This is a genomic window from Novosphingobium sp. BL-S-32 (assembly GCF_056857055.1).
Genome location: NZ_CM166476.1, coordinates 335878 through 393548 on the forward strand (window position 1 = coordinate 335878; position 57671 = coordinate 393548).

General features: G+C 63.2%; 53 protein-coding genes, 1 tRNA gene and 1 riboswitch (1 of these 55 running past the window's edge). Of the genes, 39 read left to right on the forward strand and 15 right to left on the reverse strand.

Annotated elements, in window-relative coordinates; all coding sequences use genetic code 11:
• Positions 1-84, forward strand: the final stretch of a protein-coding gene (lpdA, locus tag AC1VVK_RS01655) for a dihydrolipoyl dehydrogenase (protein ID WP_482904106.1). It extends 1332 nt beyond the left edge of the window; the window shows 84 of its 1416 coding nt (coding positions 1333-1416); its start codon lies beyond the left edge, outside the window; it ends in the stop codon at positions 82-84.
• A gap of 84 nt (positions 85-168) precedes the next feature.
• Here the strand turns inward: lpdA and AC1VVK_RS01660 are convergent, their stop codons facing one another.
• Positions 169-477, reverse strand: a complete 309-nt coding sequence (locus AC1VVK_RS01660) for a PilZ domain-containing protein (protein ID WP_482904107.1) — start codon at positions 475-477, stop codon at positions 169-171.
• A gap of 94 nt (positions 478-571) precedes the next feature.
• Positions 572-1087, reverse strand: a complete 516-nt coding sequence (locus AC1VVK_RS01665) for a GNAT family N-acetyltransferase (protein WP_482904108.1) — start codon at positions 1085-1087, stop codon at positions 572-574.
• Between the two features lie 373 nt (positions 1088-1460).
• Here AC1VVK_RS01665 and acs point away from each other — a divergent pair, with 373 nt between their 5' ends.
• Positions 1461-3410: an acetate--CoA ligase gene (gene acs / locus AC1VVK_RS01670; RefSeq protein WP_482904109.1), complete on the forward strand. Its 1950-nt coding sequence runs from the start codon at positions 1461-1463 to the stop codon at positions 3408-3410.
• A 49-nt stretch (positions 3411-3459) separates the two neighbouring features.
• Here acs and AC1VVK_RS01675 read toward each other — a convergent pair whose 3' ends face one another.
• A complete protein-coding gene (locus AC1VVK_RS01675; protein ID WP_482904110.1) occupies positions 3460-4539 on the reverse strand; it encodes a HoxN/HupN/NixA family nickel/cobalt transporter in 1080 nt (359 codons plus the stop codon).
• Positions 4540-4713: 174 nt separating this feature from the next.
• Positions 4714-4955, reverse strand: a riboswitch (cobalamin riboswitch).
• A 321-nt stretch (positions 4956-5276) separates the two neighbouring features.
• Here AC1VVK_RS01675 and AC1VVK_RS01680 point away from each other — a divergent pair.
• The 4 genes from AC1VVK_RS01680 to AC1VVK_RS01695 all read left to right on the forward strand — a co-directional run bounded on the left by AC1VVK_RS01680 (position 5277) and on the right by AC1VVK_RS01695 (position 8024).
• Positions 5277-6158 carry a class I SAM-dependent methyltransferase gene (locus AC1VVK_RS01680; RefSeq protein ID WP_482904111.1) on the forward strand — a complete coding sequence of 294 codons (882 nt, stop codon included), beginning with the start codon at positions 5277-5279 and terminating at the stop codon, positions 6156-6158.
• A 120-nt stretch (positions 6159-6278) separates the two neighbouring features.
• Entirely contained in the window at positions 6279-6773 is a 495-nt protein-coding gene (locus AC1VVK_RS01685) for a nuclear transport factor 2 family protein (RefSeq protein ID WP_482904112.1), read from the forward strand.
• The gene (locus AC1VVK_RS01690; protein WP_482904113.1) at positions 6770-7546 is read left to right on the forward strand and encodes an SDR family NAD(P)-dependent oxidoreductase; all 777 of its coding nucleotides are present in this window, start codon (positions 6770-6772) and stop codon (positions 7544-7546) included. The genes AC1VVK_RS01685 and AC1VVK_RS01690 overlap by 4 nt, the downstream gene beginning before the upstream one ends.
• A gap of 43 nt (positions 7547-7589) precedes the next feature.
• Positions 7590-8024, forward strand: a complete 435-nt coding sequence (locus tag AC1VVK_RS01695) for a hypothetical protein (protein ID WP_482904114.1) — start codon at positions 7590-7592, stop codon at positions 8022-8024.
• 9 nt (positions 8025-8033) lie between these two features.
• Here AC1VVK_RS01695 and AC1VVK_RS01700 read toward each other — a convergent pair whose 3' ends face one another.
• Positions 8034-9617 carry an EAL domain-containing protein gene (locus tag AC1VVK_RS01700; protein WP_482904115.1) on the reverse strand — a complete coding sequence of 528 codons (1584 nt, stop codon included), beginning with the start codon at positions 9615-9617 and terminating at the stop codon, positions 8034-8036.
• A 133-nt stretch (positions 9618-9750) separates the two neighbouring features.
• A complete protein-coding gene (locus tag AC1VVK_RS01705; RefSeq protein ID WP_482904116.1) occupies positions 9751-10920 on the reverse strand; it encodes a Gfo/Idh/MocA family protein in 1170 nt (389 codons plus the stop codon).
• Positions 10921-11027: 107 nt separating this feature from the next.
• Here AC1VVK_RS01705 and AC1VVK_RS01710 point away from each other — a divergent pair, with 107 nt between their 5' ends.
• From AC1VVK_RS01710 to AC1VVK_RS01755, 10 genes are all read left to right on the forward strand, one after another.
• Positions 11028-11399, forward strand: coding sequence for a c-type cytochrome (locus tag AC1VVK_RS01710; RefSeq protein ID WP_482904117.1), 372 nt, complete (start codon positions 11028-11030; stop codon positions 11397-11399).
• Between the two features lie 14 nt (positions 11400-11413).
• A complete protein-coding gene (locus AC1VVK_RS01715; protein WP_482905095.1) occupies positions 11414-12457 on the forward strand; it encodes a sugar phosphate isomerase/epimerase family protein in 1044 nt (347 codons plus the stop codon).
• Between the two features lie 63 nt (positions 12458-12520).
• Entirely contained in the window at positions 12521-13825 is a 1305-nt protein-coding gene (locus AC1VVK_RS01720; protein WP_482904118.1) for an MFS transporter, read from the forward strand.
• Positions 13822-14742, forward strand: a complete 921-nt coding sequence (locus AC1VVK_RS01725) for a hydroxypyruvate isomerase family protein (RefSeq protein WP_482904119.1) — start codon at positions 13822-13824, stop codon at positions 14740-14742. Before AC1VVK_RS01720 ends, AC1VVK_RS01725 begins: the two co-directional genes overlap by 4 nt.
• Positions 14743-14755: 13 nt before the next feature.
• Positions 14756-15583: a 3-keto-disaccharide hydrolase gene (locus AC1VVK_RS01730; protein ID WP_482904120.1), complete on the forward strand. Its 828-nt coding sequence runs from the start codon at positions 14756-14758 to the stop codon at positions 15581-15583.
• Positions 15580-16149 carry a gluconate 2-dehydrogenase subunit 3 family protein gene (locus AC1VVK_RS01735; RefSeq protein WP_482905096.1) on the forward strand — a complete coding sequence of 190 codons (570 nt, stop codon included), beginning with the start codon at positions 15580-15582 and terminating at the stop codon, positions 16147-16149. The genes AC1VVK_RS01730 and AC1VVK_RS01735 overlap by 4 nt, the downstream gene beginning before the upstream one ends.
• Before the next feature lie 2 nt (positions 16150-16151).
• Entirely contained in the window at positions 16152-16991 is an 840-nt protein-coding gene (locus AC1VVK_RS01740) for a sugar phosphate isomerase/epimerase family protein (protein ID WP_482904121.1), read from the forward strand.
• A gap of 16 nt (positions 16992-17007) precedes the next feature.
• A complete protein-coding gene (locus AC1VVK_RS01745) occupies positions 17008-18690 on the forward strand; it encodes a GMC oxidoreductase (RefSeq protein ID WP_482904122.1) in 1683 nt (560 codons plus the stop codon).
• A gap of 79 nt (positions 18691-18769) precedes the next feature.
• Complete coding sequence (locus AC1VVK_RS01750) at positions 18770-19807, forward strand: LacI family DNA-binding transcriptional regulator (protein ID WP_482904123.1); 1038 nt, start codon at positions 18770-18772, stop codon at positions 19805-19807.
• Positions 19808-19843: 36 nt separating this feature from the next.
• Positions 19844-20236, forward strand: a complete 393-nt coding sequence (locus AC1VVK_RS01755; RefSeq protein ID WP_482904124.1) for a Dabb family protein — start codon at positions 19844-19846, stop codon at positions 20234-20236.
• 112 nt (positions 20237-20348) lie between these two features.
• Here the strand turns inward: AC1VVK_RS01755 and AC1VVK_RS01760 are convergent, their stop codons facing one another.
• The gene (locus AC1VVK_RS01760; RefSeq protein ID WP_132385379.1) at positions 20349-20618 is read right to left on the reverse strand and encodes a hypothetical protein; all 270 of its coding nucleotides are present in this window, start codon (positions 20616-20618) and stop codon (positions 20349-20351) included.
• Positions 20619-20742: 124 nt separating this feature from the next.
• Between AC1VVK_RS01760 and AC1VVK_RS01765 the strand changes: the two genes are divergently transcribed.
• A complete protein-coding gene (locus tag AC1VVK_RS01765; RefSeq protein ID WP_482904125.1) occupies positions 20743-21852 on the forward strand; it encodes an acyltransferase family protein in 1110 nt (369 codons plus the stop codon).
• Between the two features lie 7 nt (positions 21853-21859).
• Here AC1VVK_RS01765 and AC1VVK_RS01770 read toward each other — a convergent pair whose 3' ends face one another.
• The 6 genes from AC1VVK_RS01770 to AC1VVK_RS01795 form a co-directional block, all read right to left on the reverse strand.
• Positions 21860-23266: an efflux transporter outer membrane subunit gene (locus AC1VVK_RS01770; RefSeq protein ID WP_482904126.1), complete on the reverse strand. Its 1407-nt coding sequence runs from the start codon at positions 23264-23266 to the stop codon at positions 21860-21862.
• A complete protein-coding gene (locus AC1VVK_RS01775; RefSeq protein WP_482905097.1) occupies positions 23263-26451 on the reverse strand; it encodes an efflux RND transporter permease subunit in 3189 nt (1062 codons plus the stop codon). Before AC1VVK_RS01775 ends, AC1VVK_RS01770 begins: the two co-directional genes overlap by 4 nt.
• Positions 26448-29582, reverse strand: coding sequence for an efflux RND transporter permease subunit (locus AC1VVK_RS01780; protein ID WP_482904127.1), 3135 nt, complete (start codon positions 29580-29582; stop codon positions 26448-26450). The genes AC1VVK_RS01775 and AC1VVK_RS01780 overlap by 4 nt, the downstream gene beginning before the upstream one ends.
• Positions 29579-30859: an efflux RND transporter periplasmic adaptor subunit gene (locus tag AC1VVK_RS01785; protein ID WP_482904128.1), complete on the reverse strand. Its 1281-nt coding sequence runs from the start codon at positions 30857-30859 to the stop codon at positions 29579-29581. The genes AC1VVK_RS01780 and AC1VVK_RS01785 overlap by 4 nt, the downstream gene beginning before the upstream one ends.
• 75 nt (positions 30860-30934) lie before the next feature.
• On the reverse strand, positions 30935-32290 hold the full coding sequence (locus AC1VVK_RS01790) for a sensor histidine kinase (protein ID WP_482904129.1): 1356 nt from the start codon (positions 32288-32290) through the stop codon (positions 30935-30937).
• On the reverse strand, positions 32287-32955 hold the full coding sequence (locus tag AC1VVK_RS01795) for a response regulator (protein ID WP_482904130.1): 669 nt from the start codon (positions 32953-32955) through the stop codon (positions 32287-32289). The genes AC1VVK_RS01790 and AC1VVK_RS01795 overlap by 4 nt, the downstream gene beginning before the upstream one ends.
• A 492-nt stretch (positions 32956-33447) precedes the next feature.
• Here AC1VVK_RS01795 and AC1VVK_RS01800 point away from each other — a divergent pair, with 492 nt between their 5' ends.
• On the forward strand, positions 33448-34698 hold the full coding sequence (locus AC1VVK_RS01800; RefSeq protein WP_482904131.1) for a glycosyl transferase: 1251 nt from the start codon (positions 33448-33450) through the stop codon (positions 34696-34698).
• A 50-nt stretch (positions 34699-34748) separates the two neighbouring features.
• Here AC1VVK_RS01800 and AC1VVK_RS01805 read toward each other — a convergent pair whose 3' ends face one another.
• Positions 34749-35567 (reverse strand): sugar phosphate isomerase/epimerase family protein, encoded by an 819-nt coding sequence (locus tag AC1VVK_RS01805; RefSeq protein WP_482904132.1) that lies wholly within the window; start codon positions 35565-35567, stop codon positions 34749-34751.
• Between the two features lie 346 nt (positions 35568-35913).
• Between AC1VVK_RS01805 and AC1VVK_RS01810 the strand changes: the two genes are divergently transcribed.
• From AC1VVK_RS01810 to AC1VVK_RS01845, 8 genes are all read left to right on the forward strand, one after another.
• Positions 35914-37101, forward strand: a complete 1188-nt coding sequence (locus tag AC1VVK_RS01810) for an FAS1-like dehydratase domain-containing protein (protein ID WP_482904133.1) — start codon at positions 35914-35916, stop codon at positions 37099-37101.
• 10 nt (positions 37102-37111) lie between these two features.
• On the forward strand, positions 37112-38818 hold the full coding sequence (locus tag AC1VVK_RS01815) for a class I adenylate-forming enzyme family protein (RefSeq protein ID WP_482904134.1): 1707 nt from the start codon (positions 37112-37114) through the stop codon (positions 38816-38818).
• A 173-nt stretch (positions 38819-38991) separates the two neighbouring features.
• The gene (locus tag AC1VVK_RS01820; RefSeq protein ID WP_482904135.1) at positions 38992-39117 is read left to right on the forward strand and encodes a hypothetical protein; all 126 of its coding nucleotides are present in this window, start codon (positions 38992-38994) and stop codon (positions 39115-39117) included.
• A 12-nt stretch (positions 39118-39129) separates the two neighbouring features.
• The gene (locus AC1VVK_RS01825) at positions 39130-40113 is read left to right on the forward strand and encodes a phosphotriesterase family protein (RefSeq protein ID WP_482904136.1); all 984 of its coding nucleotides are present in this window, start codon (positions 39130-39132) and stop codon (positions 40111-40113) included.
• Between the two features lie 107 nt (positions 40114-40220).
• Positions 40221-40763 (forward strand): nuclear transport factor 2 family protein, encoded by a 543-nt coding sequence (locus tag AC1VVK_RS01830; protein ID WP_482904137.1) that lies wholly within the window; start codon positions 40221-40223, stop codon positions 40761-40763.
• Positions 40760-41653, forward strand: a complete 894-nt coding sequence (locus AC1VVK_RS01835; protein ID WP_482904138.1) for an SDR family NAD(P)-dependent oxidoreductase — start codon at positions 40760-40762, stop codon at positions 41651-41653. The genes AC1VVK_RS01830 and AC1VVK_RS01835 overlap by 4 nt, the downstream gene beginning before the upstream one ends.
• Positions 41654-41678: 25 nt before the next feature.
• The gene (locus AC1VVK_RS01840) at positions 41679-42566 is read left to right on the forward strand and encodes an SDR family NAD(P)-dependent oxidoreductase (RefSeq protein ID WP_482904139.1); all 888 of its coding nucleotides are present in this window, start codon (positions 41679-41681) and stop codon (positions 42564-42566) included.
• Positions 42563-43474 carry an SDR family NAD(P)-dependent oxidoreductase gene (locus tag AC1VVK_RS01845; protein WP_482904140.1) on the forward strand — a complete coding sequence of 304 codons (912 nt, stop codon included), beginning with the start codon at positions 42563-42565 and terminating at the stop codon, positions 43472-43474. Before AC1VVK_RS01840 ends, AC1VVK_RS01845 begins: the two co-directional genes overlap by 4 nt.
• A 20-nt stretch (positions 43475-43494) precedes the next feature.
• On the opposite strand, the gene AC1VVK_RS01850 is transcribed toward AC1VVK_RS01845, so the two are convergent.
• Positions 43495-44433, reverse strand: coding sequence for an alpha/beta hydrolase (locus tag AC1VVK_RS01850; RefSeq protein ID WP_482904141.1), 939 nt, complete (start codon positions 44431-44433; stop codon positions 43495-43497).
• 258 nt (positions 44434-44691) lie between these two features.
• Here AC1VVK_RS01850 and AC1VVK_RS01855 point away from each other — a divergent pair, with 258 nt between their 5' ends.
• From AC1VVK_RS01855 to AC1VVK_RS01870, 4 genes are all read left to right on the forward strand, one after another.
• The gene (locus AC1VVK_RS01855; RefSeq protein WP_482904142.1) at positions 44692-45432 is read left to right on the forward strand and encodes a FadR/GntR family transcriptional regulator; all 741 of its coding nucleotides are present in this window, start codon (positions 44692-44694) and stop codon (positions 45430-45432) included.
• Positions 45433-45579: 147 nt separating this feature from the next.
• Positions 45580-46677 carry an AraC family transcriptional regulator ligand-binding domain-containing protein gene (locus tag AC1VVK_RS01860; RefSeq protein ID WP_482904143.1) on the forward strand — a complete coding sequence of 366 codons (1098 nt, stop codon included), beginning with the start codon at positions 45580-45582 and terminating at the stop codon, positions 46675-46677.
• Between the two features lie 63 nt (positions 46678-46740).
• Complete coding sequence (locus tag AC1VVK_RS01865) at positions 46741-47526, forward strand: enoyl-CoA hydratase/isomerase family protein (RefSeq protein WP_482904144.1); 786 nt, start codon at positions 46741-46743, stop codon at positions 47524-47526.
• A 373-nt stretch (positions 47527-47899) separates the two neighbouring features.
• Positions 47900-49126, forward strand: coding sequence for a CaiB/BaiF CoA transferase family protein (locus AC1VVK_RS01870; protein ID WP_482904145.1), 1227 nt, complete (start codon positions 47900-47902; stop codon positions 49124-49126).
• Between the two features lie 91 nt (positions 49127-49217).
• On the opposite strand, the gene AC1VVK_RS01875 is transcribed toward AC1VVK_RS01870, so the two are convergent.
• Positions 49218-49307, reverse strand: a tRNA-Ser gene (locus tag AC1VVK_RS01875).
• Between the two features lie 173 nt (positions 49308-49480).
• Between AC1VVK_RS01875 and AC1VVK_RS01880 the strand changes: the two genes are divergently transcribed.
• The 9 genes from AC1VVK_RS01880 to AC1VVK_RS01920 all read left to right on the forward strand — a co-directional run bounded on the left by AC1VVK_RS01880 (position 49481) and on the right by AC1VVK_RS01920 (position 57640).
• Positions 49481-50530 carry a lytic murein transglycosylase gene (locus AC1VVK_RS01880; protein ID WP_482904146.1) on the forward strand — a complete coding sequence of 350 codons (1050 nt, stop codon included), beginning with the start codon at positions 49481-49483 and terminating at the stop codon, positions 50528-50530.
• On the forward strand, positions 50514-51455 hold the full coding sequence (locus AC1VVK_RS01885) for an SPOR domain-containing protein (protein WP_482904147.1): 942 nt from the start codon (positions 50514-50516) through the stop codon (positions 51453-51455). The genes AC1VVK_RS01880 and AC1VVK_RS01885 overlap by 17 nt, the downstream gene beginning before the upstream one ends.
• 62 nt (positions 51456-51517) lie before the next feature.
• The gene (locus AC1VVK_RS01890) at positions 51518-52681 is read left to right on the forward strand and encodes a D-alanyl-D-alanine carboxypeptidase family protein (RefSeq protein WP_482904148.1); all 1164 of its coding nucleotides are present in this window, start codon (positions 51518-51520) and stop codon (positions 52679-52681) included.
• A complete protein-coding gene (gene tmk, locus AC1VVK_RS01895; RefSeq protein ID WP_482904149.1) occupies positions 52678-53328 on the forward strand; it encodes a dTMP kinase in 651 nt (216 codons plus the stop codon). The genes AC1VVK_RS01890 and tmk overlap by 4 nt, the downstream gene beginning before the upstream one ends.
• Positions 53325-54302, forward strand: coding sequence for an AAA family ATPase (locus AC1VVK_RS01900; RefSeq protein ID WP_482904150.1), 978 nt, complete (start codon positions 53325-53327; stop codon positions 54300-54302). Before tmk ends, AC1VVK_RS01900 begins: the two co-directional genes overlap by 4 nt.
• A 26-nt stretch (positions 54303-54328) precedes the next feature.
• On the forward strand, positions 54329-55894 hold the full coding sequence (gene metG, locus AC1VVK_RS01905) for a methionine--tRNA ligase (protein ID WP_482904151.1): 1566 nt from the start codon (positions 54329-54331) through the stop codon (positions 55892-55894).
• Positions 55894-56682, forward strand: coding sequence for a TatD family hydrolase (locus AC1VVK_RS01910; protein ID WP_482904152.1), 789 nt, complete (start codon positions 55894-55896; stop codon positions 56680-56682). Before metG ends, AC1VVK_RS01910 begins: the two co-directional genes overlap by 1 nt.
• Positions 56679-57458, forward strand: a complete 780-nt coding sequence (locus AC1VVK_RS01915; RefSeq protein ID WP_482904153.1) for an MBL fold metallo-hydrolase — start codon at positions 56679-56681, stop codon at positions 57456-57458. Before AC1VVK_RS01910 ends, AC1VVK_RS01915 begins: the two co-directional genes overlap by 4 nt.
• Positions 57455-57640, forward strand: a complete 186-nt coding sequence (locus AC1VVK_RS01920) for a hypothetical protein (protein WP_482904154.1) — start codon at positions 57455-57457, stop codon at positions 57638-57640. Before AC1VVK_RS01915 ends, AC1VVK_RS01920 begins: the two co-directional genes overlap by 4 nt.
• Positions 57641-57671 lie beyond the last annotated feature (31 nt).

Sequence of the window (57671 nt, forward strand, 5' to 3'; positions counted from 1 at the left end):
AACACCGTGTTCCCGCATCCGACCATCTCGGAGACGATGCACGAGGCAACGCTCGCCGCCTATGGCCGCGCGCTGCACATGTAAGGCTAAGCGCCGATACGGAATACGCGAAGGGCGGGCCCGCAAGGCCCGCCCTTTTCGTTTGCTGTCGCTACTGCCGGGGACCGGTCAGTTGGCGGCGGCGCGGACGATATGTTCGAAAACGGCGGGATGGAGCGGCTCGACGAACTCGCAGCCGACCGTGGCCCCGCGCACCCAGCAAACCCGCGCACCAAGCATCTGAAGCCCCGGAATGCGGATGCGCAGAGGCATGTCGTCGCGGGTGTCGGGAAGCCAGGCGATGCGGAAACCGCCCGGAGACAGATCATCCAGTCGCGCGGCCTTCCAAGGGCGCATGCCTTGCCGCACCTCGCACAGGATCGATACGCCCACTCGGGTATCGCGGACGAGTAGATCGGGACTCGTAACGTCTTGCAAGGCATCCTCCCTGATGTGAGAATTGCCTTGCAAGAAGTAGACTTACCAAGGGGTTAGCGGCACCGACGGTTCGCACCGAAACGGTGGAAACCTTTCAGCGAAACGTCTTGGAAAGCACCACCAGCGTCGGATCGCCTTCGAAAGTTTCGGGCGTGAAGCCCTTGTCACGCTCCACTTCGATGGCGGCGCTGTTTTCACGGCTCTCGATCGCGATCACTCGGCGGCATCCACGCGCATCGGCCTGTTTGCCAAGAAAATCGAGCATGGCCCAACCGATGCCCTTTCCCTTGTAGGCGCTGGCAACCGAGATCGCGACTTCGGCGGTATCGAGCGCCTCGTCACAGGCCAGCACGCCCGAGGCGACCAGTTGGCCGCTCGCCTTGTCGAAGCCGATCCACGATTCGGTGCGAAACTGGTCGGCATTGACGAGCGGGGCGATCTGCTGTGCGCTCACCTTGTCGGCGGCCGCAAAGAAACGGAAACGGCGATCCTCGTCGGCCACGCGTTCGAAGAAGGCGGTAACGTCGGCCTCGTCGCTTTCCTTGGCGGGGCGGACCTCCAGCTCGATGCCGGAACGGGTGGGCAGGGTAATGACGTCACTGAAAGACATGGACGAGACTCCATCGAGAAGTGCCGGTTCCTTGGGCCACCGCGCGGGACTTGTCCTTGATCGGGATCAGCAATCGCAATCAGGGACTTGCCTGTAACGGGACCAATCGCCGCCGCCTTCGCTGCGGCAATATCAACGGGATAACACAAGCCACCGGCCCTGTCGCGCGCCGGGATGGAGAACCGTCCCGGAACCGGAACGGGATTTCCCCGCGTCCTTTGAAGAAGCCTTTGCGAACATGGTGCAAGGCGCGCGATCTTTGGCTAACGTCACGCCGAACGAGTGAGACGCCGACCGGATTCTCGAAGCGAGTCCAGGGCCGGCGCGAAATAGGGTTTCGCCGGATGCACTCGGCCGGAGAGGAGAATACGTCATGGCTGAGGCCATCTATCCCGTGCCTGAAGAATGGGCCCGGAACGCCCTGATCGACGCAGCGCGTTACGATGAAATGTACCAGCGCTCGGTCAGCGATCCCGAGGGATTCTGGCGCGACGAGGCGAAGCGGATCGACTGGATCAAGCCGTTCACCGAGGTGAAGAAGACCAGTTTCCACGAAGCCGATTTCGGCATTTCCTGGTTCTCCGACGGTACGCTCAACCTCTCCGCCAATTGCCTTGATCGTCACCTAGCCGAGCGCGGCGACGCCATCGCCATTCTCTGGGAACCGGACGACCCAAAGAACCCGGAACGCCGGATCACGTACCGCGAGCTGCATGAATCGGTCTGCCGCTTCGCCAACCTCCTCAAGGCGCGTGGGGTCAAGCGCGGGGACCGCGTGACCATTTACCTGCCGATGGTGCCCGAAGCCGCCGTTGCCATGCTCGCCTGCGCGCGCATCGGTGCGATCCACTCGATTGTCTTCGCCGGCTTTTCGCCCGACGCGCTGGCTGGCCGCATCCAGGATTGCGACAGCCGTATCGTGCTTACTAGCGACGAAGGCTTGCGCGGCGGCAAGACCATCGCGCTCAAGGCGAATGTCGATGAAGCGCTGAAGGCCTGCCCGGACGTCGAGACCGTCGTCGTCCTCAGCCATACCGGCGCGGGCGTGCCGATGGTCAAGGGGCGCGATATCGATTGGGCCAGCTCGGTCGCCGCGCAGTCCACCGATTGCGCTCCGGAAGAGATGAACGCCGAAGATCCGCTGTTCATCCTCTACACCTCGGGTTCGACCGGCAAGCCCAAGGGCGTGCTCCACACCACCGGCGGCTATTCGGTCTGGGCCTCGATGACGCATGAGTACGTCTTCGATTACCGGCCGGGCCAGATCTACTGGTGCGCGGCCGATATCGGCTGGGTCACGGGCCACTCCTACGTCGTCTACGGCCCGCTGGCCAACGGCGCGACCACGGTGATGTTCGAGGGCGTGCCCAACTTCCCCGATGCGAGCCGCTTTTGGCAAGTGGTCGACAAGTTCGGGGTCGAGATCTTCTACGGCGCGCCGACGGCACTGCGCGCACTGATGCGCGAGGGTGACGACTATGTGAAGAAAACCTCGCGCAAGAGCCTGCGCCTGCTCGGCTCGGTGGGCGAACCGATCAATCCCGAGGCGTGGGAATGGTATCACAAGGTCGTGGGCGAGGGGCGCTGCCCGATCGTCGACACCTGGTGGCAGACCGAAACGGGCGGCGCGATGATCACGCCGCTGCCGGGCGCCACCGCGCTCAAGCCGGGTTCGGCCAGCAAGCCGATGTTCGGCGTAAAGCCGATGCTGGTCGATAACGACGGCACCGTGCTCGAAGGCGCAGCCGATGGCTGTCTGGTCATCACCGACAGCTGGCCGGGGCAGATGCGCACCGTCTGGGGCGATCACGCGCGCTTCTTCATGACCTACTTCTCGACATTCGCGGGATGCTACTTCACCGGCGACGGCTGCCGCCGCGACGAGGATGGCTATTACTGGATCACCGGCCGCATCGACGACGTGATCAACGTCTCCGGCCACCGCATGGGCACGGCCGAGATCGAATCGGCGCTGGTGGCCCATCCGGCGGTTGCCGAGGCGGCAGTCGTCGGCATGCCGCACGAGATCAAGGGGCAGGGCATCTATGCCTTCGTCACCTGCAATGCCGAAGTCGAGCCGGACGAGGCGCTGCGCAAGGAACTGATCAAGTGGGTTCGCCATGAGATCGGCCCGATCGCTACGCCGGACGTCATCCAGTTCGCGCCGGGCCTGCCCAAGACCCGCTCGGGCAAGATCATGCGCCGCATCCTGCGCAAGATCGGCGAGAACGACTTCTCGAACCTCGGCGATATCTCGACGCTTGCCGATCCCTCGGTGGTCGAGAACCTGATCGCCAACCGGCCGCAGCCGGCAACTGCATGACCGGACGCGGAGGATGCCCGGGAAAGCCCGGTGCATCCTCCGCGTGGGTTCAGCCTGCGTCGGTGGCCACCTCGATGGCGTCGAAGTCACGCCAGCGGTAAACGGCGTAGCTCAGCACCCAGCACAGCACGAACAGGCCGATAATAAGGAAGCCGAGCGTGTTGAAATGCTCGGACAGTGCGCTGACGCCGGACCAGAAGCCGCCTTTCAGCCCGAACTTGTCGACCAGCAGCGCCGCCGTCTGGATCGACCCGATCACCAGCGCCACAAGGGCTGAGATCGAGGTGATCGTGATGTTGTAGTAGAGCTTGCGGATCGGCTTCACGAAAGCCCATTCGTAGGCGCCGAGCATGATGACCCCGTCGGCAGTGTCGATCAGCGCCATGCCCACGGCGAAGAGCACCGGGAACACCAGCACCGTTCCGAGCGAAATGCCGTCCGCCGCGTGAGCGCCCGAAAGGCCGAGGATCGCCACTTCGGTCGCGGTATCGAAGCCCAGGCCGAACAGGAAGCCGAGCGGGGCCATGTGCCAGCTCTTGCGTACCAGACGGAACAGCGGGCGCAGGATGCGCGCCATCAGGCCGCGCCCGGCGAGCAGGATGTCCAGATCCTCCTCCGCATAAGTGCCGCCGCCACGAACCTGCTGGAAGCGAGACCACACGCCGCGTAGGATCGCGAGATTCATGATGGCGATGGCGAAAAGGAAGCTGGCCGAAACGACCGTGGCGATAACCCCGCCGGACTGACCGAATGCCTCGAAATCGTCCAGCGTGCTGGCCGCCGCCGCGATCGTGGTCGCCGCGATCAGCACGATGGCCGAGTGCCCGATCGCGAACCACAGCCCGACCGTGAGCGGGCGCTGCCCGTCCTGCATCAGCTTGCGGGTAACATTATCGATCGCGGCGATGTGGTCGGCGTCCACGGCGTGGCGCATGCCAAGGCTCCAGGCGAGCACGGCGGTGCCGAGCATCACGGGATTGCCGTGGAACGCGCCGAACGCCCAGAGCCAGGTGGCGACGTTCGCGCCCACGAGCGCGGCAAAAAGCACCGCGACCCGACGGCGCAGGCGCGGTTTGCCGGAAGGCCCCTCGGCCGCCGTTGTTCGATGCGAAACAGAACTGACTTGCATTCGTGAATACCCCGTCGGCGTCAGCGACTTTCGGGGAGGGCCTCCGCGCGAACGGCCGGCCTGTGCGCCGGACGGACGCCGTCCAGCGCCCGGCACGCATGCCGGTGCGGCCCTCGCCGCACGTGCGTCGCTCAGACGGAGTTACCGTGCCACGGCCATCCCCTGGGCCAGGGCAAGAGCGACCAGACGCCGGCAGGTCTCCTGGCTTGCGGGTCAAGGCCTCGATGCACGGCCTTCCCAGGCCCCGCATGACTTAGCGTCCGGCCCAGTGGCTGCGGCAAGGGCGCCTTGCCCTGCCGCGATGTGCATCGCGCTCGCCGCTTACAGTTGCAGGGACAGCCTCGGTTTCAGACGCAAGGTCCTCACCGCGTTCCCTTTTAAGCCCCTTTCGGGACACCGGCGCGATCAGTGCCGAGACCCTGAAAGCGTCTCGACGGCCGCATTGGTAGTCTCGGCGGTGCATCAGGGCAAGAGCGCTTCACGAGCCGGAACCGCCTTCGCATTTCGGCGCCCGGACCAAATGGGTCGCGATTTTTCCCGATCGGAAGGTGATTTTATGAGCGTAAAAATGATCCGCACTCTACAATAGGCAATTACTGCGAGTGAAATCATTAAGAGTCGATGGTGAATCCGGCTGAATTTCATGTGAAATAATATTCTCCTCGAGATGGTGGATCATATATTTCTGACTCACAGTAGCGACACTTGAATAGGAGAGGCATTTCGGGAGGCTTCCGATGCTCGAGGGTGCAAGAAACGAGCTTTTTTCTGAACTTATCGCAACTTGTGACGGGATGCTGGCGCCGGCCGTCTATGCGCGCATCTACGAAACCGCCCAACGCGGCGGTCAGATCGTCGAAGTCGGCACGGCCATGGGGGCGGCCACGGTCGCACTCGCGCTGGGTTTGCGAAATTCGGGCAAATCTGGCCATGTGTTCACGTTCGATCCGATGACAGGCGGCCCGAGGCGATCGTTGAACTCGCCAGGGAAACGCATCGCGCGAATAGAGGCCAATCTGGCGCGCTACGGTGTCCAGGATCTGGTCACGGTTACGCCATCCGATCTGCGAAGCGGGCTTTCGGTTCTCCCGGACGACCAGACCGTTTCCGTCCTGATGCTCGACGCCGATGGGCGGATCGATCGCGATCTGGAAACGCTTGAGCAGCGGCTTGCGCCCGGTTGCTCCATGATAATCGACGATATCGCCGATCAGGTGCGGGTGAAGCGTCAGGGCGCGACTTACCGCATAGACAGCAAGATGCGTCTGTCATGGTTGCTGATCAACAAGCTCACCGAGTCGGGAAAGCTCAGCGCCGGGCAACAGCTGGTGGACACCTACTTCGGTGAAGTCATCGCCGACGCGAACAGTATCATCGACCGCGACGATACGCTTGAGGCCTATCGACAGCTCGTTTTTCAGACCGCCTCGACCAATCGCCTGCAACGGCTTCGTTCTTATCTCCTGGAGCAGGGGCAGGAGGTCGCACCCGATTTCGTGGCGAAATGCCGAAGGTTTTACCGGCGCATCAAATACCGCCGGCTCGCCGCCTCGTCCGAAATGAATGCCGCCGAAGAATCTTCGCGGGGCGGTTCCGGCGGAGAGCAGGTGGCCGCGTGACCCTCCCACACCCGGCCATGGGCGATCGCGCGTAAAGGCTTTTCAGATCCATCCTGTTGCGTAAGCTGTCATCGAACCGGGCACCAAAAGACCGGACGCAAACCATAAGGACTGTCAGGGATGGATGTCGAAGCGCGCTTGGCGGCGCTGGAAGAGCGCTGCCGCAAGGCGGAGGATCATCTGGAGATCCTCAATCTGCTGAACACTTACGGTCCTTTGGTGGATAGCGGCACGGCACGGCCTGCGGGCGATTTGTGGGTCGAGGGCGGCGGCTACAACTTCACTTTGCCCGATGGCGGTACTCTGCGCCTTTCGGCGCCTGACGAAATCGCCGACATGTATGCGTGGGAAGGCCATCTCGAACTGGTCAAGACCGGCTGCGCGCACCTCACGGCGACGCCGAAGATCAGCGTGCATGGCGATAAGGCCGAGGCGGTTGGCTATTCGGTCGTGATCCTTCGCGAAGAGGACCGCTGGTTCCTTTGGCGCGCGGCGGTCAATCACTGGACTCTGGAGCGCGGCGGGCAGGGCTGGCGTATCATCGAGCGCTTCAACCGCGCGCTCGACGGTTCGGCGGAGAGCCACGAGACCATGCGCAAGGTGGCCACGATATGAGCCGCTTCGAAGGGAAAGTCGCGATCATTACTGGCGCGAGCACCGGGCTGGGCCCGGTCATGGCGAAGATGATGGCGCAGGAGGGCGCCCGGCTGGTTCTGGCGGCCCGGCGGCTCGAGCTGGTGGAGGAGGTTGCCGCCGCAATCGGCGCCGACGCTGTGGCGGTGCGCGCCGATGTTACCGTGGAGGAGGACGTCGCAGCCATGGTCGAGGCGGCGATGGCCCGCTGGGGCCAGGTCGACGTGATGATGAACAATGCGGCCGTCCCCGGCGTCGACAAGTGGATCTGGGAGCAGACCATCGACAACTTCCTCGACACATACAGGGTCGATTGCATGGCCGCGATGCTGTGCACGCGCGAGGTGCTGAACCGTTCGATGCTGGAACGGCGGACGGGCTCCATCGTCAACTTCTCGTCCAGCGCGGGGTGGGACGGCATGGCCCGCAAGAGCCACTATTCCGCGGCCAAAGGCGCACTGCGCATTCTCACCAAGACGATTGCGCGGGAGGTGGGTGAATTCGGCATCCGCTGCAATTGCGTGGTGCCGGGTGCCATCGGCACCGACCTCATGATCAACTACATGAAGCGGATCGCCGATGAGCAGGGGAAAAGCTTCGAGGACGTCGAGGCCGGTCTGGTCGCGGGCGTGCCGTTGAAGACCTTCTCCACGCCTGACGATGTGGCGCGGATGGCGCTGTTCCTCGCCTCTGACGAGGCGCGCACGGTGACCGGGCAGTCGATCAACGTCGATGGCGGCCTGGTGATGTCCTGACGCGTAATTATTCTGGGAAATCCATAAAATCGGGAGAGGGTATATGGCGAATGAGATGCCGAAATCGACGGATTTCACCGGTCTCACGCAAAAGGTCATCGCCTATAGCGAAGCCTTCGCGGGCATCGTCGAGAAAGCGAAGTCCGGGCCGCTGGAAGCCTCGGACTGGGCCGGGATCGAGGCGCTCGTCAATGTCGACGCCTATGAACGCATGGGCGTGTTTCTGGGCCCTCAGGCCGAAGTGATCGATTGGCCGAAGTACAAGTTCTATATCTCGCAATATGCGGCGGGCAGCTCCTGGGAAGGAACTTTGCGCCATGTCACCGAACAGGCGAACCGGGTGATCCTGGAACTGGAGGAGCGCAATTCGCGTGACGGGGTAACGGACGTGTCGAACACGGTGACGATTTACGAATTCGATGACGCGCAGAAGCTTCGCCATCTGGATGTCTATGTGATGCCGCTTGGAAAGCGCTGAATTCTCCGATCAGCCCGCGATGCCCCGGAATTCCGGCGATGGGGCATCTGCGTTCGTACGCTCATAATATCGCAGGAAATCGGCGGCCGGGAGCGCCTGCGAATAGAGCCAGCCTTGCGCGAATTCGACACCGGCGCTGCGGAGGTAGGCCTCCTGTTCCCGCGTCTCCACACCTTCCGCGATGATCTTGAAGTTCAGGCCGTGAGCCATATCGATGATGTGCGGGATGACGGCGCTGGTGGCAGCGGATTTTCCGATTGCCCGGATGAAAGACTTGTCCACCTTCAGGGCATCAAGCGGGAGCAGTTCCAGCAACGAGAGGCTGGAATAGCCCGTGCCGAAGTCATCGATCGCAACCGGATGCCCCTGCGCCCTAGCGGTCTCCAGTGTCGCGCGCGCAGCAGCCGCATTCATGAAGCCGCGCTCGGTTGCCTCCAGCCAGATCTGCTCGGGCGCGACGTTCGTGCGGGCAAGGGCCGTCGTCAGGATCGGAAGGAAACGCCCGCTCTGCATGTCGGCCGAAGAAATGTTGATGGCGATATGAACGTTGCGCTTGCGACGCAGCATTTCCGCCAGATCCTCCACGACACAAGCGATCATGAGGTCGGTGAGCGGTTCGATCAGGTCGTTGCGTTCCGCAAGCGGTATAAAAAGGTCCGGCAGCACGCACGATCCGTCCGCCCGCTCCCACCGTAGCAGCGCTTCGGCACCGACGCAGAGACCTGTCGAAAGCTCGATGATCGGCTGGTAGCAGACCCGGAATTCGCGCCGCTTGATGGCGATCGCAATCTCACGCTCCAGCGAAAGCCGTTGGCGTGACAGCCATACCACAAGGCACACGAGAAGCGCGGAAACCGCCAGACCTATCGGGACCAGCAGCCACAGTTCCCGATCTACGCGCGTTTCGACGAGCGAGTGGTCGGTGATCGCAAAGGCGCGGAAATTCCTGTCCTGGCTTGAAGCATAGACAAGCGCTCCCGATCGGCCGAAACCGCCGGTTCGCGCGATCCGGTGCGCCAGAGGCAGACCCGCGGTGCCGTTGATCGCTACCAGCTTTCCGTCCAGCGTGGCGATCCCCAGCGTCATGGCCGTGTCCGTCAGGACATCGACAAGCCGCTCAGGCCGCATCAGGACATTGTAGTCGCCGTGGGCGAGCACCAGAGTGGGAGCGCCACCCGTGATTTTCGGCCTCACGTTGAGGAAGAGGCCGAAGCCATCGGGCAACATGGCATCGGGCGTGCCCTTCGCGATGTCCTTCGTCACCATGCCCCAGCTTGTGCAGGCAAGCTTGCCGTCGATGAAGTATCCGACTTCGTCAACCGTACGGGTGTCTACGGTGACCTGACGCATGCGCACGATGTGGTCGGGCGAACACCCCCTCCAGTTCTCCGCCTCAAGCTTGCGGAAGGCCGCTTTCGTATAGGCCAGTTGCCGACCGGCCCGCATGAGCGTCCAATTGCTGTATTCGAGGCGATGCTCCTGCTCGGCCGCGCTGGCCCGATATCGCGCATAGGCCGCAATTCCGGCCAGCGGCACCACGGCCGCCAGCACAGCGAGGAAACCAGCGAAAAATACGACCCGTCGGCGATACATGAGCAGCGAGATGTCCAGCAATTCAGCACATTATATGTGCGATTGTGCGCACAGTGCATGAATTGCCCGCTCAAAGTGACATCCGCGACCGAAAATGAGGCTGATTGACGCGGCATCGCCTGACCGAAGCCGGTCAGCCCGATGGGAGAGGCCCGACCGCAAGTTCCGTCCATTTCTCCTCGGACGCGGAATTGGCGATCACGCTTTCGACGAAAGCCATGGTCCTGAGCCCCGCCTCGATCGATGGGAACCAGTCATCCACCCCCGGCACTGCCGCGCTGTTCGATATTCGGGCGGCGAAAGCGCAGTAGAGGTTGGCGAACGCTTCGATATAGCCCTCGGGATGTCCGGCGGGTGTGCGCAACCGGAGGAGGGTGGATTCCGCCAGACCCGGCCCGCCGGCCCGAAGCGTTTCGGCCGGGCGGTCCAGCCAGCGCAAGGTCAGCGTATTGGGCTCCATCTGCGCCCATTCCAGACCGCCGCGTTCGCCGTGAATGCGCAGTTTCAGGCCGTTCTCGTCCCCCGCCGCGACTTGCGTTGCCTTCAGCGTTCCGCGCGCGCCGCCGTCCAGACGAAGCAGGACACTAACATCGTCGTCCAGCCGCCGTTCCGGAACGTGAGTCGTCAGGTCCGCGCAGAGTTCCCGGACATGCAGGCCCGAGACATGTTCCGCCAGATGGAAGGCGTGGGTGCCGATATCGCCAAGGCATCCACCCAATCCGGCGCGGGCGGGGTCCGTGCGCCACTCCGCCTGCTTGTTGCCTTCCCTGTCGATCGCCTGACTGAGCCAGCCCTGCGAATATTCGACCTGCACCAGCCGGATCTTGCCGAAGTCTCCCCGCGCCACGCGCAGGCGTGCTTCTTCCACCAAGGGATAGCCGCTATAGGTAAAGGCCAGGCCAAAATGACGGCCTGATCGCGCCGCCGCCTGCGCGATCAGGCGGGACTCTTCCAGATCGAGCGCCATCGGCTTTTCGCAAAACACGTGAAACCCTGCGTCCAGCGCGGCGATCGCCATGGGGGCGTGAAGATGGTTCGGCGTCACGATGGATATGGCGTCGACGCGTTCCCCGACCGGCAAAGCAGATTCCGCTGCAAGCAATGCGTCGAGCGAGTCATATGTCCGGGCAGGTTCGATCCCCAGCGTTTCGCCGGAGCGACGATTGCGCTCGGGATCGCTGCTGAACGTGCCGGCGACAAGCCGCCAGCGTCCGTCGAGTGCGGCTGCCGCGCGGTGGATAGCACCGATAAAAGCGCCTTCTCCGCCTCCGGCCATGGCCAGACGCAAGGTCCGTGTGCTCACCTCTCTCCTCCTTTTTTCGCTTTGTCCCAGCCCCATAATTCTGGCCTTGATCTGATATGATTTACCGGTAAACGTTAGGCAACAATAAATAAGACGGAGAGTCGAGGATGCGCATGACAGCAAACCTCAGCCTGACACCGGTTGCCGCAGTCGCGGCGATGCTGTTTGCCGCGCCGGTCATGGCCCAAACAGCGCCTTCGGCCTTTAACGCGTGCCGTGCCTGCCACAGCGTGGAGAGCGACGGAAAGAGCGGCATTGGCCCAAATCTGCATGGTGTCGTGGGTCGTCCGGCGGCATCGCTTCCCGGCTTCGGCTATTCGCCGGCTCTCCGGGGTTCCAAACTGCGTTGGGACGATCAGAGCCTGGATGATTTTCTGACCGCGCCGTCGAAGAAGGTTCCCGGTACGCGCATGCCGATTTCCACGCCGGATCCAGCCAAGCGCGCGGCGATCATCGCCTATCTCAAAAGCCTGAAGTGAAGGCGCGACAGGCCATGCGCAGTCCCGCGATCTTCCTGGCCCAGTTCATGAGCGACACGGCGCCGTTCGACACACTGGACAACGCCGCACGCTGGATGGCGCAGGCCGGTTACAAGGGCATTCAGGTGCCCAGTAACGATCCGCGCTGCATGGATCTGGCGCTGGCGGCGGAAAGCCAGGACTATTGCGACGAACTGGCCGGGCGTTGCCGCGAGGCGGGCGTCGAGATTTCCGAACTGTCGACCCATTTGCAGGGGCAGTTGGTAGCGGTTCACCCCGCTTACGATGCGGCGTTCGACAATTTTGCGCCTCCCGAATTGCGCGGCAAACCCGCCGAACGGCAGGCATGGGCGGTCGATCAACTGAAACTGGCGGCCAAGGCAAGCCGGCGACTGGGGCTGACCGCGCACGCGACCTTTTCGGGCGCTCTGGCGTGGCCGTACTTCTACCCTTGGCCGCAGCGGCCTGCCGGTCTGGTGGAAGAGGCCTTCACAGAACTGGGGCGCCGGTGGCGGCCTATTCTGGATGCGTTCGACGAGCAGGGCATCGATCTCTGCTACGAATTGCATCCAGGCGAGGATCTGCATGACGGCCTGACGTTCGAACGCTTTCTCGACGCGGTAGGCGGCCATTCGCGCGCCAATATTCTCTATGATCCAAGCCACTTCGTGCTTCAGGCGATGGACTATCTCCAGTTCATCGACATCTATCATGACCGCATCAAGATGTTCCATGTGAAGGATGCGGAGTTCAATCCCACCGGGCGGGCGGGCGTCTATGGCGGTTACGCCGACTGGATCGACCGGCCGGGCCGCTTCCGTTCGTTGGGTGATGGCCAGATCGACTTCACCGGCATTTTCTCGCGCCTGACGCAGTATGGCTATGACGGCTGGGCGGTGCTGGAATGGGAATGCTGCCTGAAGCATCCTGAGGACGGCGCGCGCGAAGGTGCGCCCTTCATTGCGGCACACATGATCCGCCGGCCGGAACGGGCCTTCGACGATTTTGCAGGCGGCGGTGACCCCGCCAACAACAAGCGCTGGTTGGGACTAACCTGACGGCAAAGCAGACTCGACCCCGATAAAAAACATTGAACGGGGCACTGGGCAGAGGAACGGGGCATGACGGGCGTAAACCGGCAGAGGCTGTTTTGGCTGAGCGTTCTGGCGCTCTTCACGGCATCGATGAGCGCATCCTTGCGCGCGGCAGTGGCGAGCAGCCTGAAGGCGCAATGGATCGATCCCATCGCGCCGATCGCTGCGGGCGAATTGATCGGCGCGGCTCTGGGCGCGGCTTTTCTGGGTTTTGCGATCACGGTCTTCGTCGTCAGCGCGCTGCTCGATCGGGTGGGTATCCGCCGAATATTGATCGGCTGCGGCGTCGCTTTCCTGATTGGCACGACGCTGATCGTGGGGGCAGGGGCCTTCGCCACCGGCATGGCCGTCTATCATCTGGTGTGGCTGGGCATGCTGCTGAGCGGCATCGGCTGGGGCTTTGCCGAAGCGTCGATCAACCCGCTCACCGCGCGTCTCTATCCCGAGGACACCACGCATCGCCTGAATGTGCTCCACGCATGGTATCCCGGGGGGCTGATCGTCGGCGGCCTTGCGGGCGTATTCCTGGCGCCGCTGCTGCCGTGGCAGGCGATCATGGCACTGGTGTTCCTGCCCGCCGTCTGCGTCATCGTGATCGCGGCGACCACCCGGTTTCCCGAACCACCCAAAATGGCGGGTGAGCGGGCCATGAAGGACATGATGCTGGAAGTGGTGCGCCGCCCCAGCTTCTTCGTCTGGTTCGGCGCCATGTTCCTTACCGCATCCTCGGAACTGGCACCGGGTCAGTGGATCGATGTTGCACTCAGCAATCGCGTCGGCATGCGCGGCATATTGCTGCTGGTCTATGTCAGCGCGCTGATGTTCGTCTTCCGCCATTTCGCCGGGCGGATTGCCGGCCGCCTGTCCAATCCGGGGCTGCTCTGGGTTTCGAGCCTGCTTGCCGCGATCGGCCTGTTCCTGCTGTCGCAGGCCCAGTCGCCCGTTTCCGCGATCCTTGCATCGACCGTCTGGGGCCTCGGCGTCTGCGCCATGTGGCCGACGATGCTGGCCTCCGTCGCCGAACGCTATCCGCGCGGGGACTCCTGGGCGTTGGGACTGGTCGGTTCGGCCGGCGCTCTGGCAAGCTTCTTTGTTCTGCCTCGCCTCGGTGAAATGTTCGATCAGGCGAAAGTCGAGATTGCGGGCGGTCCGGAAGCCTTCACGCAGCTGAGCGGTTCCGCGCTGCACGCCGTGGAAGATGCCGCCGCCTCCCAATCCTTCGCGCGGCTGACGTTCGTTCCCTTGACCCTGCTCTTCGTGTTCGGCGCGATCTGGCTGACCGAACGACGCGCCAGCCGCCGCGCCGCGCGCGTTATGGAGGGCGTGGCATGAGCCTTTCCAGACGCGCGGTGATCGCCACCGGACTTGCTGCTGCGGCAACTCCGGCCCTGTCGATCAGCACGGACAAGGGCGCAGGCGGATCGAATGCCGCGCATTTCTCGCTCGGCTACGCGCCTCATGAAGGCAGTTTCGCCAGCCGGGGCGGTCTGCTGGAACAGATCGCTTACGCGGCCGACCAGGGGTTTCGCGGCTGGGAGGATAACGAGGCACGCAAGCGCCCGGTCGAACAGCAGGAAGCCATGGCCCGCGCGCTTGCCCAGCGTGGCATGACCATGGGCGTCTTCGTTGCCAGCATGCCGAAATGGGCGGATTTCCGGCCGGTTCTGGGCAGCAACGACGATGCCGAGCGGGGTGCGTTTCTGGAGGATATCCGTACCTCCATCGATGTGGCCAAGCGCCTCAATGCCAAGCACATGACCGTCGTTACCGGCTTCATGGACCGCAAGGTACCGGTGGAGATCCAGACCGGGCGGATCATCGATTGCATGCGGCGCGCCGGAGACATTGTCGCGCCGCATGGATTGGCGCTGGTGATGGAGCCGCTCAATACGCGCACTAACCATCCCGGCGTCTTCATGCAGTCGATCGCGCAGGGCTATGCCATCGCGCGCGGCGCCAATAGCCCGGGCATCAAGGTGCTGGCGGACCTCTATCACGAACAGATTCAGTCCGGGAACCTGATCCCGACGCTCGACGCCTGCTGGGGGGAGATCGGCTACATCCAGTTCGGCGACAACCCCGGACGCAAGGAGCCGGGCACCGGCGAGATCAACTTCGCCAATATTGCCCGCTGGCTGCGCGGGCGCGGTTATGCCGGCGTGATCGGCATGGAGCACGGAAATTCGCTGGACGGGCGGGCAGGCGAGGATCGGCTGATCGCCGCCTATCGCGCCATCGACAAGGCATGAAGGGGGCGCGAGGATGAAGGGCATCCACATCGGCATGGTAACGGCGGCTTGCGTGATGGCCGGCACGCTTGCCCACGCTGAGGATAGGCCGGGCTTCAGGGACACACAGATCCTCCCCGGCGGCAAATGGCACGTCCATGATCCCGATCGCCCGGCGCCGGCCGTTGTCACGCCTGCCGCGACACCCGGCGGTGCGCCGTCCGACGCCATCGTCCTGTTTGACGGTACATCGCTGGACGCATGGCACGGCGAGCGCGGTCCGTGGCTGCTGGAACAGGGCGCGATGACGATCCCGTCCCGCGCCCAAAGCGGCGGTGAGAACAATCTGATCTCGAAGCAGGAGTTCGGCGATGTTCAGCTCCATCTCGAGTTCCGCTCGCCCAATCCGCCGCAGAAAAGCTCTCAGGATCGCGGCAACAGCGGCATCTGGTTCATGCAGCGCTACGAGGTTCAGATCCTCGATAGCTACCAGAACGCCACTTATGCCGATGGAACCGTCGGCGCGGTCTACGGGTGGAAACCCCCGCTGGTAAATCCGTCCCGGCCGCCGGGGGAATGGCAAAGCTACGACATCGTCTTCGAACGCCCGCACTTCGCCCCGGACGGCAGTCTTGCGCGCCCGGCTTATGTCACGGTGCTGCTGAACGGCGTGCTGGTGCAGAACCATCAGGCCATGCTCGGCACCACCATCTGGCGCAAAGTCGCGCAGTATGAGGCGCATGGCGACAAGGCGCCGATCCAGTTGCAGGACCACAACTCGCCGGTGTCCTTCCGTAACATCTGGGTTCGTCCCTTGCCGGAAGATGCCATCGCGCAAGATCTGAAAGGGGCCACACGATAATGGACCGCAGAGACGCACTAGCCGGCATGGTCGCCATGTTCGGTGCCCAGATTTTCGCCCCGCTGGCCCGGGCGGCAGGGGTCACGCCCGGCGCCGGAATGCCGGTGATAGACCAGGGCGCGCCCAGTGTTCAGGTCTTTACACCCGATCAGCGTGCCTTGATGTCGGCCCTGAGCGAACGCGTCATGCCGACGACCGACACCCCCGGCGCCATCACCGCTGGCGTGCCCGCCTATATCGAAAAGCTGCTCGCGGACTGGGCCGTTGCGGAAGACCGCGAGCCAATCCTGTCCGGTCTCGCCGAAATCGATGCCCGCAGCCGGCAGGACTATGGACTGCCCGCCGTTCAGGCCAAGCCCGATCAGCAGGATGCGCTGCTGACTCTCACCATGAACGACGCGCTTCCGGGCGGCGCGGAGTTCTTCAAGGCGTTCAGACAGATGGTGATCGTCGGCTATTACACGTCCGAAATCGGCATCACGCAGGAGCGCGAATATCTGCCGGTACCCAGCGAATACAACGGCGCCTTTCCCTATTCTCAGGTCAACAAGGTCTATTCCGCATGATCATGAATCGTCGTTCCGTGATGTTGGGCGCCGGCGGCCTTGCCGTGCTCGCCAGCCAGCCTTTTCTTGCCGGTCTCGCCCGCGCCGCGCAGCTTTCGAAAATCGGATTGCAACTCTACACTGTGCGCGAAATCTTCGCTGCCGATCCGGTTGGAACGCTCGAACAGGTCGCCAAGGTCGGATATCGCGAAGTCGAATATGGCGGTGGCGGCTATGACACCATGGATCATGCCCTACTGCGCAAGACCATGGACCGGCTGGGCCTGAAGAGCCCGTCCATCCATGTCGGCTATGACGCGCTGCTGGACAATTTCGACGCCAGCATCACCATGGCCAGGACTTTGGGCGCGCAAACGATCGTCCTGCCCTACATGGTCGACAAGCACCGCAATGGCCCCGCATGGGATGCAGCGATTGCCAACATCAACCGCATTGGCGAAAAGCTGAAGGCGGCCGGCCTGGGCTTCGCCTACCACAATCACGACTTCGAATTCACGGTCAAACCGGACGGCGTCAGCCTCTACGAGCGATTGATCAAGGGCACCAATCCCGCGCTGCTGAAGTTCGAGCTGGACCTCTACTGGGCCATCTATGCCGGGCAGGATCCTCACGCACTGATCCGCAGCTTGCCGGGCCGCATCTATGCCTATCACGTGAAGGACATGCGCGCCGACCGCAGCATGGCGGCCGTTGGCGCCGGCACGATCGACTTCGCCAGCATCTTCAAGCTGAACCAGCTTGCCGGCGTGCAGCATTTCTATGTCGAAAACGATCAGGCGCCCGCGCCCTTCATCCCCGACATCACGAAAAGCTTCCAGACGCTGAGCGCGCTGCGCTTCTGACCGGGAGAGGATCATCATGGCTTCTACGGACAGGTTCGATGCGATCGTCATCGGTTCAGGCGTAAGCGGCGGTTGGGCCGCGAAGGAACTGACGGAAAAGGGGCTGCGCGTACTGATGCTCGACCGGGGCCACATGGTCGAGCATGGCGAGGACTACACGTACGACGGCAAGCCCGCTTATGAAGTCCCCGCGCGCAACATCATGCCCGACGGCCTCCGTGAGAGCGACTATTTCATCGCCCAGCACGGCTATGTCACGCCCAGCAATCAGGCCTTCTACAATAACGACCGGCTCAATCCCTACGATTACGGCGAAGGCAGCAAGTTCTACTGGATCCGCCCCTCCGCGGTCGGCGGCAAGTCGCTGATCTGGGGGCGGTGGTGTTTCCGCTGGAGCCCCGCCGATTTCGAAGCGAACAAGCGCGAGGGTATCGGGGGAGACTGGCCGATCCGTTACGAAGACCTCGCGCCGTGGTACAGCTATGTAGAGAAATACATCGGCGTGTCCGGATCGCGCGAAAATCTCGACTATCTGCCGGATAGCGAATTCCAACCGCCGATGCCGATGAACATCGCCGAAAAATGGATGAAGCAGCGGCTGGAGGCAGAATTCCCCGGCCGCAAGATGATCAATGCCCGCCTGTCCAACATGACCGAGGACAAGCCCGAGCAGAACCGCACCAAGTGCCAGTTCCGCAACCAGTGCAGCAATGGCTGCTCCTTCGGCGCCTATTTTTCGACGCAGTCGGTCACTTTGCCCGCCGCGCGCGCAACGGGGCGGCTGACGCTGCGATCGGATGCCGTCGTCACCAATCTTGAATACGACCCCGCGACCAGGAAGGTCACGGGCGTCCGTTTCGTCGATGCCAAGACCGGTCAGGCCGAAGTGGTTAGCGCACGGGTCGTCTTCCTGAATGCCTCGACGCTTGGCTCGGTGCAGATCCTCATGAACTCGCGCCCGCAAGGGAGCCAGCGCAGCCATTTCGATACGAGCGGCACGCTGGGTCGCTATGTGATGGACCATATCTTCCGCGTCGGCGTGAAGGGCGACATCCCCGGAATGGAAGAATTCATCGAATATGGCCGCCGCCCCGGCGGCATCTATGTCCCGCGCTTCCGCAATATCGGCAAGGACGAGGATCTGGGGTTCCGGCGCGGCTATGGCTATCAGGGCGCCGCCTACCGGGAGCCGGCCAAACCTGTGGGCTTCGGCGCCTCGATGAAGGAAGGGATGCGCCGCTATGGCGGTTGGAAATTCCAGATGGGCGCATTCGGCGAATGCCTGCCGTACGAGGATAATCACGTCGCGCTGAACCCGAACAAGACCGACCGCTTCGGCATTCCGCTGATGCAGTTCAACGTCAGGTTCCGCGACAATGAATTGCGGATGATGGCGGACGCCCGCGAACAGGGCGAAAAGATGCTGCGCGCGGCTGGGCTGAAGAACGTCCAAAGCAGCGTGAAGGAACATGTGCCGGGTGACGCCATCCACGAAATGGGTGGTGCCCGCATGGGCGCCGATACTCACGCGTCGGTGCTGAACAAGTGGAGTCAGGCGCACGATGCCTCCAACCTGTTCGTCACGGACGGAGCGCAGATGGCCTCCATTTCCTGCGTCAATCCCTCGCTGACCTTCATGGCCCTGACCGCGCGCGCCGTCGATCACGCCGTGGAAGCGATGAAAGCGGGCACGATCTGATCTCTAGGCTGAACCGCCGTTTCCAGCGCTATGAAGGCGCTGGAAACACGCTATCAGAACCTATGGAGACGGGGACCTGATGGCGAGACGAAACGAAAATGGCGTAACGATCCGCGCGGTTGCGCAGCGGGCCGGAGTGTCGGCCATGACCGTATCGAATGTCATCAACGGGGCGGGCAGGGCCAGCGCGGCCACCGTGGCGACCGTACAGGCCGCGATTGTGGAACTGGGCTATGTCCCCAATCTGGCCGCACGGCGCCTCGCCAAGGCGCGGGCGACGACGGTTGGCCTTCTTTACAGCAACCGACGGACGCCTTTTCTAGATGCCGTACTGGTGGGAACGCTGCGCGCGACCAACGCGCATGGCCTCCAACTGATCCTGCGCGACGGGGACGGCGACACGCGCGAAGAAGCCGAACGCATGGCCCAGGATCTCGTGCGGTCCGGCGCCGATGCCTTGCTGCTCATCCCGCCCTTTGCCGAACAGCTCGGCGGATCGGGCATTCTTTCCGCATTGGGCGTCCCGCTAGCAGCCATCGCGACCGGCACCGCGATGCCCTATATCACGACGGTCAGGATCGACAACCGCGCCGCCATGCAGTCCATCACCCGGCAGGTCATTGCCAGCGGCCACCAGCGTATCGCCTATGTCGCCGGCCCGGATCCCTACAGCGTGGTGGCGGCGCGGCTAGGCGGCTTCCGGGCGGCTTTGCACGAGGCCGGTCTGTCCGAAGAGGCCGACCTGATCGTGCAGCACGGCGAGTTCGATTACGCATCGGGCATGGCGGCCGCGCAGACGCTTCTGTCTCGACAGGACCGGCCGACCGCAATCATTTGCAGCAGCGACGATCTGGCGGCAGGCGTAGTCGCGCAGGCCAATCACATGGGACTGCAATTGCCCGGAGATCTGACCGTCACGGGCTTCGACGACACTATTCTGGCATCGCGCATCTGGCCGCCGCTGACGGTGGTGCGGCAACCGGTCGAGGATATGGCCTTTCGCGCCACCCAGTGCCTGATCGCCGCGCTCGGCAAGGCAGAGGTCGGTGTGAGCGACGAAATTTTCGATCACGACATCGTCCAGCGCGCATCCATCGCGCGCGTGCCTCAGCAATGATCTTCCTTGGAAACGCGCAGAAAGGAAACGGCGGCAATGACAGCATCGAATGACGCGCTCAGCGCCGCCTCCTCGGTCAAGGCGGCAACATCCCTTGCCGGCACGAAGCTGGTGCATCACGTGTTTTTCTGGCTGAAGCAGCCCGGATCGCAAGCGGACCGCGGCGAACTCATTGCCGGTCTTCGTAAGTTGCAGGGCATTCCGGTCATCCGCCGGTTGGAAATCGGCGTTCCAGCGAGCACTGAAAAACGCGAGGTCGTGGATTCAAGCTTCGACGTGTCGGAACTGATGTATTTCGAGAGCGCGGAAGATCAGAAAACCTATCAGGATCACCCGATCCATCAGGCCTTCGTCAAATCCTGCGAACATCTATGGGAGAAGGTGGTCGTCTATGACATGACCATTATTCCGGAGCCTGTGTCCGTCTAATCGCAAAAGCCCGGCAATCCGCAGTCGCAAGGCGAAAGTCGTCCTGCTGGCGCTTACGGACGAACTTTCGCCAAACCCATAGCGATTGAAAAACGTCAGGCCGGCTTCCCGCTCACCCGCTGACGTTCTTTTGCAAGAGCACATCGATCATGACCTGCCAGGCGTCGTGCATATCGCCGTGGTCGATGGCGTGACGGCGCTCCTGTCCAATCAGTTTCTCGCCCGCAGCGGTCATGGCCGGCGAGGGAACGCGGATCGCCGAAATAACCGCCAACGCATTTTGCCTCAGCACCTCCTGATCTTCGGGAGTGAGGCCATTCCATTCATCGGAACCATGTTCAGCCTTCGCCAGTGCCCGCGCAGCTCTATCGATCAGCGGCATCAAGTTCTCTCCCTCTTGATAGGTGGCGACAGGCTATCACCTTGCGGCGAGCGACGCACCTCTCTGAATTCAATCCCGCAGCGTGAGAGATGATCCAGCGCATGGTAACTGCCAATAAACCAATGTGTGCCAAAAAATTCGCGGTGTTCAGCACATCAATCTGACGACAACAGGGATCGGTCATTCAGTGCAGACGCGATATCATTATGGATCTCTGGATGGCCTTCGCGGCGTCGTCGCAATTGTGGTGATGTGTATGCACGGCTGGCGCCTGTTTGGCAGCGTACTGGTTCCACGCGGTTTCCTGGGCGTCGATTTCTTTTTCCTGTTGAGCGGTTTCGTCATGGCCCACTCGTATCAGGAGCGCTTGCGCGGAGGCATGAGCCTGCGGGCGTTCGCCTTGGCGCGGATCGTACGCCTCTATCCGATGATTCTGCTTGGCACGGTCTTGGGCACAATCGCGCTTGTCGCGACGGTCAACATCGGATGGCCTGAACTGATTAGAGCCGTGATTTTGCAGCTCTTCTTGCTACCAGCAAAGTTCGTGTCGAACGGACGCGCCAACATCTGGATAATAGATCCGCCCACTTGGTCTCTATTTTTCGAAACACTAGCGAATATATCGTTCGCCGCCATCTTGGTAAGATGTGAAAATGGTACATGGGCGCGAATTTCGCTAGTCTCCTTCACCTATCTCTACCTCATCATCATTTCAACATCGACGCTCGAGATAGGCTATTCATCATGCGACATCCTGGCAGGTGCACCGCGTACCCTGCTGCCGTTCTCCATTGGCATTCTGATTTGGCGACTCAAACAGACGCGCAGACTCCCGTGTATCCTGCCTGGCTTACATTTAGGGGCTGTGGCACTTGCTCTTACAGCGTGCTTCGCCATTCCCGGTAAATCCGGCGTAGTTGACCTGCTAATCGTAACCTTGGCATTTCCTGCGATCTTGATCGTAGCCCTGACGGCAAGGTATTCATCCCCCAACTGGGCGAGGATAGGACGGTTGTCTTATCCACTCTACATGACGCACTACCCGCTTCTTATCATAGCCAGTTCAGTTCAACCTGCTGCCCTTGACCTTGGCGCACGTCTGCTTTGGCTTGTCGCCTTTGTGATCGCTTCCCTAACGGTGGGCTGGATCGCGACGGTAGCATTCGATGAGCCGGTCAGGCATTGGCTAAGCGCTCGCAGAACGGAACGTATCAGCCTCGCCCCGGCTCATTGAAGGCACATCATTCCCATTTCCCGCCAATCGCTTGCATCAGCGCTATAGTGGCTGTCTGCTGGTCGATCACCGCTTGTATCTGGGTCTGGCGCGCATTGAAGGCGGTAGTCTGGGCGACGATGACCTGCGAGTAATCGATGATACCGGCAAGGTACTGGTTGTTCGCGATGGTCTCCGCGCGGTTTGCGGAATCGGCGGCGGTAATGCGACTTTTCGTCACTTCCGCCAGGACCCGGGTGGCTATCAGGTTGTCTTCCACCTGCTGGAATACCGTGAGCGTTGTCTGGCGGTAGGTTGCGACGGCCTGATCGTACTCGGCATGCGCCTGCATGACCTGACCGTGGCGCGCGCCAAAATCGAGCAAGGTCATCAGGCCGGTAAGCCCCAACGACCACAGGCTCGTCGCGGCAGAGAACAGCTGCTTGACGGAGCCGCCATCCGTATTCGCATTCGCGGATAGCGAGATCTGGGGGAAGTAGGCGGCACGCTGGATACCGATGTTGGCATTCGCTGCCGCCACCCGCCTCTCGGCGGCGGCAATGTCCGGCCTGCGTTCGAGCAACGTGGCCGGTAGGATTCCCGGCGTCGTCGGCACCGTCGGCTTCACGTCGGTCTGGGCAAGCGAGAACGTCGAGGGGTTTTCGCCGATCAGCACCGCAATCGCATGTTCCAGCAGGCCCCGCTGGCGATCGAGATCCCGCCGGGTGGCCGTGGCGTTGGCGAGCGAGGTCTGCGCCTGATAGACATCCGAATGAGCGACGGTACCCGCGCTGTACTTGTTGGTCGTGATCGTCAGCGCGCGGGCGTAATCCTTGATCGTGGCGTCCAGCAGCACGCGCTGCTCGTCGATGCCGCGTAGCTGGACATAGTCGGTCGCAAGTTCGCCCTGTGCGGACAGGGTGGCGTTGGCGAGGTCTCCGGCGGCGGCCTGCGCATTCGCGCCCGCCTGCGTGACGGCATTACCCAGCCGCCCCCACAAGTCCGGCTCCCAGCTCGCGCCGATACCAAGGGCGAAGCGAGAGCCGGTGGTCGTCGTTGGATCTGTGCCGGAACTCGCACTAAAGGGCTCGGTTCGCGCGGCGCTGACGGATCCGGTGACTGTGGGGAACAGGTTAGAGCGCTGCACGGCGACGATCGCGCGCGCGGCCTCATAGGCGGCGCGGGAGGCCGCGACGTTCTGGTTGGTCACCGCGACCTTGCGCTCCAGCCCGTCGAGCACCGGATCGCCGAACAGCGACCACCACGCGCCGCGCGCGACATCGTCGCTCGGGCGGGCAGGGGCCCAATCCGGCGCCTCCTTGAAAGAGGGCGGGATGGCGACGGTCGTGGGCGGGTGATAGGCGGGGGCGAGATTGCAGCCGGCCAGCAGCAGAACGGCCAGAGAGGCGCAGGTGGTGAACGGCTTGCGGTTCATGCCGGGCCTCCCGGGATGGGCGCCGGATTTCCGTATAGCGTCGGCAAGCCCTCGCGAGGAGGGGCGCGGCGACGGAAGCGATCGAGCGCGAGGTAGACTACAGGCGTGGTCAACAACGTCAGCACCTGACTGGCGATCAGTCCGCCGACGATGGCGATGCCCAGCGGGCGGCGCAGTTCGGCACCATCCCCGAAGCCGATGGCGAGCGGTAGGGCGCCCAGCGCGGCGGCCAGTGTCGTCATCAGGATCGGGCGGAAGCGCAGCAGGCACGCTTCGCGAACGGCCTCGACCGGCGAGAGGCCGCGTCCGCGCTCCGCCTCCAGTGCGAAGTCGATAATCATGATCGCGTTCTTCTTCACGATGCCGATCAGGAGGATGATTCCGATCAGGGCGATGATGTCGAATTCCCCGCCGGAGACGATCAGCGCGATCATCGCGCCCACCCCGGCCGAGGGCAGGGTGGAAAGGGCCGTTAGCGGATGGATCGCGCTCTCGTAGAGGATGCCGAGCACGATGTAGATCGCCGCCAGCGCGGCGACGATCAGCAGCGGCATGCTGGCAGTCGATTGCGCGAAGACTTTGGCAGTGCCGCCGAATTCGCCGTGGACAGTGGCGGGAAGGCCGAGCCCGGCCTGTGCCTGCGTGATCGTACGCGCCGCCACGCCGAGCGACGAACCGGAGGGCAGGTTGAACGATATCGTGGCGGAAGGTTCGCCGTCCGAATGGCTGACGGCGGCGTTGGTGGAGCCGGTCGACCACTGGGCGAAGGCCGAGAGCGGTGTCATCGTCCGCGCCGCCGTGCTGACGGCATTGCCAGCGGCGACGGCCGTGCCGCCGTTGCTGGCGCCGTTGGTTCCGGTCGCCGCGGCCGCGCCGTCAATCGGCAGATAGATGTTCGCCAGCGCGGCAGGCGAACCGTTGAACTGCGGCGCCGCTTCCATCACCACATGATACTGGTTGAGGCCGGAGTAGATGTTTGCCACCTGTCGCTGGCCAAAGGCGTCGTAAAGCGTTGAATCCACGGTCCCCATCGGTACGCCCAGCCGCGCCGCCGCATCCCGGTCGACGTCGACGAAGGCATTGGCCCCGGCGTCCTGCTGATCGATATCGACATCCGTGAGAACGCCGCTCTGCTGCTTCAGGGCATCGACCAGCTTCTGTCCGGCCGCCTTGAGCACGGCGGGATCGTCGGCCTTCAGCACGTACTGATATGTGCTGTTGCTTTGCCTTCCGCCGACTTGGAGGTCCTGCACGGGATTGAGGAACAGGCTGACGCCGCTCACTCTCGCCAGCTTCGGGCGCAGCCGGGCAATCACTTGCGTTGCCGGGGGACGCTCTGACCGGGGCTTGAGCGTGGTGAACAGGAAACCGCCGCCCGCGCGCGACCCGCCGGTGAAGGCGATCACGGTGGCGACGGCGGGATCGCTCTTCACGATCCGGGCGATGCGGGTCAGCTTGTCCTTCATTTCGGAGAAGGAAATGCTCTGGTCCGCGCGCAAGCCGCCCAGCAGCCCGCCGGTATCCTGCTGCGGAAAGAACCCCTTGGGCGCGATGGCGATCAGGTAGATGTTGAGCACCACTGTGCCTGTCAGGAGCAGCAGCATCGGCCCGCGATTGGCCAATGCCCAGTCGAGCGCGCGGGTGTAGCGGGCAAGGGCCCAGTCGAACACGCGCCGGGCGCCGCGCATGACCGGGCCCTCCTGCGTTTCGGTCTTCAGCAGGCGCGAGGCGAGCATGGGCGTGGTCGTCAGCGAAACGACAAGGCTGATCAGCACCGCAACCGACATGGTCAACGCGAATTCGCGGAACAAGCGTCCGACCAGCCCGCCCATGAAGATCAGCGGCACGAATACGGCGACAAGGCTGATCGAGATCGACAGGACGGTGAAGGCCACTTCGCGCGCGCCCAGCAGCGCGGCGTCCAGCGGCTTCATCCCGGCCTCCACATGGCGGCTGACGTTCTCGACGACGACGATGGCATCGTCCACGACGAACCCGGTCGCGACGGTCAGCGCCATCAGCGAGAGGTTGTCCAGCGAGAAGCCGGCCAGATACATCACGCCGAACGTGCCCAGCAGCGAGGCGACGACCGCCGCTGCCGGGATCAGCGTGGCGCGCCAGCTCCGCAAGAACAGGCTGACCACCAGCACGACCAGCAGCGTGGCGATCAGCAGCGTCACTTCCACCTCTCGCAGCGAGGCGCGGATGGTCAGCGTCCGGTCGGAGGCGACGGCGAGGTGAATATCGGCGGGAAGAGCCGCGCGCAGGCCCGGAAGCTGCGCCTTCAGGGCGTCCACCACTTGCACGATGTTGGCACCGGGCTGGCGGCTGATCAGGATCGGCACGGCCTTCTGCCCATTGAAGAGGCCCATCGTGCGCACGTCCTCTGGTCCGTCGGTGACATTGGCAATGTCGGACAGGCGGACCGCGGCGCCACTGCGCCAGGCGATCACGGTGTCTTTGTAATCGGCGGCGTGGAGCCCGGCCTGATTGGAGTAGATCTGCCAGCTATAGCCCTGACCGTCGAACACCCCGCGCGGGCGGTTGGCGCTTTCCGATTGCAGCGCGGTGCGCACATCTTCCAGCGCGATGCCGAAGTGCGACAGGGCGAGCGGATTGACCTCCACCCGCACCGACGGCAGCGCCGCGCCGCCGAGTTCCACGTCTCCCACGCCCTGAACCTGCAACAGCCTCTGCTGCACCACGTTCGAGACCGCATCGTAGATTTCCGAGGGGCTTCGTGTGGAGGAAGTCAATGCAAGGATGAGGACCGGCGCTTCGGCGGGATTGGCCTTGCGGTAGCTGGGGTTGGACTTGAGCGTTGCCGGAAGATCTGCCCGGGCGGCATTGATGGCGGCCTGCACGTCGCGTGCGGCGCCGTCGATATCGCGCGAAAGGTCGAATTGCAGCGTGATCTGTGAGGATCCGACGCCGGAGCGCGAGGTCATTTCCGAAACCCCGGCAATGGTGCCGAGGTGACGCTCCAACGGCGCGGCAACGCTGGAGGCCATTGTCGAGGGACTGGCCCCGGGCAGGCTGGCCTGCACCAGGATCGTGGGGAAATCGACCTGTGGCAGCGGCGCCACCGGCAGCATGAAGAAGGCCCCGGCGCCCGCCAGCATGAGCCCGATCGTCAGCAGGATCGTGCCGACCGGGCGGCGGATGAAGGGCGCCGAGATGTTCACGCCGCCGCCTCGGCTGGCCGTGGCCGCAGCCATCCGCGCTCTCGCCGCTCTTCCAGCACCAGGAAGATGACAGGCGTGGTGAACAGGGTCAGCACCTGGCTGAACACCAGTCCCCCGGCAATGGCGATGCCGAGCGGCTGGCGCAGTTCATGCCCCATGCCGCCGCCGAAGATGAGCGGCAGCGCAGCAAACAGCGCCGCGAAAGTCGTCATCATGATCGGCCGAAAGCGCAGCAGCGCTGCCTCGCGGATCGCGTCGCGGGGATTGGCCTGCCGCGCGCGCATCGCCTCCAGCGCGAAGTCGATCATCATGATGGCGTTCTTTTTCACGATGCCGATCAGCAGAACGATGCCGATGATCCCGATCACGCCCAGTCCCGCCCCTGTCAGCCAGAGGCAGAGCAGGGCGCCGATCCCTGCCGAGGGCAGCGTGGACAGGATCGTCACGGGATGGACGAAGCTTTCGTAGAGCACCCCCAGCACGATGTAGACGACCACGATCGCCGCGAAGATCAGCCAGAGTTCATTGCCGAGCGAGGACTGGAAGGCACTGGCCGCGCCCATGAAGCTGGTCGTCAGCGCCTCCGGCATGCCCATGCTCCGTTCGACCCGGTTGATCGCGCTCACCGCGCTGCCGAGCGAGGCGCCGGGCGCCAGATCGAAGCCGATCGTCGCCACGGGAAATTGCCCTTCGCGTGTGATGACGAGCGGGGCATCGGCGGTACGGATCGTCGCCACCGTCGAAAGCGGCACGCTCTGCGTACCGCTGACGGGAATGCGCAAGTCGCCCAGAGCCTGCGGATCGGCAACGCTGCCCGGCAGGGCTTCCAGGATCACCCGGTTCTGGCTCGACTGGGTGTAGATGGTGGAGACGATGCGCTGGCCGAACGCATCGTAGAGCGCGTTGTCGATGGTCAGCGCGCTGAGGCCGAGCCGTCCGGCCGTGTCGCGGTTGATGTCGACCATCACCGCGCGGCCATGGGCGAGTACGTCGGACGTGACATTGCGCAAATGCCGGTTGTCTTGCAGCGCCGCAGCCAGTTTCGCGCCCCACTCGGCGACCATGCCCTCGTCCGCCCCCTGAACCGAGAAGCTATAGGCATTGAGGCCTGCGGACGTGTCTATCGTCAGGTCCTGAACCGGGCGGAAATAGACCTGCACGCCGGGTATGTCCGCCACGGCGCGCTCGAGTCCGGGCAGAAGCCGGGACAAGCTGGAGCGCTCGCCCGGAGACTTGAGATTGACCAGCATCCGCCCTTGGGAAAGCGTGGCATTCTGCCCGTCGACGCCGATGGCCGAACTCAGGCTGGCCACCGCGGGATCGGCAAGGATGCGTGCCGCGACTTGCTGCTGCAGTGCCGCCATCCGCACATAGCCGACATCCTGCGGCGCGCGCGTGGTGACGGCGATCTGGCCGGTGTCCTGTTCCGGGAACAGGTTCTTGGGAATGACCCAGAACAGCAGGCCGGTAATCACCAGCGTCGCAGCAAAGACCAACAGGGTGAGCGTCTGGCGGGCCATGACACGGTCGAGCAGCACTGCATAGCGCGCCGAGATCCGGGCGAATCCGTCCTGTGTCATGCGCGAGAGGCCGTGCTGCCGCTCCTCGTGCGCCGGCCTCAGCCAGCGGGCGGAAAGCATCGGTACGAGCGTCAGCGCGACCACGGCGGAAAGCAGGATGGTCACGGCCAGGGTGACGGCGAATTCGCGGAACAGGCGCCCCACCACGTCGCCCATGAACAGCAGCGGGATCAGCACCGCGATCAGGCTGACAGTGAGGGAGATGATCGTGAAGCCGATCTCGCTGGCGCCGCGCAGCGCCGCCTCGAAGGGATTGAGTCCGTCTTCCACGTGGCGGGCGATGTTTTCCAGCACGACGATGGCGTCGTCCACCACGAAACCCGACGCGATCGTCAGTGCCATCAGCGTCAGGTTGTTGATCGAGAAGCCAAGGAAATACATCGCCGCAAAGGCGCCGACGAGCGAGAGCGGTACGGCGATGCTGGCGATGATTGTCGCGCGCAGCGAGCCGAGGAACAGGAAGATCACCAGCGTGACCAGCAGCACCGAGATCACCAGTTCGAAGCGCACGTCGGCGACCGAGGCCCGGATCCCGGTGGTCCGGTCCGTCAGCACCGTGACATGGACGTCCGCCGGCAACTGCGCCTCAAGGTCGGGCAGCGATGCCAGCACGGCATCGACCGTGCCGATGACATTGGCGCCCGGCTGACGGCGCACGTCAATCACCACGGCCGGACTGCCGTTCATCCAGGCGCCAAGCCGCACGTTCTCGGTGCCCTGCACGACGCTGGCGACATCGCCGAGCCGGACCGCCGCGCCATTGGCGAAGGCGATCACGAGGTTGCGATAGCTGGCGGCATCGGCAAGCTGGTCGTTGGCATCGATGGTCCAGCTGCGCGTCGGGCCGTCGAAGCTGCCCTTGGCGGCATTGGCGTTGGCATTGGCGATGGCGGTGCGGATCGTCTCCAGCGACAGCCCCCGCGCGGCAAGGGCGGGGACATTGGCCTGGATACGAACCGCCGGGCGCTGGCCGCCGGACATCGAGACGAGCCCGACGCCCGGCACTTGTGCGATCTTGTTGGAGAACTGGCGCTCGACAATGCCCTGCACCTCGCCCAGCGGCCGGGTGGGGGAGGTTACTCCGAGCGTCAGGACCGGCGCGTCGGCGGGATTGACCTTGGCGTAGATCGGCGGTGCCGGCAGGTCGGTGGGCAGAAGCGTGGTGGCCGCGTTGATCGCCGCCTGCACTTCCTGTTCGGCCACGTCCAGCGAGAGGTCGAGCCGGAACTGCATGGTGATGACGGAAGCCCCCGATGACGACGCGGAAGTCATCCGCGTCAGCCCGGGCATCTGACCGAACTGCCGTTCGAGCGGCGAGGTGACGGTCAGCGCCATCACGTCTGGGCTGGCGCCGGGATAAAGCGTCGTGACTTGAATCGTCGGGTAATCGACTTCGGGCAGGGCCGAAAGCGGCAGGCTGCGGTAGGCGACCAGACCGGCCAGCAGCAGGGCGACCATGAGCAGCGTCGTCGCCACCGGACGCAGGATGAACAGGCGCGACGGACCGCCCGATGTGGGCGGGATCGGGGCCGAGGTCTCCGGAGCCTTCATCCGCCCGCCGCGTCGCTGGACCGGGAAGTGCCGGAGGCATGATGGCCGTGCCCGTGGCCGCCTTTATGCCCGCCGTTTTTGCCGGGCGTGCCATGTTCACCGGGAAGCCGCACGCTCGCACCGTCTTCGAGGCCGTCCGCGCCTTCGGTAACGACCGTCGATCCGGCAGCAAGGCCGGACAGGATCGCGATGCGGTCGGCAGTTGACGGGCCGATCTTCACGGGGACCAGCTTCACCGTGTGGTCCGGCTGAAGGACGAAGACGAAGTCGCCCGGCGCGCCGTGGCGCACGGCTCCCACGGGCACGGTCACGACGCCGTGCAGCGTCTGGACCAGCATTGAGACATTGACGAACTGGCTGGGGAACAGGGCGTTGCCACTGTTGTCGAACCGGGCCTTGGCCTTCACCGTGCCTGTCGTCGTGTCCACCTGATTGTCGAACGTCAGGAAATGGCCTGCCGTGATCTGGGCCAGACTGTTCTGGTCACGCGCCTGCACGGGCAAGCCCGCGCCGCTGCCGGCCTCATGCCCGATCGCGGAGAGCTGGGCCTGTGGCACCGAGAACGTCACGTCGATCGGATCGAGCTCGGTCACCACCACAATGCCGTTGGTGTCGGACGGCGTCAGGTAGTTACCGATATCGACCTGACGGATCCCGGCCCGCCCCGTCACGGGCGCCTTGACCGAGGTATATTCGAGATTGAGCTGCGCGGTGCCGATACCGGCCCGGTCGGCCGCCACCGTGGCTACGAGCTGGTGTACGGTGGCGCGCTGGGTATCCACCTGCTGGCTTGCGATCGAATCCTGCCGCAGCAGGGTCTGATAACGGCCTAGGTCCACTTGTGCGGCGGCAAGCTGTGCCTGATCGCGGGCAAGGTTCGCTTTCGCCTGCGCGAGCGCAAGCGCGTAGGGGCGGGGGTCGATCTGCGCGAGGACCTGCCCCTGCCGCACCATCTGGCCATCCTGAAAGAACAGCTTGAACAGGGTCCCCGCCAGTTGCGTGCGGACAGTGGCCGTCACGACCGGCTGGACCGTGCCCAGCGCGGAGATGTTGACGGGAACGTCGGCGCGTACCGCTTTGCCGACATTGACCGCTGCTGCAGGGCGCCCGTTCGATTCCCGCGCTTTCGTGGCAAAATGCCGCACGCCCAGCGCGACCAATACCAGTGCCGCCAGAATCAGGAGGGCGATGAGCAAAGGCTTCCTGCGCTTGACGGGCGGTGTTTCGCCTTCGTAGCGCCCCGCCGGATCTTCGCCGGTTTGACCTTCAATTGCCATTCCCGCTGCTCTCCTCGCCTGCCGGTCGTGATGCCCGCAGTCATTGTCGGAAGCACGATCCGCCGATGCTTGGGCTCACGAACTTACATCAACATTACGACTGTCTGCCGGAGCCATTCGCAAACGGATGCGGGCGCCGCCGTTGGGCGCACGCTCCACTTCCAGCGTTCCACCGCAGACGGTCATAATGCGCTCGACGATGCTGAGGCCGAGACCCGCGCTGTCGGTGCGGGCAGTGCCGCCCCTGCGGAAACGGCGGCGCCCTGTCTCGTTGTCGTCGAAATCGATCCCGGGCCCGTCGTCCTCCACCACCAGACACCCGTTTGCCTCCACGACGACCCAGATTATGCAGCCTTCCGGGGTGTGCCGTACGGCATTGTCGATCAGGTTGGTGAGCGCGATTTCCAGCAATTCGCTTACCGCCTGCACCGGAGGAGGCAGCTCGTCCGGTAGTTCCAACGAAATGCTGTGGCGCGCGTTGTAGACGATGGAGACCATGGACTCGACAACCCGGCGCGCCACCTCGATCGAATCCACCGGCCGGCATTCGGGATGCAGACGGTCGATCGCGGCAAGTTCCATCAACTGGCGGACGACGTGGTTGGCCTTCTCGATATCCGCCTGCAACTGATCGCGCTGAGGAGAGCCGGGAAGCTGTTCCGTGTGCAGCGACAGCAGCGCAAGCGGCGTGCGCAGCTCATGCGCAACATTGCCCACGAATTCGCCCTGCTCGTGGTAACCCGCTTCAAGCCGAGCGATCGCACGGTTCGTGGCGTGGACGAGGGGGGTGGCCTCGCTCGGCAGCCGTGCTTCATCGATCCGCGCATCAAGGCGGGTCAGGCCGATAAGGTCCGCCTGCGAAGCGGCACGCCGGAAATTGCCTGTCACGCGCCGCATCACGACCAGCGAGACGAACAGCGAAGCCAGCAGGGCAAGCGGCAGCACCCACAGGAAATGGCCGAGGAACTCATCGACAACATCGTCCACGATCTCGTCGGGAACCGTGCGATCCTGCGCGACCACGATCCGGCCGACCGGCACGCCGCCGCGCACGAGAGGGCGGGTGAGAACGTCGTAGCGACCATGCCTTTCCAAGCCTTTTTCTCCGGGCCGGGGCATGTGGAGAATGCCTTCGGGCAAGGCCCTGGGGCTGCGCAGGAGGATCTTTCCCTCGGGATCGAGCAATGCGAAACTGCGGCCGCCCCGCCATGCCGAACTGTCGGAAATTCTGGTCGGATCGCCCGGCGCCTCAACCTGCCGAGCCACCTGGTCTGCGGTCCGGGCAAGCCGCGCGGCGATGAAACTATCTGCGGTGGCGGCAAGCGTGTGCGAAAGGATCACGGGCAGTATGATCGCCAGGACCAGAATATTGGCGATCTGCGCCAGCAAGAGCCTGCCGAACAGCGATCGCGGAAGCCATTGGCCCCTCATGCCGCGGACAGCATGTAACCGATTCCGCGCACCGTCTGCACTTTGACAGCGGCCAATTCTTCGAGCTTTCGCCGCAAGCGGTGGACATAGACTTCCACGGCGTTGGAACCGAGCGTGTCCCCGGCTCCGAACAGCTGATCTTCAAGCACCTGCTTGGGCACGACATGCCCACTTCGGCGCATAAGCAGCTCTAAAACCTCGATTTCACGGGTCGACAGTTCGAAAGGCTTGCCGTCGACTGTGACCTCCCGTGAACGCTGGTCGAGGGTCAGGTTCGCCGTCCGCAGCAGCGTATCGACATAGCCGCTCTGCCTGCGCAGGATCGCGTTCAGGCGCGCATGGAGTTCGGCAAAGAGGAACGGCTTCACGACATAGTCGTCGGCGCCGTTATCCAACCCCTTGATCCGCATCTCACTTTCGCCGCGCGCCGTTACCACTATGACGGGCACGGTAATGCGTGCGTTCCGCAGGCGCTTGAGCAAAGAGAGCCCGTCCTCGTCCGGAAGGCCAAGATCGAGGATGAGCGCGGAATAGTCCGTGGTTTCGACAAGTAACTCCGCATCGCCGGCCGTCGCGGCCCAGTCGCAGCGAATGTCGTGCGCTGCAAAGGCCTGTGCGATCGCGTTCGCAAGATCGGGGTTGTCTTCGACTACCAGCAATCGCATCCGACGCTTCCTTGTGGGTGGAGCACGCCTTGAACAGCCCGCGTCATGAAACCGACTCCATGGACGGCCCCGACTCACGAAAAATCAGCATATATCTGCGTGACGTCGCACACTTTGCCCATCCGCAAAGTGTGGCGTCTTCGTGATAGCGTCGAGATAGATTTCGCTTAACATCGCCGCCGGCTCCGCAACCGGATGAACACCCCGGAAAGGCCGCCTTCTTTATTTGCCCGAGTGCCTTATCGGCAAACCCGCAATTCGCCGAACTATTATCCGCATCAATTGCATGGGCCATCCGGCCTGTTCGTTCAAACAGATCTCTGGACAGCGCTCTCTTTCGCTGCTTAAGCGCCACCTAAATTGGGGCAAATCGTGCGATTGATTTGAGGAAATATGACGGGCGCGCTTGGTTTCGATGTGAAAAGGACATGCCGCCGTTGGCGGAGTAGCGATGCCCCCCGGAGATCCAGTGTCTTCTACTGAATTTGCACCATGTTCGCTTCCGCATCACCTTCACAACGGCTGACAGACGTGAAGCCGCGCTTGCATGTGCCTGCCATCGGCGGGCGGCATCAGTTTGCCCATTTCCTGCCTGTAGCGTTTGAACTGCAGCGCCGGGGGACTTTCGACGTCACCATTTTCGTTCCGGATGCGGACGAAGTTGCCGACGTAGAAGACATGGCAACTGCCCTGGGATACCCTTTGCCAACCATCGTGACGATGGATCTTCCGACGCCACTCGGTCGGGGCGCGCCGCGAAAGCTTGACAAGCTTGCACGGCTTCTGGTCTGGGCACGTCGAATTCGGGCGGGAAATGCCATTCTGTGCGCGGAGCGTACCTCCACGCTTCTCAAGCGCCTGCCCGGACGATGCCCGAAGATCGTTCATATCCCGCACGGCGCGGGCGATCGCGCAGTGGGCTTTGAAAAGCGCTTTCGCTATTTCGATTATGTCGTGGTCGCAGGCCAGAAAGACCGCCAAAGGCTGCTGGCCGAAGGGCTGGTCAACGAAGACAGATGCGCGGCGTCCGGACCGGTAAAAATTTCAGCAAGTCTCCGCAGACATGCACAGGCACCTCGCCTGTTCGACAACGATCGGCCGGTCATTCTGTACAATCCGCATTTCAGCGAAAAGCTTTCATCGGCGGACAGTTTCACTTGTCGCCTGATCGAGGCCGTTGCAGGCGATGATCGATACAATCTGGTCGTCGCGCCTCATGTTCGGCTGGCCCAGAATTGGGACGATACTCGCCGAAAAACGTTGGAGGCGATGGCTGTAACTGGCCGTGTTATTATCGATCTGGGATCATGCCGTTCGATAGACATGACTTATACTTTGGGGGCCGATCTCTACGTTGGAGATGTCAGCAGCCAAGTCTACGAATTTCTCGTCCAACCGCGGCCCTGCCTGTTCGTCAATTCGCATTACGCGAAATGGAATGGCAACGCGGACTATGCCATGTGGCAATTTGGCGACGTCATTCAGCCGGATTGCGATGTTCTCGACGCGATTGGGCAGGCGTTCCAGCATCATCCTCGATTCAAGGGCGCGCAGATGGCACGCGCACAGGCTGCTCTGGACGGGCTCGATTGGAATGAGGACGGTGAAGCGCAATTTTCCGCCGCCGATCCGATTGCGAGGGCGGCAGTCCTCATCGAGAAAAGCATGAAAGTCGATCATGCGCTGCCCGCATCGGGCAGAGCCGCGATCCGGCTTCAGAGCGGCGACTTATCGTTCAGGTAGATTTGTCCTCCCTACCCGGACGCCGCTCGATACCCGCCGGTCCGTGAGTGTCAGAGCAGCGCCCGGACTGCATCGAGGGCTTGGATCAGGCGCGTTTCTCGCGGCAAACCGGCCAAAGCGCTGGTGATCGACGGAACTTCCAGACCTGTCGGGCAGCCGGGCGGTAGCGCATGAAGGAAATCGGCCAGCGGCAGCACGCCCAAACCTGGCAGCAGCCGTTCCTGCCGCGCATCCTGAAAATATTCGTCGTAAAAGCTGACCTGCTTCGCGTCGCATAGCTGCGCATAGCCGATCTTGTTCTCGGACACATTGCGCAGTTCTTCGATTGTCCCGCCAGAGCAGAAGAAGTGCATCGCATCGACCAGCACGCTGGCGTTCGATGCCGTGGACGCTTCCACGAATGCCAGTGCAGCGGCAAGATCGGGAACAGGTGTTGCCGGCATGAACTCAACCGTAACCGGCATATCCCGTTCGGCAGCCAAAGCCGCAAAGGTCGAAAATTGTTCCAGATTGCGCACGGGGTCCGGGTCCATCGCGCAGATGTTGAGGCGCTCGGCACCCAGTTCGGCCATGAGATCAAAATCGGCTTCAGCATCGGCGATGTTTCGGCCAGGCATGATGATGAAGCCTTCCCCGAGGCTGATCTTTACCCCGTGATCTGCCAGCGCCTGTTTCAGCCGCGCTATACGCGGTCGGTCGCCGCGAAGCGTCCATTGCGGGTCGGTTCCAAGCGGTCCGGTAATGGGTGAGGGGGCCAGTCCAATCCGGGAGCACCCCACTTTTGCAGCAAGCTCCACGAACTCGGACGGCTCCTGACCAAGCACGCTTATGAATTCCATGCCGAATTTCTGGTCGGTCGAATCTTGCATGCTCGGGTCCTCTCCAGGCTTGAGATGCCGAGATTATGTTCACGGCCACCTCTAAAATTGATATCAATCTCAACACCTTGAACCAAGAACGCCGGTATTGATCCCTCCGGCGCCTCTGTTCTCAGATGGCTGATGGATTACCTTCGGCGTCGTAGAGACGATGCGTCTGATTGCCCACCGCCACGGCGCTCGCGCAGAGCGTTGCCGCCGATATCGCCACAGCGCGTTGCCGGGCGTCGCGATCCGTCAAGTCTGCGCGGCGAATCCCCGCGATTGTCTCACGGACGGCTGGCAGCCTGCGGTGATCCGCCGGCGGCAGACCAAGACGACAATTGGGAGAGTTGGCGTGACGGATAGTGACACCCAGGTGAAGATGGACATCAGCGACGTCGAATGGCGGCTTGGCCACAAGGTCGGCGGCGGCGAGCTTTGGGAGCCGTGCAACAAGACCGATATCCGCCGCTGGGTCATGGCGATGGACTATGTGAACCCGCTCCACTGGGATCAGCGCTTCGCACAGGAGACGAAGTTCGGGGACATCATCGCCCCGCAATCGATCTGTGTCGCGCTGGACTACGGTCACGGCAACAATCAGGCCTGCGTCGGCCGGATCGACGGCCAGCACATGATCTTCGGCGGCGAGGAATGGTGGTGGTACGGCACCCACGTTCGCCCCGGCGACCACCTGAGCCACGAGCGCATTTTTACCGGCTACAAGCTGACCGACACCAAGTTTGCCGGCCCCACGCTGTTCCAGCGCGGCGATACGATCCACCGCAACCAGCGCGGCGATCTGGTGGCGAAATCCTGCCCCACGGTGATCCGCTATCTGGCGAAGGAAGCGGAAAAGCGCGGCATGTATGCCTCCACCGCCGGCACGCCGCACAAGTGGACCGCTACTGAACTCGACGAGATAGACAAGATCCGCCGCGACTGGTTCCTGTCCAACCGCGAAGGCAAGTCGCCGCATTTCGAGGAAGTCTCGGTGGGCCAGAAGTTGCCCCGCCGCGTGATCGGGCCGCACTCGATCGCCAGCTTCACCACCGAATACCGCGCTTTTATCTTCAACATCTGGGGCAGCTTCTACTGGCAGGGCGTCGAGGGCGTTCCCGATTGCTGGGTCAATCAGGACATGGGCTGGATCGACGGCTTTTCGTTCGACGAGGTGGGCGCGATGACCGATCCGCGTCTGCGTGACGGCCTCTACCTCGGCCCCTCGCGCGGACATATCGACGATGGTCGTGCCAGCGAGATCGGCATGCACCGGGCCTATGGCTACGGCGCGACGATGGCAGCCTGGAATACCGACTACCTCGCATTCTGGGCCGGGCATGACGGCATGGTCCGCCATGCCAAGAGCGAATTCAGAGGCCCTGCTTTCGAAGGTGATGTCACCTACATCGAAGGCGAAGTCATCGAGAAAATCGAGAACTCCGAATGGGGCTTCCCGGTCGTACGGATCGAGGTGAAGATGACCAATCAGGACGGCAAGATCGTCGTCACCTCGGTCAACGAAGTTCAGCTTCCGTACTGAGGGGCGGCCATTGTCTTCGCACGATTTCGTCGTCGATCGCTCCGTCTCCATCGCACGCGGGCTTCCGCTCAGCGAGGAGACGGGGCTGGGAGAACTGACGCTTGGCGGCTTTCTGCGGGAAGTTACGACCCGCTATGGCGGCCGTGAGGCGCTGGTCCACCGGCTTGACGACGGGTCGCGCGAGCGATGGAGCTATTGCGACTTGTGGGACCGTTCGCGGGAAGTCGCCAAGGCGCTGATAGCGACCGGGCTGGGCAAGGGGGAGCGTGTCGGCGTCCTCATGACCAATCGGGCCGAGTTCCTTTCAGCCATGTTCGGGGCAGCACTGGCAGGCGGGGTCGCTACGCCGATCAGCACGTTCTCGACCCCGGCCGAGCTTGAATATCTGATCGAGCATTCGGCAGTGTCATATCTTCTTTTTGAGGAGAGCGTGCTCAAGAAGGATTTCCTTGAGATCCTTTGCGGGCTTGATCCGCAAATCGGGACAAGCGCGCCTGGCCTTTATGCGTCGAACCGCTTTCCGTTTCTGCGGGAACTCGCCGTGGTGGGCGGGAAAGGGAGGGGGGCTGCCCGCTCCTGGCATGGCTTTCTGGATCTGGGGCGCGCGGTGCCGGACGACCGGCTGGACGCGAGAGCGAAAAGTGTGGTTCCGGCCGATCCGGGCGCGCTGTTCTTTTCCTCGGGCTCGACCGCGCGGCCAAAAGGCATCCTTTCCGCCCATCAAGGCGTATCGCTGCAAATGTGGCGGATGGGGCGCCAGCAGGGGCTGAGCGACGCCGTGCGCAGTTGGACGGCCAACGGTTTCTTCTGGTCTGGCAATTTTGCGATGATTATCGGCGGCACCCTGTCGATGGGCGGATCGCTGATCCTTCAGCGCACCTTCCATCCGGCAGAGGCGCTGGATCTCCTTCAGGCGGAGCGCGTGACATTTCCCTTCGCGTGGCCGCATCAATGGGAGCAGCTTACGGCGGCTCCAAACTGGCAAGCGGTGAACCTCTCCTCGCTGGCATTCGTGGATACGGCATGTCCGATTGCCGCTCATCCAACAGTCACAACTGCGTGGATCGAGCCAAGGCACTGCTACGGCAATACCGAGACTTTCACGCTGAGCGCGGCGTTTCCGGCAATGACCACCGCCGATGATGCCGCCGAGAGCCACGGGGTGCCGCTGCCCGGAAATCTGATCAAGATCGTCGATCCCCTCACAGGGCACCCGGTCCCACTGGGCGAGAATGGAGAGATCGCGGTCAAGGGGCCGACGCTGATGCTGGGATATCTCGGCACGCCATTGTTCGAGACTTTGGACGAGGAAGGCTACTTCCGCACGGGAGATGGCGGACGGCTCGACGAGCGGGGCCGCCTTCATTGGCAAGGCAGACTGAACGACATCATCAAGACCGGCGGTGCCAACGTTTCCCCGCTCGAAATCGACGAGGCCATTCGCGCGCTGCCTGGCGTCAAGATGAGCCAGACGGTCGGCGTGCCGCATGAAACGCTGGGTGAAATCGTCGTCTCCTGCGTGGTGTTCCATGTCGCCGGCGAAATGAGCGAGGATGCGGTTCGCGAAAGGCTGCGTGCGGTGCTGGCAAGCTACAAGGTACCTCGCCGGGTCATTGGTCTCGACGAGCAGCAATTGGGTTTGACGGGATCGGCCAAGATCAAGACATCCGAACTCCGATCGCTTGCGGCAAAATGGCTGGCGAATGAAACGGCCTGACCATTCCCCATGCCGGTTGCGTGATGGCGGCGGAGACATGGTGAATCCGGGCGCCATCGCTACAGCGAAGTTCGGCCGCTGATGGCGACGTGTCGCGATCCGTCAAGTTTGAAGCCGCCGCGCCGTTCCATTTGATGAGAACGCCGAAGGCGCTTTGACCGGCACACGAAGAGATGGTGAGCGACAACCGCGACGCATCCAGGGAGGATTTCATCATCGACCTGAACCCGCGAGATATGCCGATCGGCGTCACCTCGCCGGGGCCTGACCTGCTCGGCAAAGTCTGCCTGGAAATCTGAAAGGATTGAGGTGTGTCCACGATTCAAACGGCAAACGGGACGATTTCCGAGAAGGACCTCGGCCGGGTCCTGATCCATGAGCATGTCTTCCTCATGGATATGGAATACACCTTCAATTATCGGCCCGATTTCCTGTCCCCCAAGACGATCGATGACGCGGTCTCGCGGCTCGACGACCTGAAGGCGGCCGGCTTCGATACGATCATCGATCTGACCGTGCTGGGACTTGGGCGGCACATGCCCAGCATCGCCAAAGTTGCGGCCCGAACCGGTATAAACATCATCGTTTCGACAGGCGCTTACACGTTCGATGCGGTTCCGGCCCCGTTTCAGTACTGGGGCCCCGGACTGCTCCACGATACCGGCGTGGAACCGATGGTCGGGCACTTCGTAGCCGACATCGTCGAGGGCATAGCGGACACCGGCATCAAGGCAGGAATGTTGAAATGTGCGATCGATGCACCCGGCCTGACGGGCGGTGTCGAGCGCATCATGCGGGCCGTCGGACGAACCCATGTGCTGACCGGTGCCCCCGTTACGGTTCACACTTCGGCGAAGCACGAAACCGGCCTCATCGCACAGAAAGTGCTATCCGAAGAAGGCGTCGACCTTGAGAATGTGGTAATCGGCCACTGCGGCGACACCACGGATATCGATTACCTGATGAGGATCGCCGACCGCGGCTCGATGCTGGGAATGGACCGGTTCGGCGTGGAGTTCGAAATTTCCATGGAACAGCGCGTGGCCACGATCGCCGAAATGGTCAGTCGCGGTTATGCCTCGCAGATGGTTCTGAGCCACGACTGCTGCTGCTGGTCGGACTTCTTTCCCGAAGTCGACGATTATAACCAGGCCATGCCCCAGCATCACTACCTGCATATTCACGACGACGTGCTGCCGGCACTCCGTAACGCTGGCGTCTCTCAGCTCGACATAGAGCGCATGTTGATCGCCAACCCTCGGCGCGTGCTCGTGAAGGAACGCGTGCCACACTGACCGATGGCTCGCAGGCCCAAGCTGTCGCAATCCGTCAAGAGTTCAGGGTCTGCCGCGCGGTAATCAAGAAACAATCAGGCGCCGCAAGCCTGTCAAGGAGAGGAACAATGAGCCCCGATTTCACTCTGCTCGCCGATCGCGAGGCAATTCGCGATTGCATTGCCCGCCTGGCACGCGGCGAGGATCGTCGCAGCGCCGAGCTGATCCGCTCCTGCTGGTGGCCCGAAGCGCACTTCGATTACGGCGTCTATTCCGGTGACTTCGAAGCCTATCTCGCCTGGGTCGTCCCGGGCGCGGATGCCATCAAGGACACGCAGCACCTGATCGGACAGTCGTACATCGAACTCGACGGAGACCGGGCGTCGGTGGAAAGCCACGTGTTTTCCTACCACCGCGTCGACGTGGGCGAAGGTGCCAAGGGAGGAGAGCGCGATACCTGCATCGGCGGTCGCTATCTCGATCGCTTCGAGAAACGCGGCAGCGAGTGGCGCATCATCGATCGCATCATGCTCTACGACTGGGAGCAGGACTGGGGCGCCGCAGCCGACTGGTCGAAGGGCGTGATGGGCTATCCTTTCACGGCCGAGCACTTCCCCGGCCGGGCCAAGGGCGATTTCAGCGAACGCTGGTTCACCGGGGCGGACGCATGAGCGCGCCGCTCACCGGAAAAGTCGCGCTCGTAACCGGGGCCAGTCGCGGCATTGGCAAGGGTATTGCACTCGTTCTCGCCGAACAGGGGGCAACCGTCTACGTCACCGGGCGCACCGTGCGGGAGGGCGACTACTACCTGCCCGGCACCGTCGGCGGCACGGCTGCCGAGTGCGATACGCGCGGAAAGGCAAGCGGGGGACGCGGTATCGCCGTGGCCTGCGACCACGGCGACGATGCGGCTGTGGCAGCCCTGTTCGAACGGATCGGGGGAGAGCAGGGCCGTCTCGACATTCTCGTCAACAATGCCTTCTCGCTCTCCGACGACCTGCTGGAGCCGAAGGGGTTCTGGGAGAAGCCGCTCTCCAACCTGGAGATGTGGGACGTGGGCGTGAAATCCAACTACGTCGCGGCATGGCATGGCGCCCGGCTTATGGTTCCGCAGAAGTCTGGGCTGATCGTCGCCATTTCCGGTTTTGCGGCCGTCACCTACACCTATGGCGTGATATTCGGGACGTCGAAGTCCGCCGTGGACCGCATGGCGCGCGATATGGCGATCGAACTGGAGCCGCACGGCGTTGCCTCGCTCACGCTCTGGCAGGGGCTGACGCTTACCGAGAAGGCGAAGGACAATCTGGCGAAGATGGGCGACCAGATGACCACCTCGATCACGCAGATGCATGGCAGCAGCGTGGAGCATCCGGGACGGGTCATCGCCGCGCTGGCCGCCGATCCGGAGATCATGAAGCGTTCGGGCGGCGAGTTCGTCACTGCCGAATTGGCGCAGGAATATGGCCTCACCGATGTCGACGGGCAGGTGATCCAGTCCGCCCGCGCCACGCGCGGATCGCCGGTGTGGAAGCCGATCGCGGCGACTACCGATGCCCGATGAGCATTTTGTAGAAGGCAGGAAAACCATGGGTAGCCTATCGAATGGACTGGCAGGCCGGGTCGCCGTTGTCACTGGCGCCAGTCGCGGCATCGGCAAGGGGATCGCCTGTGCCCTCGCCGAGCACGGTGCGACGGTTTACATAACCGGCCGGACCGTCGACCCCGGTCAGCACGCCTTGCCGGGAACGGTCAACCAGACGGTGGAAGAGGTGAACGCGCGCGGGGGCAGAGGGGTCGCGGTTCCCCTCAATCTTGCCGACGATGCCCAGATAGCGGCGCTGTTCGAGCAGGTTCGCCGCGATGAGGGCCGCCTCGACATCCTGGTCAACAATGCGATGGCCATTCCCGATGCGATGACCCGGCGCGATGGCTTCTGGGAGAAGCCGCTCGACGAGTGGGAGATCTGGGACACCGGGATGCGCGCGGCCTACATCGCGGCATGGCACGCGGCGCAGATCATGGTCCCGCAGGGATCGGGGCTGATCGCGGCCCTGTCCGGCTATGTGGGCGTCACGTACACGTACGACGTGATCTTCGGCACCACGAAGACCGCAACCGACCGCATGATGCGGGACATGGGCCATGAACTGCGCGGGACAGGCGTTTCGGCAGTCTCGCTGTGGCAAGGCTTCACCTACACCGAACGCGCGACGGAAAATCTGAAGACGGTGCCGGGCATGGCGAACCAGCTCAACAGCGCGGTCGGCTCCTCTCCCGAGTTTCCAGGCCGGGTGATCGCGGCGCTCGCAATGGACCCGCACGTCGGCTCGCGTTCGGGCGGCACTTTCATCAACGCGGAGCTGGCCGCCGAATATGGTCTGACCGACCGCGACGGACGCACGATTCCGTCCCTCAGAGAAACGCGCGGCGCCCCTCTTTGGGCGGCTGGCGATACAACGTGGAGAGCATCATGAGAGATCGTCGTTTCGATGGGCGGGTGGCCGTCATCACAGGCGGCGCGCGCGGGCTGGGGCGGACTTATGCCGAACTGCTCGGCTCGCTCGGCGCCAAAGTCGTCATCAACGACAATGGCAGCGCCTTGTCGGGGAGCGGATCGGATACCGGACCCGCCGAGGAGGCGGCCCAGGCCCTTCGCGATGCCGGATATGAGGCGGTGGCTTCGACCGACAGCGTTGCGACACCGGAAGGCGGCAAGGCAATCGTCGAGGCGGCGCTGGATGCTTTCGGCCGGATCGACGTGCTGATCCACAACGCCGGAAACAACCGTTTCGCGATGCTGGATGAGATCAGCTACGAGGATTTCCGCGCGGTGGTGGATGTCCACCTGCTCGGTGCCTTTCACGTCGTTCGCCCGGCGTTCGAACGCATGACGAAGGACGGTTATGGACGCGTCGTCCTGACGGGATCGATCGGCGGGCTATACTCGATGCCCAGCGTGGTGAACTACGCGGTTTCGAAGTCCGGGATGATCGGCCTCAACAACATCGTCGCGATCGAAGGCGCGGCTCGGGGGGTGAAGTCCAACATCATCCTGCCCGGCGCAGTGACGCGCATGGCCGAGGGCCTTGATATCTCGCAGTATCCGCCGATGGGGCCGGAACTCGTAGCCCCCGTTGTCGGCTGGCTGGCACATGAGAGCTGTTCGGTTACGGGTGAGATGTACGTCTCGATGGGCGGGCGCGTCGCGCGTGCCTTCATTACCGAGACGGAGGGACTCTACCGGCCGGACTGGAGCATCGACACCGTTGGCGACAACATCGATGCGATCCGCGACACCGATCGCTTGTGGACCTTCCATCCGGCAGAGGACGGCTTTTCGCAGCACATGGCGCGAAGCTTCGAAATGGTGCGCGCCGGATAACGGCGCGCACTCTCCCCGGGTCAGGGCGCGGCTTTGCGGGTCAGGAACCCTTGCATTGCAAGCCACGCGGTGAATTCGTCGAGCACGAGTGTTGTCGTCGTGTTCGGCTTTCCGAGCCCGAAACCATGCCTACCCTGCTGGTAGCCATGGATTTCGACAGGTCGCTTGGCTGCAAGCCAGCCCTGCGCAATCGGAAAGCCCATCGAGGGAAACAGGGGATCGTCCAGGGCGATCGCATCGAACATCGGCGATGCGTCAGCCGGAACGTCGATCTTTGCCTGCGGACCGTAGATATACCCGAAGAAGGCAGGCCGCTCGCCCGGCTTCGCGGCAAGGACGGTCTGGAGTGACGTCATGGCGCCGGCCGAAAAGCCGATCATGCCGACGCGGGCAGGGTCGACGCCCCATTTCGCGGCGTTTTCACGCACCACCTTCAGCGCGGCAAGGCCATCCTCAGTGGCCTGCGGATTGGTCAGCTCCGGCTGTCTGGTTGGATCGGGAATGCCCGCCATCATCTTGGCCCAGACATATTTTCCGGCTTCCGCTTCGTCCTTGGGGGTCGGAAGGAGGCGATATTTCAGAACGAACGCGGCAATACCGCGATCTGCAAGCGCCTGCGCGACATCCCAGCCCTCGTGCGACATGGAAAGCGCCATAAAAGCTCCACCGGGCGCCACGATCACGGCGGCGCCGGTCGCTTTGCCCGGATCGGGAAGAACCGGTGTCAGGGTGGGCCGGGTGACATTGCGGACCGAGTAGTCCTTGCCGAAATACCGGGACCAGTTCTCGCTGTCGGCAGATCCGGGGGTCTTGGCTCCGTAGAGCGGAATGGCGCCCGTCTCGGCCGGTGCACTTGCCGGAGCGGGCGCCGGATAGTCGGCGGGCTGCGCCGCCGCATTACCGGCTGCCGTCATGCAGGCCATTGCCAAGGCAAAATATACCGACTTGCCCGTCGTCATCCAGCATCTCCCCTGTTGTGTGGGGAGGGGATGGCACGCACGAAGGCATAGGGTCAAATAGGCTTTCTTGGCAATGCCATAGGCATTTTCTATGCTTCGGAAGCGGCCCATGCGGAGCGCGCGTTACGCTTCCTCTTTTGGCGATATCGATGTCAAAAAGGATACTCAAAGGCTGTCAGGCGTGGCATAGGACTTGCCGCATCGCCCCAGGCCAACCGACTGGACGATGCGATCGGTTTCGTGATTTGAAAGTGCGGGATGGACAAGCGCAAAAGCAGAACGGCACTCGACACCGCGGCGGACAAGTTGAGAGAGATCGTCCTCGCACGCGAGCCCGGAACCTATATTGGCCGGGAAGAGGCGCTTATTTCCGAGCTTGGCTTTGCCCGGGCTACCGTTCGGCAAGCCGCAAGGCTGGTTGAGCGCGAGGGCTTTCTTGCCGTTCGCCGCGGCAATGCCGGTGGCTATTTCGCATCCCGGCCGGACTCGAAAACGATCGAATCCATTGTCAGCATGTACCTATCGATGATGGAGGTGCCCCCGGAGGATGTCACCGTCATCGCCACCGCGTTATGGGTCGAGGCCATGCGCAAGGCCGCTCATGCGCCGCATGACGTGATTGTGGAGAAGACGGCGACGCTTGTGGAGCGGACCCGCGCGGTCTCCGACGATGCCGGTTTCGACGAAGTCCGGGAACTCGAGCGTGAGACGCAGGATATTGTGTTCGAGCTGGCTGACAGCGCGTACATCAAGCTCATCTTCGACATCAACGTGGCCTTCTCGCGCAGGACTTACCAGGGGCCGGCAGCGGACGATGTTTCGCCTGAACATCGCCGTTTCGTACAGAGCTGGCGCAATGCCCGGCTGATGGAATTTGGGGCACTCATTCAGGGCGATCCGGAACTTGCCGCTATTGCCAGCCAGTACAGCCGAAAAGTCTGGGCGCGCCGCATCCGGGCACGCTTCCATATGAAGCGCGAGCAGGAAGAACTCGATTGATTACGGGCGGGCGAGCGTGGCGCGCACCACTTCGTTGCTCCGCAGATCCGCATTTTGTCGGGCATCGCTCCAGCAATCCGAGCAGGCTTGACGGTACATGCATGGTGCGGGAAGCCTGCGAGCTTTCAATCCGAAGGCGCTCATGAGATGGTGCTGACTTCAGGAAGCGGACATCAGAAGATGAACCGTCAAACGCAAGACACAGTTGCGCAGTGGATGGCAGAATCCGCATCACAGACAATTCAGGCGCGGATTTTGCGATTTTTGCCCGAACTGATCCGTGAGCTGGGCGGTGATGCGCAAGATATTCTCGGGGCGTTCGATCTGGATTGCGAAAGCTGCGAGATCGAGGGGGCTGTGAGCTGCCGTCAGTGGGTCGGGGTTCTGGAACAGGCCGCGGCAACTCTCAACGTCGATGATCTTGGAATGCGGCTTGCCGAACGGCAGGGCGGGACGGCCTTGTTCGGGCCGCTCGGCAACGTGATGCGAAACTGCCGCAATTTCGGCGAATCCCTCACTTACGCGGCCACGCACAACGCGGCGCACAGTCTGGGCGCCCGGGTCTGGATGGGGCGGACGATATCCGGACAGACCGTGTTCATGGGGCACGAGCTGCTCGCGGAGGACATCTCAAGCAGAAGCCAGGCAATCGAGCATGCCCTGCTTGCCGGCCATCTGGCTGCCCGTTCCATGACCGGCGGGCATGTCGGTGCGCGCCGCGTGCATTTCCGTCATGAGGCCATATCGCGCCCCTCGCTCTATCGCCGATACTTCCAATGCGACGTTCGGTTCTGCTGCAACGAAGATGGCGTTGCCTTCACGGCAGAAGACTTGTCGAGGCCGATCTTCGATCCCGACGAGGTTTCGCTGAGCGAACTCATCGAACGCATCGAAAGGGAATATGGCACTCAGCGGCCGGCATTCCAGGCATTGGTCCGCAGCGTTGTCATGCAACTGCTCTGGACCGGCAACAGTGCCGTCGAGGACGTGGCACATGTGCTCGACCTCCATAGCAGAGCTCTCCATCGGCGGCTGCAATCGGAACACTGCACCTTTCAGACGATAAAGGACGAGGTGCGCCGCGACGTCCTGATGTACTACCTGCGTCACACCGCGCTTCCACTTGGTCGGATATCCGAGAAGCTCGGCTTCTCCGAACAGTCCGCGATGTCGCGTTTCGCAAGAACCCAGCTGAATGCGACGCCGAGGCAATTACGCCAGAGCTGCGTCGCCGCTTTGCCCTGAGCGTGCATGAAAGAGACTTCGAAGGCGGCAGCGCCGTTAACACCGGGTGGAGGAATGCATTTCATGGACGACTGGAATCTGGGTACGGGCGGGCTTCGCATAGAGCGGGAAGGTCCGCTTGCCTGGTGCATCATCGATCGGCCCGAAGCGCGCAATGCCATGACGCCTGCGATGTACCTCGGCCTCAAACGGGCCGTTCGCCTGGTCAACACCGACAAGGAAGCAAGGGCTCTTATCATCACCGGCACCGGCGATGTCTTTGCCCCCGGCGGCGACATGGGCGGCCGAAAGGTCGAAGGTGACGAACCCGTGCCGACGGGCCTGACCTATGAGACGCTGCCCTTTATCGCGATCCGCGAAAGCACCGCGCCGATCATCTCGGCGGTAAACGGAATATGTCAGGCCGGTGGTCTCCTGACCGCCATGATGTCGGACATTGCAGTGGTCAGCGATCGCGCGACGTTCCGCGTTCCCGAGCTGCTGAGGGGGCTGATCGATGCAACCTATGCGGCGACGCTGCCCTTGCATGTGGGAATGGCGGTCGCTCGCGATCTCCTGCTCAGTGCCCGGACCATTGACGCCGGGGAGGCACTGCGCATCGGCCTGATTTCCCGCGTTGTGCCGCACGAGCGCCTTCACGACGAGGCCCGGAAGGCGGCCACCGAAATCCTGCGGACCGCGCCGGAGGCCCGGATGCATACAAAGCGGCTGCTCAACGAACATTATCGGCCGATCGATTATCAGACGATGTTCTGGTCGCTACAGAACTCGCAGGAACCGCGCGAAGGCATGCGAGCCTTCATCGAGAAGCGGGCACCCAGCTGGGTTCCGGACGGTCTCGAAGATTGATCCGCGCGCTCCAAATAGGACCGAACTGAGGACGTTCAGACGAACGTGGCTCTACCCGTATCATGCAACAGACCAGCTTTCTGTAAAAATTCGCGACTTTCCGCAGCTGATGCGAGTTGGGAAGCGTTCCTCGAAGCCGCGCGACGTCTTCCCTGCTGTCGGATGTCTGCCGAAATCGTCATGGCGAACCACTACCCGTAGGACGCTCGGGATGATGCCGATACAGCCAAGCCCATGAGCATGTCGGCGCTTGCTTATGCGCCGACAGAGTGAGCACGCGTAGTCGGCCACGCCGCCAATTTGCGATCCCCCAACGACTTGCAATGGCAGCGTTTCCGGAACCCGCGGCTGCGACGGAGAGGATACCGAACGAATGACGAAAGTAATGCAGGGAATCCGCGTTCTGGAAGTGGCGCAACATACGTTCGTCCCGTCGGCGGGTGGGATACTCGCCGATTGGGGAGCCGACGTCATCAAGATCGAGCACCCGGTTCGCGGGGACGCGATGCGCGGGATTGTCAATCTCGGTGGCCAACGGGTCGATCCGCGCCGCAATACGCTGATGGAGCATCCCAATCGCGGCAAGCGGAGCGTCGGGATCGACATCTCGACACCCGAGGGGCAGGAACTCATCTACCGGATCGCCGCGACGGCGGATGTATTCCTTACCAATTACCTCCCACAGCATCGGCGCAAGCTGAACATCGATGTCGAACAGATTCGCGCTGCCAATCCCAAAATCATCTATGCGCGCGGAAGCGCTTACGGTGACAAGGGTCCTGAGCGGGAGGTCGGCGGCTTCGACGGCACCGCATTCTGGGCGCGCAGCGGCGTCGGCTATTCGATGAGTCCTGACGGTCTGGACGGCCCCCTGTCGCAGGGTATTCCGGCATTCGGTGACTCGTCGGGCGGCATGAATATCGCCGGGGGCATTTCGGCCGCTCTCTTCCATCGTGACCGCACGGGGGAGGCCCTGGAGGTCGACGTATCGCTGATCAGTACGGCATGGTGGGCCGCCGGCGCCGCAGTCGACCAGTTCATCGAACACAACGAAGTCATGCGCGTGCCTATGCCCTCATCGGGCGGAAAGGCGGGCAATCCCTTCATGGGCAATTTCCGCACCTCCGATGGTGGCACCATCAACCTCTGCACGCTCACGCCGGGTCCGCATATTCGCAGCATGTTCGAGCATGTGGGTGCGCCGGAAGCCGCCGACGATCCGCGCTTTGCCAATGTTCAGGGCCTGATGGAAAACTGGAAAGAGGCCAGCGACATCCTCACCCGCAAATTCGCCGAGCGTCCCTTCCAGTATTGGCGGCAGCACCTCAAGACCTTCACCGGCCAATGGGCGCCGTTCCAGAGCCTGCTCGACCTTGCAAGCGACGAACAGGCGCTGGCAAACGACATGCTCATCGAGGTGGAAGCGGCCGACGGCGGCGCTCCGCTCAAACTGGTTCGCGGGCCGGTTCAATTCAACCACCAGCCCGTGGAAACCACCCGCGCGCCTCAGGCTTCCGAGCATACCGAGACGTTCCTGATGGAACTTGGTGTCGAATGGGATGAAATCGAGGCGCTCAAAGCACAGGGGGCGATCGCCTAACTATTGTTACCACGCCGTGCATCGGTGCACGGCGTGGTGCCGTGTACCCTGTGGCGAAAAATAGCTGTTTTGGGATGTTCCGGGGGTCATTTGGCGGACAGGGTGGGATTCGAACCCACGGTGAGCTTGCACCCACGGCGGTTTTCAAGACCGCTGCCTTAAACCACTCGGCCACCTGTCCGCTTCGGCAACGCGCATAGCGAAAAGCGAGCGCCTTGCAAGAGGGGCGGCACCGAAACCACCCGATCCGGAAACGACGATCGGGATGGAATGCAGCCCATTTGCGGCGGCTGTCCACGGCTGAGACGTTCGGCCCATTTGCATCGCCGGCGCATTGTGCAAGATTTAGGCGTGATGAGTTGTTCTTCGAAGCTTCGGTCCCTGCGTCTTCCGTTTCTTGCAGCAGCCCTTGCTCTCGTACCGCTTTCGTCGGTCGATGCGCAGCCGGTGGTGCAGAGTGTTGGTGGGCAGAGTTTCGACGTCTACCTGCAATCGGTGGCGGCCCGCGCCCGGCGGGAAGGCGTCAGCGCAAGCACGATTTCGCAGGTCCTCACCGGCCTTACGCCTAACGACCGTGTGATCGCGCTCGATAGCGCGCAGCCCAACCGCAGCAGCGCGCCGCCGCCGGTGGCGCCTTACATCGCCCAGCATGTCGGCCCCAGCATCATCGCCCGGGGGCGCGATCGCTACGCGCAGAACGCCTCGATTCTTCCCTCGATAGAGCGGCGCTACGGCGTTCCCGCCAAGATGCTGTTCGCGATCTGGGGGCATGAGACCAATTACGGCAGCTATGTCGGCGATTTCGACCTTGCCCGCTCGCTGGCGACGCTGGCGTGGGAGGGGCGCCGCCGCCAGCTCTTCGAAAACGAGCTGATCGCGCTGATGAAGATGGTCGATCAAGGCGTGCCGACCTACAAGCTCAAGGGAAGCTGGGCAGGGGCCTTCGGTTATCCGCAGTTTCTGCCGAGCGTATATCTGCGCCTCGCCGCCGATGGTGACGGCAACGGCACGCGCGACATTTTCTCCAGCCCGGCGGATACGCTGGCCTCGATCGCGAACTATTTCCGCGATGCGGGCTGGCGACCGGGCCAACCCTGGGGCGTACGCGCCTCGTTGCCGGCCGGTTTCTCGATCGGTTCCTATGGCTCGAAGCTTTCGGCGCCCACTTGCACGCAAGTCCATGCTCGTCATTCGCAGTGGAAGAGCGTGGCCGAATGGCGCGCGCTTGGCGTTAATGCTCTCGGGCCTATCGGCGATAACGTGCAAGCCTCTCTGTTCCAGCCTGACGGTCCGGGGACGCCTGCCTATCTGTTAACCGGGAATTATCGGGTGATCCTCCAGTACAACTGCTCGAACTACTACGCATTGTCCGTTGGGTTGCTTGCAGATGAGATTGCCCGTTAACCATGCGCTGCCGCTCGCGGCGCTGATATTCCTGACCACCGTTCCCGCAACCGCCAAGAGCAATCCGCCGTCGCCGCCCGTCAGCGGACCGGCAGCCGACTATCCGGTTGTCGTTGGCGAACCGTTCGCCATCGGCGGCACGACCTGGACCCCTGAGGATCAACTCAATTACGACGCCGTGGGTTATGCCCAGGTGGGAGAGGGCGGCGGGGCAGGCATAACGGCCGCACACAAGACGCTGCCGCTGCCCAGCTATGCCGAGGTGACCGCGCTCGACAGCGGCCGGACGATTCTCGTGCGGATCACCCGGCGCGGGCCGATGACGAATGATGCGCTGATGGAACTCTCGGCCGATGCCGCCGCGCAACTGGGGATCGCCGCTGACGCCCACAGCGCCGTTCGCGTGCGCCGGGTCAACCCTCCCGAGGCCGAGCGCGCCCTTCTGCGCAGCGGCGGCCGGGCGCCCGAACGCATGGCGACGCCGGACGGCCTGCTGAAGGTTTTGCGCCGCAAGCTTGCCGACCAATCACCGTTGCTGCCTCCTCCCTCGACCCCGCCGACGATGCCAAGGAGCCCCGCATCCGCATTGGCCGCCGCCGCTCCGGTACGGAAGCCGCCTGTGCCAACAATCGAGCCCAAGCCGATTGCTCCCGTCGTTCCCGCTCCGAAGCCCACCCCCAAGCCCATTCCGAAACCCACTGTTGTTGCTCCCGTAAAGGGCACGCAAGTTGTTCAAGTCGGCACGTTTTCCGTCGAGGCCAACGCCCGCAAGGCGGCCAGCGGCCTTGGCGCCCAGGTCACGCCCGCAGGCAAGTTCTGGCGCGTTCACCTCGGCCCCTTCGCAAATGGTGCACAAGCTGCCGCAGCGCTGGAGAAGGCCCGCGCGGCAGGGTATAGCGACGCACGAATCTCGCGCACCGACTAGTCTTGCGGCGCGCACCACCCGCATCAGCCATCCGCCAAGGATGCGCCGGGAGAAGTCGCGTCTTGAAGTTGTTCCCGAAGTCCGCCCGCTATCTCGTTCCCGCGCTGGCCCTTGCGCTGGGTGTGCCGGCCAATGCCGCCATTCCGACGCCTCCGCCGGAGCTTGAGGGGATTCCCGTCAGCCTGCTGGTCGACCTTGGTTCGGGGCAGGTGCTGGTCCAGCGCCATCCGGACGTGCCTTTCCTGCCTGCCTCGGTGACCAAGGTGATGACGGCGTTCGTCGCCTTCGAGGAGATCGACGCGGGCCGTCTGCCGATCGACCGCCGGTTCTCCGTCCGTCCCGAAACGGCGCACGAGTGGTTCGCCAAGGGCACGTCGATGTACCTGACCGAGAAGGACCACCCCACCACGGCGGACCTGCTCCACGGCATCATGACCGCCTCGGCGAACGACGGCGCCATCGTGCTGGCCCAAGGCTACGCGGGCAGCATTCCCGGCTGGACCGCGAAGATGAACGACGCGGCACGGCGGCTCGGCATGACGCGCAGCCATTACAACACGCCGAACGGCTGGATGGACGAGGGCAACACTTACGTCACCGCCAGCGATCTGGTGCGGCTGGCCGATGCCATGATCATCCGTCACCCCGCGCTTTACCGCGAGTTTTCGGGCGTAAAGCACTACTTCTGGCGCGATGTCGCCATGCGCAGCCATGACCCGACGGTGGGCGTGGTCCCCGGCGCGGACGGCATCAAGACCGGTTACACCCGCGAGGCCGGCTACAACTTCCTCGGCACGGCCGAGCGTGACGGCCGCCGCCTTGTCATGGTGCTCGCCGCCTCGCCCTTGCCCAAGCAGCGCGACGTGGCGGCGCGTGCCCTGCTCGAATGGGGTTTCTCCGCCTGGACGCCGCGCCATCTGTTCGATCAGGGGCAGCCGGTGACCGAGGCCGCGGTGCAGGGCGGCGATGCCCGCTCGGTGCCGCTTGTCGCCAATCGTGAAGTCCACGCCACGCTGCCCAAGGGCGACAATCCGAAGATCACGCTCGCCGTCCACTACAAGGGGCCGTTGCAGGCACCGATCCGCAAGGGTGACGAAGTCGGCCAGCTTGAAATCAAGGTCGACGGTCTCGCTCCCGGCCACGTCCCGCTCTACGCTGCCCGCGATGTCGCCGTTGGCGGGCCGCTGGACAGGCTGTGGAACGGGCTTATCAATCTCTTCGCATGAGCCGGGGGAAATTCATTGCGCTTGAGGGCGGGGAAGGGGCGGGCAAGTCCACCCAGGCCCGGCTCTTAGCCGAAGCACTGCGCGCGCGCGGGATCGAGGTGGTCACCACCCGCGAGCCCGGCGGCACGCAAGGCGCGGAGGCGATCCGCAACCTGCTGCTTCATGCCGAGGGTGACGGCTGGGGCGCCCGCGCCGAAGCGCTGCTCTTCGCGGCAGCGCGCGCCGACCATGTCGAGAAACTGATCCGCCCCACGCTGGAACGCGGCGCGTGGGTTATCTGCGACCGCTATCTCGATTCGAGCCGCGCTTATCAGGGCGGCGGCAGCGGACTTTCCGATGCCGATATCCGCACGCTTCATGCGATCGGCAGCGAAGGCCTCTTGCCCGACCTGACTCTGCTGTTCGAAGTCTCGCCCGAGGTTTCGGGCGCCCGCCTTGCGCGGCGCGACACCGAAGGAACGGACCGCATCGGCGGCCGAGAAGCGGCCTATCACGCCCGCGTGGCCGAGGCATTCGCCCGGTTTGCCGAAGCCGAGCCAACGCGCTTTGCCCGCATCGACGGGAACGGCACCCCGGAACAGACCGTGGCCTATGCCATGGCTGCGCTGGAACCCCTGATATCCGGCACTCCGGAACCGCGCGCTTGAGCGACGACCTGCCTTTCATCGGCCAGCGCGACGCCTGGCACGAATGGATCTCCGCGATCGGTTCGGAGCGGATGCATCACGCCTGGCTGCTCGCCGGTCCGCGCGGGCTCGGCAAGCGGGCCTTCGCGCGCACCGCCGCCGCCGAACTGGTGCGCCTGTCCGGCCAGCCCCGGCCCGATCCGGCATCACATCCCGACATTCACGTGCTTCAGGCGCTTCCCGCCAACGACGACGAGGCGAAGAAGAAGGCCGAGGGCAAGCCCTGGCAAGCCAAGCGCAGCATCTCGGTCGATCAGGTGCGTGAGATGATCCGCCGCCTCACGACCAAGCCGACACTGGGCGAACGCCGCGCGATCGTCATCGATCCGGCCGACGAACTGGAGAAAAGCGCGGTCAACGCGCTGCTCAAGGCACTGGAAGAGCCGCCTGTGGGTACCTTCTTCCTGCTCGTCACCCACCAGCCCGGCAGGCTTCTGCCCACGGTTCGCTCACGCTGCCGCGTGCTGCGCTTTGCCGCGCTGGGCGAAGCCGAACTCGATGCGGTGATCCGGCGTGATATTCCCGAATCCGACGCCACGACCCGGCAGGCGGCGATCAAGGCCGCGCAGGGCTCGCCGGGAATGGCGCTCAGCTTCGTCGAGCACGATCTCGGCCCGATCCACGAACTGATGCTGCGGATCCTTCACGAGGGAGACCGGGACTATCACCTGCGGGGCGCCCTTGCCGACGAAATGGGCGCGCGCCCCGCGCGCGACCGTCAGCTTGCCGCGCTCGAACTGGCGCGCACCGTGCTGGTAGGCGAACTGGCCGGAGCATCGCGCGCGCGGCAACTCGCGCTGATCGAGGCGCATGGCACCCTGATGCGGATTTCCGCGCAGGCTCCCACCTACAATTTCGACGCCGGGCTCCTGATAATGGAAATTGGCGGGTTGCTGGCTTCGGCCGCGATGCCTAGAGAAGCGGCTCGCCCATAACACCCAGCAAGGAACTGCGACGCCGCATGGCCGAGCCTTATTACGTCACCACCGCCATCTCGTATCCCAACGGCAAGCCGCATATCGGCCATGCCTACGAGGCCATTGCCGCCGACGTCATCGCCCGCCACCGCAAGGCGGAAGGCTTCGACGTGCGGTTCCAGACCGGAACCGACGAACACGGCCTGAAGATGGCGCAGAAGGCGCGCGATCTGGGCATCACGCCGAGCGAGCTGGCAACGGAAATGTCGCAGCATTTCATTGACATGTGCGCTGCTCTTAACATCGATTACGATGTCTTCATCCGCACGACCGAGCCGCGCCACCATGCCGCGACGCAGGAACTGTGGCGGCGGATGGAAGCCAACGGCGACCTCTATCTCGACCGTTACGAGGGCTGGTACTCGGTCCGCGACGAGGCTTACTACGACGAGTCCGAACTGGTCGCAGGCGAGGAGGGCGCGAAGCTCTCTCCGCAAGGCACGCCGGTCGAATGGACTGTCGAGGAATCGTGGTTCTTCCGCCTGTCGAAGTATCAGGACAAGCTGCTCGAACTCTACAATTCGGGCGACTTCATCCGCCCGGAAACGCGCCGTAACGAGATCCAGCGCTTCGTCGAAGGCGGCCTGCGCGACCTTTCGGTTTCGCGCACGAGCTTCGACTGGGGCATCAAAGTACCCGGCAGCGACAACCACGTCATGTACGTGTGGGTCGACGCGCTGACCAACTATATCACCGGCCTCGGCTTCCCCGACGAGAGCGGCGATTACGCGAAATACTGGCCCGCCGATCTGCACCTGATCGGCAAGGATATCGTTCGCTTCCACACGGTCTACTGGCCTGCCTTCCTGATGAGCGCCGGTCTGCCGCTGCCGAAGCAGGTCTACGGCCACGGCTTCCTGCTCAATCGCGGGCAGAAGGAATCGAAGTCGCTCGGCAACGTCACCGATCCGATTGCGCTTGCCGAAACCTTCGGCGTCGATGCCGTGCGCTACTTCCTGCTGCGCGAAGTCGCGTTCGGGCAGGATGGTTCGTGGTCACCAGAAGCGATCGTGACGCGCGCCAATGCCGAACTGGCCAACAGCTTCGGCAATCTTGCCCAGCGCAGTCTTTCCATGATTTTCAAGAACATGGATGGGACTATCAAGGCCGATTACGAAGATGGCGAGGCAGACAAGGCCCTCTTCGCAACGGTTGCCGATGGCATTGCCGGCCTGCGCAAGGGCTTCACCGATCTCGCCTTCAGCGATGGCCTCGAAGCCTGGATGCGCGCCGTCTTCGCCTGCAACCAGTACGTCGATGAGCAGGCGCCCTGGGCGCTGCGGAAGTCCGATCCCGAGCGCATGGAAGCCGTACTGATGACGCTGTTCCGCGTCGTGCGTGACCTTGCCATTGCAGTCCGTCCCGTCGTGCCGACCGCGATCGACGCACTGCTCGATCAGATGGGCATCGCCGCCGATGCGCGCACCTATGCCGCGTTGGAAGACGCCGATTGGTTCGCAACTCTTGCCGCCAGCGGCTATAAGGTCGACAAGCCGCAAGGCGTGTTCCCGCGTCTCGAACTTCCCGAGGAAACGGAAGCAACCACCTGATGTTTATCGATTCGCACTGCCATCTCGAATATGAAGGCCTTGTCGAAGACCAGCAGGGCGTGCTCGATCGCGCCCGTGCAGCCGGGATCAAGGGCTTCCTCAATATCTCGACGCGGCAGAGCGAGTGGGATCGCGTGGTCGGCACGGCCGCGCGCATCCCGGACGTCTGGGCCTCGGTCGGCATTCATCCGCATGAAGCGGACCAGCATGCCGACCTTGGCGAAGCCGTGCTGCTCGAAGCGACGCGGCACCCCAAGGTCATCGCCATCGGCGAGACCGGCCTCGACTACTATTACGACAAGTCGGACCGGGACGTGCAGCAAGCGCTGTTTCGCACCCATATCCGGGTCTCGCGTGAAACCGGGCTACCGCTGATCATCCATACCCGCGATGCGGAAGAGGATACGTTCCGCATCCTTGAGGACGAGATGAGGAAGGGGGCCTTCCCGGCGCTGATCCACTGCTTCACCGCCAGCGCCGATTTCGGCGCCAAAGTGTTGGATCTTGGCCTCACGATTTCGATCTCCGGCATCGTAACCTTCAAGAATGCCAAGGACTTGCAGGAGGTTGTGAAGATCGTTCCCGAGGATCGGCTGCTGGTTGAAACCGACTCGCCGTTCCTCGCGCCAGTCCCGCATCGCGGCAAGCGCTGCGAACCGGCCTATACCGCCGACACCGCACGCTTCGTGGCGGATCTGCGCGGTGTAAGCGCCGAGCAGCTTGGAGAAGTTACGTCGCGCAACTTCTTCGCGCTCTTCACCAAGGCGGACCGAAAGGCAGTCGCGTGAAAGTCGTGATGCTTGGTAGCGGTACGTCGACCGGCGTGCCGCGCCTCGGCGGCGAATTCGGCGCAGATTGGGGCCTTTGCGATCCCAACGAGCCGAAAAACCGCCGCACGCGCGTCTCGATCCTGCTCGAAAGCGATGCCGGCAACCGCATTCTCGTCGACACCTCAACGGACTTGCGCGCGCAGTTGCTCGCCAACGACATTCACCGCATCGATGCCGTGTTCTGGACCCACGATCACGCGGACCACTGCCACGGCATCGATGACATGCGTCCGCTGCGCTATGGCCGCGCCGGTCCGATCCCGGGATTCGCCAACTCGGAAACCGTCCGCCGCCTGCGCCAGCGCTTCGGCTACGTTTTCGCGGGGCAGTTCGGCTATCCGACGCTGGTCAGCCTCGACAATCTCGACACTCTGCGCCTTTGCGAAGGCTTCCGTGTCGATCATGTCCAGATGCCGCACGGCCCGGCGGAATCAACCGCATTCCGCTTCGATTGTGACGGAAAATCAGTCGTTTATGCGACGGATTTCAGCGAAATCACAAGAGGCATGATCGACTTGTGCTACGGCGCGGATCTGCTGGTGGTCGATTGCCTCCGCCGCGAACCGCATCCGACGCATGCGCACCTTGGCATGGCGCTGGAACTGGCTTCGGTCTGCCGGGTCGGCAAGGCCGTCCTCACGCATCTCGACAAGTCCATGGACTATGCCACACTGAGCGGCGAAGTGCCGGACAACGTGCTGGTCGGCTATGACGGGATGGTGATCGAACCATGAGCAATGCAGCAACGATCGTCGGTGTCATTTCGGTCGTTTGCGCGCTCATTCTGGTTACGAGCAATTCGCGGTTTCGGCAGCTGGGATTTTCGAAAGGCCTCAAGCTCGCGCTGATCTGGGCCGTGATCATCATTGGACTGGTAATGCTGATCCAGATGCTCGGTCTGCACAGTCGCAAGTGACCGGCGGCACTGAAGGGGCACCTGCAAACCA

Bases quoted from the DNA above. Each gene is read 5' to 3' on its own strand.
- AC1VVK_RS01665 (WP_482904108.1), bottom strand. From the start codon at position 1,087: ATGTCTTTCAGTGACGTCATTACCCTGCCCACCCGTTCCGGCATCGAG.
- acs (WP_482904109.1), top strand. From the start codon at position 1,461: ATGGCTGAGGCCATCTATCCCGTGCCTGAAGAATGGGCCCGGAACGCC.
- AC1VVK_RS01675 (WP_482904110.1), bottom strand. From the start codon at position 4,539: ATGCAAGTCAGTTCTGTTTCGCATCGAACAACGGCGGCCGAGGGGCCT.
- AC1VVK_RS01680 (WP_482904111.1), top strand. From the start codon at position 5,277: ATGCTCGAGGGTGCAAGAAACGAGCTTTTTTCTGAACTTATCGCAACT.
- AC1VVK_RS01685 (WP_482904112.1), top strand. From the start codon at position 6,279: ATGGATGTCGAAGCGCGCTTGGCGGCGCTGGAAGAGCGCTGCCGCAAG.
- AC1VVK_RS01690 (WP_482904113.1), top strand. From the start codon at position 6,770: ATGAGCCGCTTCGAAGGGAAAGTCGCGATCATTACTGGCGCGAGCACC.
- AC1VVK_RS01695 (WP_482904114.1), top strand. From the start codon at position 7,590: ATGGCGAATGAGATGCCGAAATCGACGGATTTCACCGGTCTCACGCAA.
- AC1VVK_RS01700 (WP_482904115.1), bottom strand. From the start codon at position 9,617: ATGTATCGCCGACGGGTCGTATTTTTCGCTGGTTTCCTCGCTGTGCTG.
- AC1VVK_RS01710 (WP_482904117.1), top strand. From the start codon at position 11,028: ATGCGCATGACAGCAAACCTCAGCCTGACACCGGTTGCCGCAGTCGCG.
- AC1VVK_RS01715 (WP_482905095.1), top strand. From the start codon at position 11,414: ATGCGCAGTCCCGCGATCTTCCTGGCCCAGTTCATGAGCGACACGGCG.
- AC1VVK_RS01720 (WP_482904118.1), top strand. From the start codon at position 12,521: ATGACGGGCGTAAACCGGCAGAGGCTGTTTTGGCTGAGCGTTCTGGCG.
- AC1VVK_RS01725 (WP_482904119.1), top strand. From the start codon at position 13,822: ATGAGCCTTTCCAGACGCGCGGTGATCGCCACCGGACTTGCTGCTGCG.
- AC1VVK_RS01730 (WP_482904120.1), top strand. From the start codon at position 14,756: ATGAAGGGCATCCACATCGGCATGGTAACGGCGGCTTGCGTGATGGCC.
- AC1VVK_RS01740 (WP_482904121.1), top strand. From the start codon at position 16,152: ATGAATCGTCGTTCCGTGATGTTGGGCGCCGGCGGCCTTGCCGTGCTC.
- AC1VVK_RS01745 (WP_482904122.1), top strand. From the start codon at position 17,008: ATGGCTTCTACGGACAGGTTCGATGCGATCGTCATCGGTTCAGGCGTA.
- AC1VVK_RS01750 (WP_482904123.1), top strand. From the start codon at position 18,770: ATGGCGAGACGAAACGAAAATGGCGTAACGATCCGCGCGGTTGCGCAG.
- AC1VVK_RS01755 (WP_482904124.1), top strand. From the start codon at position 19,844: ATGACAGCATCGAATGACGCGCTCAGCGCCGCCTCCTCGGTCAAGGCG.
- AC1VVK_RS01760 (WP_132385379.1), bottom strand. From the start codon at position 20,618: ATGCCGCTGATCGATAGAGCTGCGCGGGCACTGGCGAAGGCTGAACAT.
- AC1VVK_RS01770 (WP_482904126.1), bottom strand. From the start codon at position 23,266: ATGAACCGCAAGCCGTTCACCACCTGCGCCTCTCTGGCCGTTCTGCTG.
- AC1VVK_RS01780 (WP_482904127.1), bottom strand. From the start codon at position 29,582: ATGAAGGCTCCGGAGACCTCGGCCCCGATCCCGCCCACATCGGGCGGT.
- AC1VVK_RS01785 (WP_482904128.1), bottom strand. From the start codon at position 30,859: ATGGCAATTGAAGGTCAAACCGGCGAAGATCCGGCGGGGCGCTACGAA.
- AC1VVK_RS01790 (WP_482904129.1), bottom strand. From the start codon at position 32,290: ATGAGGGGCCAATGGCTTCCGCGATCGCTGTTCGGCAGGCTCTTGCTG.
- AC1VVK_RS01795 (WP_482904130.1), bottom strand. From the start codon at position 32,955: ATGCGATTGCTGGTAGTCGAAGACAACCCCGATCTTGCGAACGCGATC.
- AC1VVK_RS01800 (WP_482904131.1), top strand. From the start codon at position 33,448: ATGTTCGCTTCCGCATCACCTTCACAACGGCTGACAGACGTGAAGCCG.
- AC1VVK_RS01805 (WP_482904132.1), bottom strand. From the start codon at position 35,567: ATGCAAGATTCGACCGACCAGAAATTCGGCATGGAATTCATAAGCGTG.
- AC1VVK_RS01820 (WP_482904135.1), top strand. From the start codon at position 38,992: ATGGTGAGCGACAACCGCGACGCATCCAGGGAGGATTTCATCATCGAC.
- AC1VVK_RS01830 (WP_482904137.1), top strand. From the start codon at position 40,221: ATGAGCCCCGATTTCACTCTGCTCGCCGATCGCGAGGCAATTCGCGAT.
- AC1VVK_RS01835 (WP_482904138.1), top strand. From the start codon at position 40,760: ATGAGCGCGCCGCTCACCGGAAAAGTCGCGCTCGTAACCGGGGCCAGT.
- AC1VVK_RS01840 (WP_482904139.1), top strand. From the start codon at position 41,679: ATGGGTAGCCTATCGAATGGACTGGCAGGCCGGGTCGCCGTTGTCACT.
- AC1VVK_RS01845 (WP_482904140.1), top strand. From the start codon at position 42,563: ATGAGAGATCGTCGTTTCGATGGGCGGGTGGCCGTCATCACAGGCGGC.
- AC1VVK_RS01850 (WP_482904141.1), bottom strand. From the start codon at position 44,433: ATGACGACGGGCAAGTCGGTATATTTTGCCTTGGCAATGGCCTGCATG.
- AC1VVK_RS01855 (WP_482904142.1), top strand. From the start codon at position 44,692: ATGGACAAGCGCAAAAGCAGAACGGCACTCGACACCGCGGCGGACAAG.
- AC1VVK_RS01860 (WP_482904143.1), top strand. From the start codon at position 45,580: ATGGTGCTGACTTCAGGAAGCGGACATCAGAAGATGAACCGTCAAACG.
- AC1VVK_RS01865 (WP_482904144.1), top strand. From the start codon at position 46,741: ATGGACGACTGGAATCTGGGTACGGGCGGGCTTCGCATAGAGCGGGAA.
- AC1VVK_RS01870 (WP_482904145.1), top strand. From the start codon at position 47,900: ATGACGAAAGTAATGCAGGGAATCCGCGTTCTGGAAGTGGCGCAACAT.
- AC1VVK_RS01880 (WP_482904146.1), top strand. From the start codon at position 49,481: ATGAGTTGTTCTTCGAAGCTTCGGTCCCTGCGTCTTCCGTTTCTTGCA.
- AC1VVK_RS01885 (WP_482904147.1), top strand. From the start codon at position 50,514: ATGAGATTGCCCGTTAACCATGCGCTGCCGCTCGCGGCGCTGATATTC.
- tmk (WP_482904149.1), top strand. From the start codon at position 52,678: ATGAGCCGGGGGAAATTCATTGCGCTTGAGGGCGGGGAAGGGGCGGGC.
- metG (WP_482904151.1), top strand. From the start codon at position 54,329: ATGGCCGAGCCTTATTACGTCACCACCGCCATCTCGTATCCCAACGGC.
- AC1VVK_RS01910 (WP_482904152.1), top strand. From the start codon at position 55,894: ATGTTTATCGATTCGCACTGCCATCTCGAATATGAAGGCCTTGTCGAA.
- AC1VVK_RS01920 (WP_482904154.1), top strand. From the start codon at position 57,455: ATGAGCAATGCAGCAACGATCGTCGGTGTCATTTCGGTCGTTTGCGCG.